This window comes from Oscillatoria salina IIICB1 (assembly GCF_020144665.1).
Classification (GTDB): Bacteria; Cyanobacteriota; Cyanobacteriia; order Cyanobacteriales; family SIO1D9; genus IIICB1.
In genome coordinates this window covers 1-48252 of the sequence record NZ_JAAHBQ010000049.1, presented here as the reverse complement: position 1 = coordinate 48252, position 48252 = coordinate 1, and the positions used below count along the sequence as shown (strand labels likewise).

The window sequence follows — 48252 nt, the reverse complement described above, 5'->3', positions numbered from 1 at the left end:
TATCAACTATTGTACTAACTTTCTAGTTTCTTTTCAATCAAAGTCGCCGTAGAACAGCGAGGCTTTAAACCCATTTTTTTTGGTAAGATTCAGCAGCTTCCCACCCTCAAGTAAGAATTGCTAAAGTTAATGTCGTCTTTTCTAATTGTATTAGTTCCCGCCGAGGATGAACTGCTGAGAATTTTATCTTTTTTTCGGCGAACCGTCGCGCACGGCGATCACCTCACCTGGAGATTTCCCCAAAATGCGGGAGAGGGGTATAATCAGACTATCTTCAATTGCTTTACCAGCATAGATATTTTGCAAATTTTCCCAAGATAAACGATAAGAGTCACAGAAGCGAGCAAACTCGCGATCGCTAATATCGAGTTCTGCTTGTCGTTCCCGTAATAAAAACGCGATCGCTTTTGTCCCGTACTGGGGTCGTTTTGTACCAGAAATGTATTTTTTCATCAACCCCTCAAGTTCACTGCTATCTCCCCCTTGTTCCTTGAGCAAGTCAAGACAAGCATTTTTCAGTGCTTTGCGTAAATTTTCATCTTCATTTAAAATCTTGACTATTCGCCCTGCATACTCTGGGTTAAAAAATCCTACTACTACTCCTTGATAATAAATCGGAAAAAATTTAACCTTGGCATTAAAATCCCATTCCAAAGGTTCGTCTCGTAGTGGCATACCTCCCGCTCCTTTTAATTTATCTAGACAGGATCTTCAGGATTTTTTCTAACTAAAAACTGTCAAAAACCTCTTAAGTTCTCATCATACTAGATATCCTACCAATTATTCAAAGTATCTTGGTAGCGAGCTTGTCAGTTTGCTAAGGCTTTGCCTTGTTTGCTCTTGCACTACACTGACGGGGGAAAATCTAGGTGAGAGCTAAATCGCCCTCAAATCCCGATCGCCAATAGGATTATCTATCTTTAGTTAGTCGATAGTTTAGTTTAGTTTGAGGGAAAATTTCTTGGTTAATGTAATGTTTAGTTAGTAGGGAAATAAGCATGAACCAAATTCAGAAAAGTAAAGAAATTCTTCGAGTTGTTCTTGCTGTCTGTATGTTAGTTGCGGGGAGTTTGCACTTTCTTGTCCCAGAACCATTTATCAAAATTGTACCAGATATTCTTCCGCAGCCCGCAGCGATCGTCTATATCAGTGGTGCTTTGGAAATTTTGGCTTTTTTCGGGTTACTAATACCACCGGCTAGTCGTACTACTGCTTGGTCGTTAATAGCTTTATTCATTGCAGTTTTTCCAGCTAATCTTAACATGGCTATTAATCATATTCACCTTGATGGTATACCAGATTCTCCCTGGTTTCAAGCTGTCAGGCTGCCTTTTCAAGCTGTTTTAATTGCTTGGGCATATTGGTATACTTTACCAGATAATAATCCGAAACAAGCTTCAATCGTACCTCGTTCTTGGTTGTCTAAATACTAGTAAAGTCTTTCGACGATTCATTTTTGAGTTAGTTTTTCCGAAAATTAATTAGTTGAGCGCTAAAGCGCTCACTACGAACTGCTTCAATTGTATCTCGTTTTTGGTTGTCTAAATACTAGTAAAGTCCTTCGACGATTCATTTTTGGGTTAGTTTTTCCGAAAATTAATTAGTTGAGCGCTAAAGCGCTCACTACGAACTGCTTCAATTGTATCTCGTTTTTGGTTGTCTAAATACTAGTAAAGTCTTTCGACGATTCATTTTTGGGTTAGTTTTTCCGAAAATTAATTAGTTGAGCGCTAAAGCGCTCACTACGAACTGAGCTAAAGCACTTTTAACAAGAGTTATTCTTCGTCAGTATTGAGGATTTGTGGTACGGACAAAAAGTCATCTTCTTGTGCGGGTGCTTGTTGGAGTAAAGCTTGGCGATCGCGAAAAGGTTCTAATTCATCTGGACGAGTAATATTACTAACTTCGATCGCTCTGGTTGTTGGTGGTACATCTTCTGTATTTAGTTCGCTTAACTGCTCGAAATATTCCAAAATAGCACTCAGTTGAGTAGTAAATTTTTCTTCTTCTTCAGCAGTTAATTTCAAACGGGCTAAATGAGCAACTTTTCTAACTTGTTTGAGGTCAATCATCGTTGATTATTTTGTAATTAATTGGCAAACTTTTTAGAAGAAAACATCCATTTCCGATCGCCCGGTGATCTTGAGCCAGTTTTGGGCTTCAATATAGTTATTGGGTGCGAGACGAATGGCTTGTTTCCAGTATTCTGCTGCGTTGTCGTAACAACCTTCCGCAGTTTCGTTATCTCCGGCAGCTTTGGCTTTCTCCCCTTGATGATGATAAAGTACGGCGATATTGTTAAGGGCTTGGGGAAGACGAGGGTTGAGTTCGATTGCTTGGTGATAGTAATCTAAAGCTTCTTCAAGCTCGCCGTTACTTTGCTTGATCAGTCCGATATTGTAGAGAATGTAGCTGCGATCGTTAGCATCTTCTTCGAGTTCGAGTGCTTCAAAGTAGTTTTCCAAAGCTTCTGCGTATTCTCCATCAGCTTGTGCAGCCATACCATCGCGATAGTAAGCAAAAGCTTCTTTTGATTTTTGGTTAGTCGGTAACAACTTGAGAATCAAGTCTGCCATCACGGTAAAGCTTTTGTCGATGAAGTTGTCATTGCGTTGAGTACGTGGCATAGTTTTTCACCTATTTTCCCCTGCTAGTCGATCCTAGATCATGGTAGCTGTTCTCGAAGCAAAAAAATAGCAGTCTCAGATGCTTCCACTACACTTCGTTATCCTAATTTGCTTTGGCTGTACTACATAAAATTGTGTAGAGACTAACATGCAACGTCTCTACAGGTCTGTAATGGTATTACGTTGAGGATGAGACGGAGAAAAAATAAAAGCGATCGCGTTGCTCATTTTCCCAAACCGCGATCGCTTCTCACTCATTTTTTCTAGGAGGTACTGTATTCTAGGAAGGGCAACCACAGAAGGATTGCCCTGACATTTTGCTTAGTAATCGAAATCGCCAGCACCACCACCAGCACCGCTTTCTTTCTCAGGCTTATCCACAACAATACATTCGGTGGTTAAGACCATTCCCGCAATACTAGCAGCGTTTTGTAATGCGGAACGAGTTACTTTCGCAGGGTCAACAATACCTGCATCGAACATATCGACGAACTCACCGTTAGAAGCATCGAAACCAACGCTGAAGTCTTTTTCTTTGATTCTTTCCGCAATTACTGCGCCATTTTGTCCGGCGTTTTCAGCAATCCGCTTTAACGGTGCAGCCAATGCGCGAGTAACAATCGTTGCACCTGTGAGTGCTTCTCCAGTTAAGTTAGCTTTCGCCCACTCTTCTAAATCCGGTACGAGGTGCGCTAAAGTGGTTCCGCCTCCGGGGACGATTCCTTCTTCAACTGCGGCTTTAGTGGCGTTAATTGCGTCTTCTAAGCGCAATTTGCGGTCTTTCATTTCGGTTTCTGTAGCTGCACCAACTTTGATTACCGCAACACCACCGGAGAGTTTCGCTAAACGTTCTTGCAATTTCTCTCTGTCGTAAGAAGAGTCGGTTTCTTCCATCTGACGACGAATAACTTCGCAACGGGCTTTAACTTCTTTTTCGTTGCCCTCAGCGACGATGGTAGTATTGTCTTTGGTCATCGTGATGCGACGCGCTTTACCCAACTGTTCGAGTTTGGCAGATTCGAGTTTCACACCTGCATCTTCGCTAATTACGCTACCGCCTGTTAAAACAGCGATATCTTCGAGCATTTGTTTGCGGCGATCGCCAAATCCGGGTGCTTTTACCGCAGCGACGTTTAAAACACCACGCAAACGGTTGACAACTAAGGTAGCTAAGGCTTCTTTTTCGATATCCTCAGCAATGATTACCAAGCCTTTCCCAGCGCGCGCAACTTGTTCTAAAACTGGTACTAAGTCTTGAACTAAGGTAATCTTTTTGTCGGTAATTAAGATATAAGGTTCGTCAAAGACAGCTTCCATGCGTTCGGTGTCGGTGACGAAGTAGGGGGAAATGTAGCCTTTGTCAAAGCGCATCCCTTCGGTAATTTCTAACTCGGTAGTCATCGATTTTCCTTCTTCGAGGGAGATGACACCTTCTTTACCCACTTTATCCATTGCGTTAGCGATCATTTCGCCAACTTCGGAGTCGTTTCCTGCGGAGATAGTTCCTACTTGCGCGATCGCTTTGGAATCGGTAATCTGTTTGGCATGGTCAGCAATTTTGCCAACCAAAAATTCGGTTGCTTTGTCGATACCACGCTTCACAGCGATCGGATTTGCACCTGCGGCAACGTTACGCAAGCCTTCTTTCACCATTGCATGGGCTAAAACTGTCGCTGTGGTGGTTCCATCACCAGCAACATCATTGGTTTTAGAAGCTGCTTGACGAATTAAAGATACACCTGTATTTTCAATGTGGTCTTCGAGTTCGATCTCTTTAGCGATCGTGACACCGTCGTTAACAATTTGCGGTGCGCCGAATTTCTTCTCTAGAACTACGTTACGTCCTTTCGGTCCAAGGGTGACAGCAACAGCTTCCGCTAAAATGTCAATCCCTTTTTCTAAAGCGCGACGGGCTTGTTCGTTGTAAATGATTGTTTTTGCCATAATTGCTCTTGGTGGAGAGAATGAAAGTAAATGTTTGCTTATCAGCGAACAGAAATAGGACTTACGCACGGTAAAGTTTTGGGAGAAAATCCTTTACGTTCGTCTCTTAGGTAAGTCCTGAGTAATTTCTAGTTAACTAGGAAACTGTGGCGAGGATATCTTTTTCAGATAACAATACATAATCATCGCCGCCGAGTTTAATATCAGTTCCAGCGTATTTCGAGTAGAGAACTTTGTCTCCTACTTTAACTTCCATCGGGCTGCGATCGCCTTTTTCGCTGATTTTACCCGAACCAACGGAAACTACTTCGCCAATTTGGGGCTTTTCTTTCGCGGTGTCAGGTAATAAAATACCACCGGAAGTCTTTTCCTCGCTAGGGCTAACTTTAACGAATACGCGATCGCCTAACGGTTTTACTGTAGATACGCTTAATGATACTGCTGCCATGCAAAATCCTCCGTTTGCTTAACTTCATTAGCTGAAAATGGCAAAATTCTCGGAATTGCTTCGAGCGCTACACATCGCTTACTTAATTTTCAGCAGTTAGCACTCTCGCCTTCCGAGTGCTAATGTAACGAAATTCCAGTGCAAATTGCAACTATTTTCTTAGTGCGGTTTCCCGAACTATTTTGGTAGTAGGATTGGGGACCCTAGGATTGGCAATTGGCTTTAATCTTCCGGTAACTGTCGCCGTCTTTCACTACTAAAGCGGATCTCGCTTTCTGAAACCAACGAATCAAAACCTTCAGCAACAGATTCTCCATCCCACCGCGATCCTGTAACTTGCCAACCACTACGTTTTAATAAAGAAAACACAGCCAAATCGCCGATCGTTCCCAAAACCAGACTACTGAGAAAAACCCCAGCCGTGCAAACAATCACCGTAAACAATCCCAAAGGAGCGATAATCAAGAGAATCCAAGTAATTCCCGCATTCACCAAAGCAATCAACAAATTGCGATAGCGTACAAGCTGTTTAGCTACAGAAAGTGGCATCATTATTCAACTCTACTTAGAAATCATATCTCAATTCTAAAGGTCGTGTAGAAAAGGCAACTTCTACTGTTCGCGCAAAATAGAAGATATTCAACTTGAAATCATACTTGTGACTACCTTGTACTTAACCGAACCAGGAACCGTAGTACGTTATCGCAACCATTCTTTTTTAATTGGCAAAAAAGAAACTACTCATACTTGTCGGATTGCAGAAGTCGAACTGGTAGTAGCGCTTCCCGGAGTACAGCTTACCGACAACGCGATCGCCCAACTGCTCGATCGCGGCATCGAAACCATCTTTCTCCGGCAAGACGGTCGTTTTCGCGGACGACTTCAGGGAAACTTTCAAACCAATCCTACCATTCGCATCGCCCAATACCGCATTCTCGACACCACCTTCGGCATGGCATTAGCCCAAAAATTAGTTTTAGGCAAAATTCGCAATCAGCGATCGCTCCTTCAGCGACGCAACCGCGCCACCCAAGGCAGAATTACCCAACTCAGCGAAGCCATCGACTGTATCGGCGCATATATGCTGCGACTCCACGATTGTTCCACCCCCCTCAATCGAGCCGAAATGATGGGCATAGAAGGCATTTGCGCCCGCACCTACTATCAAGCCTTGCGTCACTACTTCCCCCCGAAATGGAACTTTTCCGGACGCAATCGCCGCCCACCCCTCGATCCCATCAACGCCTTACTCAGTTGGGGTTACGGCGTTTTACTCGCACGAATATTCGCCGCCAGCATCCAAGCCGGACTCGATCCGTATTTAGGCTTTTTCCACGCCGTCGAACCTTATCGACCCAACTTGGTATTAGACTTAATGGAAGAATTTCGTCCCGCGATCGTCGATCGAGCCGTAATCTCCATCATCGAGGCTGATATCTTAGATCCTCTCGATTTTGAACCCTCACCCGACGGCACAGGTATTTGGCTAGGCTTAGTCGCCAAAAAACTCTTCCTCGCCAAACTCGAACAACAACTACGTCAAACCGTCCTTTACCCACCCCAAAAGCGGCGTTTAACTTACAGTCAAATCATACTCGAACAAGCACGTAGCTTAGGACGCTGTTTCATTGAATCAACGTTAGATTACGAAGCCTTTCTTCTCAAATAACACCAACTCCCACTTCTTTAGATAGATCGAAACCAAAGCACAACCCTTGTGGTTGTCACCTAAAAATCATTAATCATTAAAAACGAAAATTCATGACCCAACTATGGCTAGTTTGCTACGACGTGAGTAACGACAAACGTCGCCAAAAATTAGCAAAACTCATCGAACAACGCTGTCAGCGAGTACAATATTCTGTCTTCGAGTGTCCCATATCTGGCGATACCCTAGAGAAACTTCTAGAAAAACGCTGGTTAAAAGTTTTGAACCTAGAAGAAGACAGCCTTCGCGCTTATCCCTTAGACAAAACCGCTAAAGAACAAACCAAAGTTTTCGGTAGTCCACCACCTTACGAACCCCCCGATTATTTGATTTTGTAACCTCATCACGGCTGGGAAATACCCAGCTTTTTTTTGTAACAGAATGTAAAAAAAGACTTGGCTTTGTCGCAACGAGCAGTAATCAGCAAGACAGAGCTTTTGCGAGGAACTTTGAGATAAAAAGTAAATTGCCCCTTGACTTTTTCGCAAAATTCGACTAGATTATTAAATGAGCTAGTTTTTCGCAATTCATATTCTCAATTGCCAAGCTAGTAAAGTTATGTTAAGTAATTTCTCCGCGCGATCGTGGAAACGTACCTTGAAAACTGCATACAATAATGTTTCCACAACAGTAGGGTTTTAGATAACCAAATCCCCGCAAGGGGACGGAAACCTTCTAATATCTCAAAGTTAGATTCATAATTAATCCACCATGTTTTAGATAACCAAATCCCCGCAAGGGGACGGAAACGGCTTTATACGCTAAAGTAGTCCTGTGTAGCAATTCTTTGTTTTAGATAACCAAATCCCCGCAAGGGGACGGAAACTCAGCCTGCATTTTCTGCATCATGGCAGCCATCATTTCGTCTGTTGGTTTTAGATAACCAAATCCCCGCAAGGGGACGGAAACTTGCCTAGGGGAGGGGTAGGGGGTATACCTATACATATAATAGTTTTAGATAACCAAATCCCCGCAAGGGGACGGAAACCTTTCTTTTTAGCCTTGTGATACCCTACGGCTGCTTCATGTTGTTTTAGATAACCAAATCCCCGCAAGGGGACGGAAACCCATCCTAGGTAGTAATTGTCTATCTTTACTAGAACGTGTTTTAGATAACCAAATCCCCGCAAGGGGACGGAAACACCCCTTACCCCACGAAAGTTTGTGTTGGTCAATCTCTTCCCCGTTTTAGATAACCAAATCCCCGCAAGGGGACGGAAACATTGGGAGTAAGCCTGCCAATCATCCTGACCGTTTTCAGGAGTTTTAGATAACCAAATCCCCGCAAGGGGACGGAAACTTAAGTCAAGGTTAACCTTAGCAACCTTGAGTTGCTTTTCAGTTTTAGATAACCAAATCCCCGCAAGGGGACGGAAACAATATCTCTCGATTTCCTAAACTTAACCTCACCAATTTGTTTTAGATAACCAAATCCCCGCAAGGGGACGGAAACGAGGGTATCATTAAACTGATGATGGATGCTAAATGGTATCCATTCCCAGCTTCGTTTTAGATAACCAAATCCCCGCAAGGGGACGGAAACAATCCTTTTCATCTAGGGTCCACTTTAACTCACTTGTGTCTGTTTTAGATAACCAAATCCCCGCAAGGGGACGGAAACCCCTTCGTTCCCAATCACCGGACCCGTACCAGTCTATTAACTTGTGTTTTAGATAACCAAATCCCCGCAAGGGGACGGAAACGTTGTAGTTGTGTGTTTGTCTGAGGGCAAAGGCAATACCTTGTTTTAGATAACCAAATCCCCGCAAGGGGACGGAAACGTCTCCTGTCCCGTAGCAATCGATTAATTTTCTCCATTCGTTTTAGATAACCAAATCCCCGCAAGGGGACGGAAACCTCAATCTCAATCTCAACCTTATCCCCATCAGAATCACCATCTGGGTGTTTTAGATAACCAAATCCCCGCAAGGGGACGGAAACAGATACTCTTTTGTTAATATAAATGGTTTTTCTTCATCAACGTTTTAGATAACCAAATCCCCGCAAGGGGACGGAAACGTTAGAAGTACTGCGTGAGCACCCCCTCCTGTTTTCGTTTTAGATAACCAAATCCCCGCAAGGGGACGGAAACTTACCTTTTGATACCTCATTACTACATAGCAGTACAGAAGGTGTTTTAGATAACCAAATCCCCGCAAGGGGACGGAAACAACATACTCCCGGAGGTTAGAGTATGTTTCTTTCAACGTTTTAGATAACCAAATCCCCGCAAGGGGACGGAAACTCCATCCCTGTATCCTTTTCGGTCTCTTTCGTGTATGCCTCGGCCGCGTTTTAGATAACCAAATCCCCGCAAGGGGACGGAAACCTTCCAACCAATACTCTTGGTTGGTTTCCCATTCCTCCCACATGGTTTTAGATAACCAAATCCCCGCAAGGGGACGGAAACTTAGCTATAAAGGAATTATCTATTGAAGAACAAATAGAAGAAGTTTTAGATAACCAAATCCCCGCAAGGGGACGGAAACTCTTCTTTTTGTGTTTCCCAGTATATATGTACCACATCAGAGAAGGTTTTAGATAACCAAATCCCCGCAAGGGGACGGAAACCGGTTTCTAGCTTTAGGTCAATTACTTTTAAACCAGTTGCATTGTTTTAGATAACCAAATCCCCGCAAGGGGACGGAAACTAGGGAAATCCCAATCAAGGGTCACCAGCTTGGTGCTGGGTTTTAGATAACCAAATCCCCGCAAGGGGACGGAAACTCTGGCCAACGGTTGCCATTACCGCCAGCGAGGATAGATTGAATGTTTTAGATAACCAAATCCCCGCAAGGGGACGGAAACGCATAGTCTAATAAGGTATATGTATTGTTATATTCTGTTTTAGATAACCAAATCCCCGCAAGGGGACGGAAACGTGAGAGTATGACTCTCACTTGGGAATAAGCAGTTGGTAGGTATCTGTTTTAGATAACCAAATCCCCGCAAGGGGACGGAAACCATATTGAACAATGCCATGAAGAGGTCTGCATCACGGGTTTTAGATAACCAAATCCCCGCAAGGGGACGGAAACTTAGTAAATATAATCTTGATAATAAATCTTATTATATTTATCCTAGTTTTAGATAACCAAATCCCCGCAAGGGGACGGAAACGTTCCGACGAGTGATTGTTTCCCAAAAGTTCCGCTTGAGTCGTTTTAGATAACCAAATCCCCGCAAGGGGACGGAAACAAGGCAGTACCCTTTCGACCAGCAACTAATTTCTTAGTTTTAGATAACCAAATCCCCGCAAGGGGACGGAAACTTCAATACTTCAACCCCTTCATCCATTACCTTAGATAATTCTTGGTTTTAGATAACCAAATCCCCGCAAGGGGACGGAAACAGAGAAATAAAAGTAGAATATCCACATTTATTTAGAGAATTAAAGTTTTAGATAACCAAATCCCCGCAAGGGGACGGAAACGAAAAGTTGGATGAAAAGTTGAATGGAAGGAGTGGAAGGAGTGGTTTTAGATAACCAAATCCCCGCAAGGGGACGGAAACTTACTATTACCTACATGTACCTACATGAACGTTTGCATAGTTTTAGATAACCAAATCCCCGCAAGGGGACGGAAACATTAATCTCTCCCTATTTTTATTATCTGGGACCTCCTCTAGAGGAGGGTTTTAGATAACCAAATCCCCGCAAGGGGACGGAAACTAGATAACTACACCTGCCTTAAGCAGTTCTCTCAACCACTCAGTTTTAGATAACCAAATCCCCGCAAGGGGACGGAAACTAAGATGTTCTATTTTCTTATACCAGTATTGTACTCAATTAGTTTTAGATAACCAAATCCCCGCAAGGGGACGGAAACTACCTTTCTTCTCAAGAATCTTGTAGGTCTTTTCATCGACTCTGTTTTAGATAACCAAATCCCCGCAAGGGGACGGAAACCTTGCCTTGTTCAAACATGCTAATCATTACTTCTGCGGATTTACGGTTTTAGATAACCAAATCCCCGCAAGGGGACGGAAACGTTATTAGACTGGTTTGTGTAAAGACTGCGTGGGTGTTGTTGTTTTAGATAACCAAATCCCCGCAAGGGGACGGAAACTTCCAGCGACTTGATATCAGCTAGAATACCAGCATACTTGCGTGTTTTAGATAACCAAATCCCCGCAAGGGGACGGAAACAAAGATAACATCTTCCTCTTCTTCTAATGAAGCTATAAAAGAGTTTTAGATAACCAAATCCCCGCAAGGGGACGGAAACTACTGACCCTAAATCGATTGAGGAGTTATCCTCAGGTTTTAGATAACCAAATCCCCGCAAGGGGACGGAAACCTGTAGGCTAAAAATAAGGGAGATTAATTCTCCCTATTACGTTTTAGATAACCAAATCCCCGCAAGGGGACGGAAACGAAGCATGAATTGCTTAATGTATTGGATAACAGTAGCAGCCACGTTTTAGATAACCAAATCCCCGCAAGGGGACGGAAACTAGATGGTAAATCTGAAATTCTTATGGGAGATAATCCGAGTTTTAGATAACCAAATCCCCGCAAGGGGACGGAAACATGTTCACATATTGGATACCCCTTATGGGGTGTGCTGTCGTAGTTTTAGATAACCAAATCCCCGCAAGGGGACGGAAACTTTTCAAGCGCCTTCAAAACTGCCTCCATAGTCTTCGCGTTTTAGATAACCAAATCCCCGCAAGGGGACGGAAACGTTGGTAAGTTCATTCTTGTTTCCTTTCTACTAATTTATGTTTTGTTTTAGATAACCAAATCCCCGCAAGGGGACGGAAACCCCTGTTTTTCAACAAGATATTTACTAAAAGTTTTCGTTTTAGATAACCAAATCCCCGCAAGGGGACGGAAACGAGGCAGACCCACACGCAACAACAACAACAACAACAATCAAGGGTTTTAGATAACCAAATCCCCGCAAGGGGACGGAAACACCGTTTCTTCTTCGCCTTCCCATTTTGGATATTCCGTGTTTTAGATAACCAAATCCCCGCAAGGGGACGGAAACCAATTGAAAGGAAACACATCTAATGGCTATCTCTACTTCTTCCGTTTTAGATAACCAAATCCCCGCAAGGGGACGGAAACCTCTCTCGTAAACAACGACTTGAGGCAATCCTCTACATGAGTTTTAGATAACCAAATCCCCGCAAGGGGACGGAAACCTTTCTACTAATTGATGTTTACAATAGAAAGAAAAAAGACTGTTTTAGATAACCAAATCCCCGCAAGGGGACGGAAACATAGGAAGAATCAATCTCCCTAATATTCTTAGTTATTTTCGTTTTAGATAACCAAATCCCCGCAAGGGGACGGAAACTGCTAATGCGTCTTGCGCTTTCTTTTGCCTGCGCAAGACTCTGTTGTTTTAGATAACCAAATCCCCGCAAGGGGACGGAAACCTTTTGTATCTGTACTTGGTTAGGCCAACTCTGCACCTGAGTTTTAGATAACCAAATCCCCGCAAGGGGACGGAAACTCAGTCATTTTATATCCTCCTGTTTGTTTTATGGCTCCATCCGTTTTAGATAACCAAATCCCCGCAAGGGGACGGAAACATGGTTCATTGTTAACTATGGCAATTAAGTTTAACAATTCTTGCCGTTTTAGATAACCAAATCCCCGCAAGGGGACGGAAACATTCCTGGGATAGGCGCATACTTAAGCTCTAAAAGCAAAAGTTTTAGATAACCAAATCCCCGCAAGGGGACGGAAACCCCCTTTTGTTTGAAATGTTATGGAATCTACTGAGTGTTTTAGATAACCAAATCCCCGCAAGGGGACGGAAACGATTTTATTGAAATACCAATAGGAGGGATTTGAACCCTCTAGTTTTAGATAACCAAATCCCCGCAAGGGGACGGAAACATGGAGATAATCCAACATGGCTACTCAAACAATCAACTACGTTTTAGATAACCAAATCCCCGCAAGGGGACGGAAACGCCCCTGGTCAAAACTGTTCCGACGAGTGAGGGTTTCCCAAGTTTTAGATAACCAAATCCCCGCAAGGGGACGGAAACAGCGTTTCTGAAGTCTTTTCTACCTACATCTCTAGCAGCGGTTTTAGATAACCAAATCCCCGCAAGGGGACGGAAACATTTATAAACATCTTCTAACTCTTTTAAATTAGTTACACGTTTTAGATAACCAAATCCCCGCAAGGGGACGGAAACATAGTTTCTCCTACCTCTTTTGGTAGGGTTTAGATATTGTTTTAGATAACCAAATCCCCGCAAGGGGACGGAAACAAAGCTTTTGCTAATTTCAAATTGATCCCCACTGTTTCCAGTTTGTTTTAGATAACCAAATCCCCGCAAGGGGACGGAAACTTTTGCTTCTACTTTGGTTCCGTTTCCGTTGTTTACGTTTTAGATAACCAAATCCCCGCAAGGGGACGGAAACCTCGTTATTTATCTCGTAGATTAGGTTTAGTTCTATTCCTCGTTTTAGATAACCAAATCCCCGCAAGGGGACGGAAACACCAAGATACGTTTGTCCCAATCACCATTCCCGTAGTTTCTGTTTTAGATAACCAAATCCCCGCAAGGGGACGGAAACCTGAAGTTGTTGTTTTCAAGAGAAAGAAAAAAGATATTAGACGTTTTAGATAACCAAATCCCCGCAAGGGGACGGAAACGAAGCCAATCAGGGATAGTATCCCCCCAGTCTTCTATTAACGTTTTAGATAACCAAATCCCCGCAAGGGGACGGAAACATTGAAATGGTTTAATTGAAACGGATAGATTGTCTTCTTAGTTTTAGATAACCAAATCCCCGCAAGGGGACGGAAACGTGGAGCGGGCTTTTCTGCTTTTTCTGCTTGTTCTGCACGCGTTTTAGATAACCAAATCCCCGCAAGGGGACGGAAACTTATCAAATACTCTACAGAGGGAGAGATTCCTGAAATTACGTTTTAGATAACCAAATCCCCGCAAGGGGACGGAAACTTAAAGGAGCCTACCACTCCTGCAAGGGGGTGAGTATAGTGTTTTAGATAACCAAATCCCCGCAAGGGGACGGAAACTCTTCGCTGAGATTAGGGACTTCCCGCGCAATGTTTTAGTTAAGTTTTAGATAACCAAATCCCCGCAAGGGGACGGAAACTTCGTAGATGGGATACCAGGGTTGCCCCTGGTCAAAGCTGTGTTTTAGATAACCAAATCCCCGCAAGGGGACGGAAACATAAAGCTTTTAAGGTTGAACCTTTAATATGTCTATCTTGTTTTAGATAACCAAATCCCCGCAAGGGGACGGAAACAGTGAAATAGATTCCCTACTAGAGGGAATGGAGTTAGATGAAGAGTGTTTTAGATAACCAAATCCCCGCAAGGGGACGGAAACCATCTTCGTTTGTTAATTCAACTGTGGATTTTGGTCCAGTCTTGTTTTAGATAACCAAATCCCCGCAAGGGGACGGAAACACCTCGAAGGTTTCATTTCCTTCCTTGTCTAAGAATACCCCCAGTTTTAGATAACCAAATCCCCGCAAGGGGACGGAAACCACTCTCAACACTATAGTCAATCATAATAAACCTCTTTATTTAAAAGTTTTAGATAACCAAATCCCCGCAAGGGGACGGAAACCAGCAGTGGAGTATCACGCTGCTAAAAAGAAAAAAAAGAAAGCGTTTTAGATAACCAAATCCCCGCAAGGGGACGGAAACAACCCTGTTTGGGTAATGTACTGAACCTCATCCTCTTTCTTCAAGTTTTAGATAACCAAATCCCCGCAAGGGGACGGAAACACATCTGCTGCATAGTCAGATTATCTGTTACCATACCCAGATGTTTTAGATAACCAAATCCCCGCAAGGGGACGGAAACTCATTGATAACCATAGAAGTGTATTCTAATGATTCATCTTGTTTTAGATAACCAAATCCCCGCAAGGGGACGGAAACTTAGGTGAAACTGACATCTCTGTCTCTGACCAAGACTTGTTAGTTTTAGATAACCAAATCCCCGCAAGGGGACGGAAACGCTCTCTGCTCTAATGATTTGAGAACTTTTGTGAGATAGTTGGATTCAATGCGTTTTAGATAACCAAATCCCCGCAAGGGGACGGAAACAATCCAAGAGCCTTTAACTCTTTAATTAAGTTATCCAGCTCTAAGTTTTAGATAACCAAATCCCCGCAAGGGGACGGAAACAATTTTGTTCTTTTGAAATTTCGTGCCTCTGCTCGATTTCTACCGTTTTAGATAACCAAATCCCCGCAAGGGGACGGAAACTTTTTGATTTGTCGCAAATAGCCGCACCGCAATAGCCTAAGTTGTTTTAGATAACCAAATCCCCGCAAGGGGACGGAAACGCTCTAAAAGCAAAATCTCTTCTTCCGTTATTTTTGAGTTGTTTTAGATAACCAAATCCCCGCAAGGGGACGGAAACAATAAAACCTTTATATAGTAAATGGATAAATTATTATGAGTGTTTTAGATAACCAAATCCCCGCAAGGGGACGGAAACCTCTACGTCTATAGAGGGGCCATCTGACCACTCCACTACTTGTTTTAGATAACCAAATCCCCGCAAGGGGACGGAAACGGGAGAATCAATCTCCCATTCATTATCTTATTCTAAGTTTTAGATAACCAAATCCCCGCAAGGGGACGGAAACGCTTTTTCAACCAGTCCATCCAGGTTCCCGTAAAGGTTCCCTTCTGTTTTAGATAACCAAATCCCCGCAAGGGGACGGAAACCATTTTATTAGCTCAAAGTCCTTGCTGGCCTCTTCAGACCGTTTTAGATAACCAAATCCCCGCAAGGGGACGGAAACAATGGAGAGCAATCATTGTCAACAACAAATACTTTGTATTGACTGTTTTAGATAACCAAATCCCCGCAAGGGGACGGAAACATTAAACCTCCTAGTTGCTTTATACCTTAGTATAATACAGTTTTAGATAACCAAATCCCCGCAAGGGGACGGAAACAGCATTACGCTGAGTGAGCCATTCCTGCACGTACAGAGTTTTAGATAACCAAATCCCCGCAAGGGGACGGAAACTAGTGTTACTCTCTTGGTTACACACTATATGTAGATAAGTTTTAGATAACCAAATCCCCGCAAGGGGACGGAAACCTTCCCAGAAAGCTTTTGCTAAATTTATATCCATCTTAAGTTTTAGATAACCAAATCCCCGCAAGGGGACGGAAACTTCCTCTGGCAGACTAACCTCGATGTTTAGAGGCAGTGTTACCTCGTTTTAGATAACCAAATCCCCGCAAGGGGACGGAAACTCTCCTTGTTCCAAGGATGTTTTGGCCATTTCCTCAACACCGGTTTTAGATAACCAAATCCCCGCAAGGGGACGGAAACTAGTGAATCCGGAGAATGCCAAAGAAGAAGCAGCAATAATCGATGGTTTTAGATAACCAAATCCCCGCAAGGGGACGGAAACAATGTATCGCTCATTCTTTCCCAAACGTTGTTTGCGTTTGTGGTTTTAGATAACCAAATCCCCGCAAGGGGACGGAAACGAATATGACACTAGTGCCTTTTGATTACATATCCAACCAAGGTTTTAGATAACCAAATCCCCGCAAGGGGACGGAAACAATCAAACTTTGAAATATTAGAACAATGGTTAGAGAGTGATTCAAGGTTTTAGATAACCAAATCCCCGCAAGGGGACGGAAACCCTTTGACATTAATGGTAAAGCAGAGAGTGTCATGAAGTGTTTTAGATAACCAAATCCCCGCAAGGGGACGGAAACGGAGAGTCTAACAAACTCTTCAATGAGACTCAATACAAGTAGTTTTAGATAACCAAATCCCCGCAAGGGGACGGAAACATCCATAACATAACTAGAGACAGCTAATAGATGACCGTTTTAGATAACCAAATCCCCGCAAGGGGACGGAAACAATCCATTGACCTCTGCACATACTGCGAACCTCGTCGGCTACGGCCGAGTTTTAGATAACCAAATCCCCGCAAGGGGACGGAAACACCGTACTCCCCTTCGGGAGCTTTTATTTTCTCCTCCATCGTTTTAGATAACCAAATCCCCGCAAGGGGACGGAAACTGCTAAAGAATGGGCTCTTGCCCAAAAGGATTTCTTCTTCCCCAAAGAAGAGTTTTAGATAACCAAATCCCCGCAAGGGGACGGAAACTACAGTACTCCTCTAGTGAGGAGTAGGACTGCTCTTGCTTGTTTTAGATAACCAAATCCCCGCAAGGGGACGGAAACGGTTGCACAAATTGTCGATCTTTTAACGGATACCGCTATGTTTTAGATAACCAAATCCCCGCAAGGGGACGGAAACAATGCGATTAAGGGAGTTGTATACCTTGATACTTCTATGAATGTTTTAGATAACCAAATCCCCGCAAGGGGACGGAAACAAGGGATATACAATCTAACGTTTAGAAAAAGGGGAATAAATCAAACTACGTTTTAGATAACCAAATCCCCGCAAGGGGACGGAAACTACGCTTGTAAATACTAGATCCATAGACCGCCGAAGGAGTTGGTATTGTTTTAGATAACCAAATCCCCGCAAGGGGACGGAAACTAATTTGTTCCATTCAGTTTCGTCAATCGGGAAAAAATGTTGTTTTAGATAACCAAATCCCCGCAAGGGGACGGAAACAATGCGATTAAGGGAGTTGTATACCTTGATACTTCTATGAATGTTTTAGATAACCAAATCCCCGCAAGGGGACGGAAACAAGGGATATACAATCTAACGTTTAGAAAAAGGGGAATAAATCAAACTACGTTTTAGATAACCAAATCCCCGCAAGGGGACGGAAACTTTTTTGTTCCTCTTCATATTACTCTTCCTAAACTGTATATAACGTTTTAGATAACCAAATCCCCGCAAGGGGACGGAAACCTTGCGTTTAAATTCGTCCCAGCAGGGACGACGTGAAGAGGAGTAGCTCCCTCGTTTTAGATAACCAAATCCCCGCAAGGGGACGGAAACGGTTTAATTAATGCACTTAATCATAATCCTACCGAAAGTTTTAGATAACCAAATCCCCGCAAGGGGACGGAAACCAGCGATCGCCTGCCTTCTAACTAATTCTTTGCTTGTTTTAGATAACCAAATCCCCGCAAGGGGACGGAAACGTACGTTTTCCATCCTTTCTCTTTCAAAATGATTTCTTCTTTAACGTTTTAGATAACCAAATCCCCGCAAGGGGACGGAAACTGGGTCTGGTTCTGGAGTTTCCTCCTTCACCTTTTCCTTGTTTTAGATAACCAAATCCCCGCAAGGGGACGGAAACGATTTAGCGAGTAAGTCTGATGCTGATGTATTAGCTCTGTTTTAGATAACCAAATCCCCGCAAGGGGACGGAAACGATCAATGAAGGTGACTCTGATGGAGATGGGGTAGGTCTTGTCGTTTTAGATAACCAAATCCCCGCAAGGGGACGGAAACTCCCAATATTCAATGTCTACTTCTGGCTCAGTCAGGAGGTTTTAGATAACCAAATCCCCGCAAGGGGACGGAAACTAATATCTTTTATAGAAACTAAGTATTCTAGTATTAATGGTCCAATGTTTTAGATAACCAAATCCCCGCAAGGGGACGGAAACCAGAACCATAAGGCTGACCTCATGACTCACCTCACCAAACGTTTTAGATAACCAAATCCCCGCAAGGGGTAATATAAGCATCTGTTTTCGATACAGCCGATAGTTGTTCAACCGCAGAAGTAGAAATTAAATTATAAGCGATCGCTGCTAACTCACAAGAAAGAACTTTGCGCATAATTAATTAGGAATTAGAACGATCGCCCAACACACCCCCGCAAGTCAGCGCCATAATATAGCGTATTTTCCGGTTTTTTTCTAGCTTTGACCGCTATAGATAAATACAGTAAAGTAGTAAATTAGCAATAATTGAATTTGCGCTACATCTAGTAAAACTGGTTGCGAAAACCAGTAAGCTACGCTGTGTGTAGCGTGAGGTTGTCATTTTTGAAGTGAGACTCCATGCCACAAACGATCCCCCAGCCCGAAAGTGTAATTAATCGCCAAAATATTCACGTTATTCGACGGGACGGACAAGCCGCGCCTTTAGATGTTAGCAAAATTAGAAAGGTTGTCCATTGGGCTTGTGAGGGATTAGAAGCCCACGCGATCGCTCTTGAATCGACGCTAAAAACTCGACTTCGCAATGGGGTAACTACTCGTGAGATTCAAGAAAATCTTATTGACTGCGCTTTACAAATGTGTTCTCCTGAAGAGCCAGATTGGCGGTATGTTGCCGGGCGTCTACACATTTGGAGTTTGTGGAAAGATGCCAGTGTAGCACGCGGATATCAATACAGTAATTATTTTCGCACCGTACAAAACAAAGTCACTTCATATCGATACGATCGACAGATTTTTACCTACAGTAAAGCTGAACTAACAGAAGCAGGAACTTGGATTAACCCAGATTGGGATTTAGATTACGATTATGCTGGTGCGGTACTACTCTCGAAGCGCTATCTTCTTGACAACGAACTACCTCAAGAAGCTTTGTTAACTTGTGCGTTACTTTTAGCAATCCCAGAAAAGCCTGAAAATCGTCTATTTTGGGCAAGAAAGTTTTATGAAGCGATCGCCCAACGTAAAATTTCTCTTGCAACCCCTATTCTGGCTAATTTGCGAGTCCCTCAAGGATCGCTTTCTTCTTGCTTTATCACAGCAATGGAAGACAATCTAGAATCTATTTATCGCGAACTCACTAACACCGCCCGAATTTCAAAAAATGGTGGAGGTGTAGGCGTTAATGTTTCTCGAATTCGCGCTGCGGGTAGTTGGGTGATGGGTAAGAGTTGTGCATCTGGAGGAGTTATACCTTGGGTGAAATTACTTAACGATACCGCGATCGCCGTCAATCAAGGAGGTCGTCGCGCTGGAGCTGTCACTGTAAGTTTAGACAGTTGGCATCTTGATGTTCCGGAATTTTTAGAAATACAAACAGAAAATGGCGACCAACGACGCAAAGCTTACGATATTTTTCCACAATTAGTTGTCACTGACGAGTTTATGCGTCGGGTTCGCGATAATCGAGATTGGACTTTATTTGACCCCTATGAAGTACGAATCAAATTTGGTATTGAGCTTGCCGAACTTTGGGGTAGTCAATTTGAAGAACAATATGGTTATCTTGAAACTAATCTCGATAACGACGCTAACCCGCAATTAGACATTAACAATCCCAAGTTAACCCTTTACAAACAAGTTTCAGCACGGGAATTGTTTAAAAATATTATGCGATCGCAAGTTGAAACTGGGATGCCTTACCTAGCATTCAAAGACACAATTAATAAAGCAAATCCCAACCAACACGAAGGTTATATCCCAGGAGTTAATCTCTGTTGCGAATCATGGTCAAATGTCACTCCTGGAAAATTCGCCCACACTTGTAATCTCGATTCGTTAAATTTAGCTAACATCGAGTCTGAAGAATTACCATATATTTGTCAACTTGCCGTTCGCCTTCTCGATAACGCCATTGAAATTACCACCCCACCTTTTGTAGAAAGCGCTAATCATAACGATCGCTATCGTACTATTGGCGTAGGTGCAATGGGATTAGCTGATTGGTTAGCCAAACGTCGTTTTTCTTATACTAATCTGAGTGAAATTAATGCCTTATTTGAGGACATCGGTTATTACTGTACTCATGCTTCAATGGAACTCGCTAAAGAAAGAGGATCTTATCCAGCATTTGCAGGTAGCGAATGGAGTAAAGGTTATTTAATTGGCGCAAAACCAGTTGAATGGTTTTGTGAGAATGCAACGAAAAGCGAGCGCTGGTTACAGTTATCCCAAGATATTCAACTCTATGGTATTCGTAATAGTCACATTACAGCGATCGCGCCTAACACATCCTCATCACTCGTTCAAGGTTGTACGGCATCAGTATTGCCAGTTTATAGTCGTTTTTTCTACGATAAATGGGCTAAAGGAACAGTTCCCATTGCCCCACCATTTATTAGCGATCGTTTCTGGTATTATACCGAAAACAAAACCCTATCTCAAGATATTGTTATCAAAGCGATCTCGACTATACAACGTTGGATTGATACCGGAATTTCGATGGAATTAATTTTCAACCTGAACGCAGGTGTTTATTTCCCCAACGAACCCGAACGCAGCCTTAAAGCTAAAGATATTTTTGAGACTTTAATGTTAGCTTGGGAATCAGGGTGTAAAGCCATTTACTACATACGAACCGTCCAAAAAGATGGCTACAAAGACACAACCTCTGAATGTGCCTCTTGCGCAAATTAAATCGTTACATAATCATGAAAGAATTGTCAAATATAACTTCCTTTTCCCCAATTTCCAATCTAGTCGTTCAAACCGCGACAATGCCCATCAGCCCTATTTTTAATCCCCAAGGTAACGATGATATCGCTCATCGAACCATGTGGTTTGGCGAAACAACTAACCTCATGCAACTCAACGACGTTCGTTATACTTGGGCTGTGGGATTGTATATGCAAATGAGAGAACAGTTTTGGATTCCACAAAAACTAGATGTAACTCAAGATGTTGTTGATTACTGGAATCTGACACCACAAGAACGCTATGCTTATAACGGAATTTTGAGTTATTTAACCTTTTTAGACTCAGTACAAACTTGCAATATTCCTCACATCAAAAGCAGCATCACAGCCCCAGAAATTAGCTTGTGTATGTCCGAGCAAATTTCCCAAGAAGCCATGCACAATCATAGTTACCAATACTTAATTGAAAGTATTATTCCCCCCGAACAACGTCATGCAGTTTATGACTTTTGGCGAACCGATAAAGTACTGTTTAGTCGCTGTCAATTCGTAGCAGAACTGTATCAAAAATATGTTTCTAATCCGACACAGGAAAACTATTTTATTGCTCTCATTGCCGATTATTTACTAGAAGGAATGTATTTTTATAACGGCTTTATTTTCTTCTACAATTTGGCTTCTCGAATGTTGATGCCTGGAAGTGCAGATGTGTTTAAACTGATTAATCGAGATGAACTTTCTCACGTTCGCTTGTATCAACGAGTGGTGACAGAAGCGATGCAAGTATTTCCTCATTCTGTAGACACGATTTACGAAATGTTTGACCAAGCAGTGAATCACGAATGCCAATGGACAAATCATATCGTTGGCAATAATATTTTGGGAATTACAGAACAAAGTACCGAGCAATACACTAAGTATCTTGCAAATATTAGGTTGCGGGCAATTGGCTTAGACTCGTTGTACAAAGAAGCAAAATATCAGAAAAGCCCTTATACTCATTTAGAACGTTTTTCTGATACCAAAAAAGAAGGTAATACTAAATCGAATTTCTTTGAGGCAACAGTTACGAGTTATGTTATGTCGTCAGGGATTAGCGGTTGGGATGAGATTTAAGAAAAGAATTGTTGCTCTCACCTTTAATTAAAGTCCCCCAAAGTTTGAGGAGCAAAAGCATCCCCAATGGTTCAAGGAGCATTGGGGATGCTTTTATGAGAATTTGTAGATAATTTTAAGCGATCGCCAGTTCGGGAGTAGACAAGAAAATGTAATTCGATACAAGGGGAAGGAAACCACAAACCAGAAAACTTGGGTAATAATAGCAACAGCAACATTCCCCGCGAAAAATGAACAACCCCGCCTTAAAACTAAACCTCAGCGAACCGCAAATCTGGGAAAATCTTTCCTACCAAGTTCTCACTATCGAACTAACCGCACCCGACCGAATTATTGACCCAGAAGACATCAGCAACTTAGAATTACCAACAAATATCAACTTTCGCGGGGGGATAGTCATTTCTGGTCGCGCTCCAATTTGGTTGTATTCTTACTTAACTCACGAATGTCATCCCACCAGTTGGATCGCCTGTTATGACCCCAGACTGGGGGCGGTAGTGACGGCAACTCACTCTCGCGACTTGAAAGTTGGTCAAGTGATTCCGATAACTGTCAGCAACGGACGACAACATTCTACCGAAGATTTGTGTCCGGCGTTGCTGATAGTCGGTCCGCCAAATAGTGGTAAAAGTGTTCTTTCCCATGCTTTATTTCAAGCTTTATTGTTAAAAAATCCTAACATATATCTCCAACGCGCCCACTGGGATGGCGAAGGAAATTATGTTTTAGAGTTGGGGGAAGACGCCACGGAGGAGGAGATTGAACGATTTAAGGCGGCGAATAAGGGACAGTTAAGTAGTCGCTTTTTTCCCTATCACGCCCAAGCTATCCTGGAATTGCGGCGACAGAAGGCTTTGGTTATCGTCGATGTGGGCGGAATGGTACAACCGGAAAAACTGCCATTACTGGAGGCTTGTAGCCATTATTTGATTATTAGTTCCCAAGCTGAGGAAATTGAAAAATGGCATGAATTTTGTCATGACCGTGGAAATCTTTTCCCGATCGCAGAAATTTTCAGTATTCTCACGGATGTGAAAATGGTCACTCAAGAGAAACCATATTTAAAGATGACTGCGGGTCCTTGGATTTGCGGTGAAACGAAAACGTTACCAAAAGAGTTGTTAGAAAGAGTGTCTGGTTTGCTAGTCGGCAGTTGAAATAATTGTGTCGAGGAAGATTTCCTTTCCCGATCGTTTATAGAAAACCCCCTTTCTACGCAACAGTTATAATAGAAAACAAAACGATCGCTGGTGACTCAGATATGTCAGAAGTACGCAAAAACATGACCATCGCCTTAGCTTGGTGTCTCGCTTGGGGAGAGAAGCGGGAACCGCAGCAGAGTTTAGAGACGTTAGCAAAAATGCGGCAAAATCTCGCCCAAGGAAAAGAAGTTCTCGAAGTTAGCCAGCTTGTTTCTCAAATCCAAAAATTACAAGCAATTCCTTCAGATTACTATCCCAACCAAGTTAGTGAGATTGAGAACGACTACCCAGAATTATCTCAGCAAACGACTCCTATTGGTTTAGTTTACGGCGGCGCAACCAAAATTAAAGGTTATGTCTTTACTTCTGCTAAATTACCAGACATTCGTGGCGCTTCTGCCTTACTAGATCGAATTAATTTAATTGATTTGCCTGCTTTTTTTAACCAAGAACCAAAAATTTGCCAAGAAGAACCAGAATCAGAATTGAGTCAAGGTTTACAAGCAGATTATCAGCGACTGAGAGACTGGTTGGATGAAGAATTTCCTCAGTTAAGGACAGCTTTAATTCCCGAATTAATTATCTACTCAACCGGAGGAAATATTCTCGCCTTTTGTCCGGCAGCTTATGTTAATGACTTAGCTAATGCGATCGAAAAACGCTACACTACTGAAACAATTACGGCAAATAGTTGTGCGGTTGGAGATACTTTTCGCTTGCTAGAATTTCGCTTTGGATTGCTACAAAATCCTCTGCCAAAAACACTGTGGTTAGATTGGTATCGCCGGGAATATCAGCATCCGCTTGTAGAAGCTTATTTTGGCAAGGTAGAAAAAGAAACCGACATAGTTACCAAATTTTTTAACCGCAAAAGCTTTAATGAATTAGCGGGTAAATTAGCGACGCAGTTTAATCAGAGACGCAGTGGAAACGATACAGAAAATCGACCCAGCCGTCGCTATCCACCGATGTTAGAAACACATCCTTATCTAATTCGAGAAGAAGGAGACCGGGCTTCGGCAGTTGTGAAAACCAAGTTACCAGGAGAACCGGAATTTTCAGAGAATTTAGCCCGGAAAAGGATTATGGGACAAAGAGCGAAGCAAGATAAAGAACAAAATTGGTATCGCCAAAGTCCTTTTACTTGGGAACCAGGAGAAGTGGAAAGTTGGGCGAACAAATTTACTCGCTTTTTGAGAGAAAGTCCTCATAATTACTACAGAAATGTGGCACAAAATGAGGTGAGTGAGGCTTTAAGTTTAGAAGAAATTGGGAATGCAAGTAACGGTTATATTAGCTTTATCTACGCCGACGGTAATAATATGGGCGGCTATATCCAAAAGATTAAAACTCCAGAAGAGTATCAACAGTTTAGCCACGATATTTTTGAAGCAACTGAAAAATCAGTTTATTACGCATTGCGGGAACATCTCCAACCCCATAAATTGAATAATTTAAGAAAGTTAGAATCGCGAAATCGCGAGGGAACTTGGGTACATCCGTTTGAGATTATTACTATCGGCGGCGATGACGTTTTGCTAATTGTCCCAGCGAATCAAGCTTTGGATATTGCCAAAACTATCGGCGAAGAATTTGAACGAATTTTAATCAGCAAACAAAGATATAATCTCTCTGAAGATACATCAACTAATTTAAAGAAAACTCATCGCTATCGACCAGATTTAGCTACAGATTCTCATTGTCAATTGAGTATGTCTAGCGGAGTTTTAACTATTGCTTATGATACACCAGTTTATTATGCCGAAAACTTAACTAGTAAGTTGCTTAAATCAGCCAAGAAAAAAGCCAAATTACTGAAGAATTACGATTACTACGGTGGTACGGTTGATTTCCTCACTTTAAAATCTGTTACGATGATTTCTTCTAATGTAGAAAGCTTCCGAGAAGAAGGCTTAATCAAAAAGCAACCTGATAAACCGAGACTGAAACTTTACGCGACACCTTATACTTTACACGAACTGGGTGGAGTTATCGAAACAGCCAAAGCATTGCAAGAGTCAAAATTTCCGCGATCGCAATTATATCAGATTCGTAGTTTACTCGCCCACGGTAAACATACAGCAATCCTCAACTATCGCTATTTTCGCGTTCGATTACAGAAAAATCAGCAAATACTATTAGAAGAAAAATTTGAGCAAGCTTGGTGTCCACCAAAAGACCCCAAAAACAACGGTAATTTAGCACCTTGGATGTTTCTCGAACCTGTCCCAGAAAAAGAAAATTCTCAAGAATTAAATCAAGAAAAGCAACCTTCAACTTATGAGACAATTTGGCAAGAATTAGTAGATATTTATCCTTTTGTTGAAAAAGAAACAGAAAAACTCGTTGCTGAGGAAACAAACCGATGATTCAGTTACAAAATTTATTAAATCGTCGCGCTGAAATAAGCGAAATTACTGCTACAATCGAAACAGCATTATCTGTCGGCGCAGGTGGTTCTTCTGGTTCTTTAGCCGATAAACCAATTGTGCGAACTGCCGCAGGAAAATTACTTATTCCCGCTTCCCAATTCAAAGGAAGATTGCGTCACGAATGCGAAAAATTAGCCAGAGGATTAGGTTGGCAAGTTTGTCAATCTCCTAATCCACAAACAATGTGTCCTCAACGGGCAAATTTTTCTGACCCTGAAAAAAGGCAATTTCACCGCCGAGAATATCAAGTTTCCAGTGAGGAAAGATATCATTGCATTATCTGTCAAATTTTTGGCAATCCCGCCTTACCTTCGCGCCTAATTATTGATGACTTAATTTGTGAAGAAAACCCGGAAAACTTACCTGAAGTTTTGCGTCCAGGAGTAACCATAAATCGTCGTCGCCGAGTTGCAGAAGACCAAAAACTTTACTTTCTGGAAACGTCACCAGCTAATGCCAAGTTAAAATTTAAAGGAACAATTGTTTGGCAACCACAACCTGGTTTAGATGCGGATATCGGGAAAGCTTTAGTTTTAGCAGGATTGCAACATATCAACGCCCTTGGTGGTTCAAAATCAGTCGGTTTAGGATGGTTAAAATGGGATTATCAAAAAGATAATTGGGGAATTGAGAAAACAACTTGGCAAAAGTTAATTCCCAAAAATCAAAATCAGTAAATGCTAAATAATTCACTTTGTTAAAAGGTGAGAAATGAAACAAATAGAACTAAAAATTACCGCCCTGTCGCCCTTAGCAATTGGCAAGAAAAAACCCGGTTCAGTTAGCGAAGCCAGAGATTACATACCTGGTTCAGTAATTCGGGGCGCGATCGCGGGAGTCATGTTACGCTATGCTGAAGTAGACAACCAAGATTTGTCCGCAAATGGGGGCGACTTCCAAAGCTTATTTCTCGACGAAAAAGCCGCAATTTTCCATAACGCTTATCCCAGCAATAACGAGAAAAATTCAGAAGTTTTCGTCTTACCAGCAACTGCGGTTAGTTCCAAAACCAAACCAGGTTTTGGGGATAAAGGTAATGGCGTATTCGATACTTTAATTGACCGCTTTTGCGCCGAAGCTTATAATTTTCCTTACGACCCAAATTGTCCGAAAGACCAAGGAAGAGTCGAACCTTATAGCGGTTTTTACACCCAATTAGGCAAAAAATATCAATCTCATTCAGTAAGTAAACGTTTGTTAACTCGCGTAGGAATAAACCGCCGACGGGCAACCTCAGAGGAAGAAGTATTATATAGCTTAGAAGTTCTCAACGAAACTCAAGGAGAAAAAAAGCAACCAGTAGTTTATCGTAGCAAAATTATAGTTGACAATGATGTTTTGGCTAATCTTCTCGCCCAATTTATTAACCAACAAAACTTTCGCTTTGGTGGGGCGACTTCACGAGGATTAGGAAAAGTCAAAATCGAAGCAACCGTTACAAAATTTACCAGTAACCTGCAATCTCGTTTAGAACAATTTAATCAAAAATTGCAACAACGTTGGCAAACTTGGGGTATTTTTGGCGAACCGCAACAACCTTGGCAAAAAGAGCGTACTTACTTTACTATCAACTTACAATCGGATGCTATTCTGACCGAAAATTGGTTGCGGACAACAGTAATTTCCCCTCAAATGTTGTCGGAATTTACAGGTATCCAAGATTCCTCATTAATCTTACATACAGCCTATACCAGTTACGACTATATTTCCGGGTGGAATGCTGCGTGGGGTTTAATGAAAGACATTGATTTAGTTACTAACAAAGGAGGAGTATATCTCTTTAGTACAACTCAGAAACAAACTTGGCTACCTACATTAAAAAAGATATCCCAAACAGGCGTAGGAAAACGAACCACTGAAGGCTTCGGACAAGTAATAATTTGTCACCCATTTCATTTAGTATTGCGGGAGAATCCAGCATGAACTTAAGCAAACAGCAAACTGAACTAAAAATCCAAAAAGGTATTCGCCAAACTGAAGATAATTTAGTTCAATGGATAGAAAAAGCTTTAGACAATAAAAGTTCTTACGGTGATTTAGAAGAGTCGCAATTTCGGAACTTGTTACGAGTAGCAGAAACTACCGAAAGTTCCGAAGTAATCAAAAATTTTCTTCGCTACCAAGTAGGAAGAGAAGAAAAGTGGGGACGAGGTAAAAATTCTTTAGCAGAAAGGATTATTAAAGATATCGATACTCAAATTAAATCAGCCGCCGAAAAAATTGCTAAGGAAGCTGATTCTTCTGAAGTAAATCTAGTTTACATCGAATTAATTCGCCGTTACCTCGGCTACGGTTCCCGTTGTCTTAAGTATTTGAATTCAACAAAGTCTTCTCAAAATTAAGTTCACAAAATATTGAAAATTCACAAGAGGATAAAGTTATGAATCGTGTTGTTATTTCTACTATCGGTACAAGTTTACTGACAAAACAAATTAATCGTGGCGATAATAAAGAAACAAATTGGTTTAAGTCACTAACAAATACAGCCAATTTTCTAGATACAGAATTAGACGATGAAGTCAAGAAAATTATCAAAATTTTACAATCGAGAGCAAAAGAAAAACTAGCAACAGGTAAAACAGAAATTATTCGGGGTGCAAGTGCAGAATTAAATGGAATTTACGGAATTTATCAAGATAATCTGTTGTCAGGAAAAGAAGATATTCACTATCTTATTGCTACCGATACAGCCCAAGGAAAAGCGACAGCAGAAATTGTCCAAACATTTTTACAAGAAAATGGGATAGTTAATGTTAGTATTTATCAACCCCCTGGTTTATCTACAAAAAGTACGCTTAATTTTTCTGAAGGGATAGACGACTTAATTGTTTGGTTAGACAAAGAAATACCACCTTTAAAAGAAAACAAATATAAAGTTTGTTTCAACCTTGTCGGTGGCTTCAAAAGTTTGCAGGGTTACTTGAATACAATTGGAATGTTTTATGCAGATGAAATAATTTACATTTTTGAAGGAAAAGGTTCCGATTCGATCGCAATTCCTCGCTTACCAATAGCGGTAGATAACAGTTTAGTTGCACCATACACAGTCCAACTCGCATTACTAGATGCAGGGATGGGAATGACGAAAGAAGAAACGGAAGAAATTCCCGAAACTTTACTGGGAGAAGTAGATGGAAAAATGACACTTTCAAGCTGGGGACAGTTAATCTGGAATCAATGTAAAGAAAACTTACTTGCTGAAAAATTACTCGATTTTCCTTATTTAGAATATCAAGATAGTTTTCGGGAAGATTATAATCGGATTCGCGAAAGAAAGGAAAAAGTTAAACTACAAGAAAGTTTAGCAAAAGTTTCTTATTTATTAGCAGAATCAAACGGCGATACTAGCATTTTGAAAAAAGATGGAGGAATACAGTACGACAAATATGTAAATAAGGGAGATATGGAACATTTTCGGGTAACGCAAGGTTTGCGAGTTAGCTGTACTTCTGCAAAAGGTAGTTTATTACTACATCGGTATGGAAAAGAACCAGATGTGAATAAAAATCCTTACTAAGAGAGGAAATTAACTATGTTTGATGTATTTAAGAATCGGTTAGAAATTCGTGGTACGCTAGTAACAGTAACCGCTTTACGGATTAGTGCGGGACGTTCGATGGAACCGATTGGTTCAGATTTACCAGTAATCAAAGATATCTACGGACAACCGTTGATACCGGGTGCAAGTTTCAAAGGTGCGCTGCGATCGCGTCTGGAAAGTTTTTTACGAGGTATACTAGGTAGCGATCGCCATTTAGTTGCTAATCCAGCTAATGAGAATGAATGGTCAATTTCTGCTTCAGAGATGAAGGAACTCAAAGACCAATATAACAACGATCGCCTACTTACCGACGCAATTATCAACCAAACTGACCTAGTATCGCATTTGTTTGGTTCACCTTGGTTAGCAAGTAAATTTCAAGTACGAGATTTAACCGTCAAACCTGACACTTGGTTCGGTCAATATCAGGAACGAGACGGAGTCGCAATCGATAGAGATACCGAAACTGCGGCTGAGGGAAAATTATACGACTTTCAAGTTATTCCCGCAGGAACTTTGTTTGAGTTTCAAGCAGTAGTAGAAAACGCCGCAGAATGGGAACTAGGAATGTTAATCATAGGTTTGCATCAGTTTGAAACCGAACAAATACCCCTCGGTGGAGGACGTTCTCGCGGTTTGGGAGTTGTTCGTTTAGAAATAGAAGAAATGCGCTGGATAGATGTAGAAGGACATCCGGAATTATTGTTAGAGTATCTACGAAAATTGGTTAACCAAGATTCTGATATTTACAAAAATGCAACCGACTATCAAGATCGTTGGATACAAAAATTAATTGAGTATTTAAACAGCAAAATCCCCGATCCTAAAGCTACAGCAGTTTAGCAATAGCAATTGTCAATTTTGATTTACCTTCACCAAAAATTACAATTATGCACAAAAGACTGGTTAACTACTGCAAAATTGAGTTTACTTTAACTCCCCTTACTCCAATTTTAATTAAATCAGGCAAAGAAGGCGCTGACCCGACAAAACCAGACATGGAATTTGTCGAAACTTATCATCCGGGAGGACGTTCGGTTTATCTTCCTGGAAGTTCGTTAAAAGGTGCAATTCGCGCCCATGCAGAAAGAATTGTTCGCACCGTAGGAAAAGATAAACGCCCAAAAGATCCTCAAGAATTATGGGCGAACGATCCTTTATATGACGATTATAAATATTTGGAAAAGAAAGAACCACCGGATGTTTATCGTCTTTCTTCGTTTACCGATCGAATGTTTGGTAATACAGCGATCGCAAGTAGAATTAGAATTAAAGATGCTTATCCTGTTGACGTGAAAAAGCTAAAATTATCAGAACGCAACGGCGTCGCAATTGACCGAATGTTTGGTTCGGTTGCTGTGGGACCTTTTAACTACGAAGTTTGTACGGCAGGTGAGTTTAAAACGGAAATTCATCTCAAGAATTTTACTTTAGCACAATTGGGATTAATTGGTTTAGTTTTGCGAGATTTGAATGAAGGTTGGTTTGGGATTGGTTTTGCTAAATCTCGCGGTTTGGGTTTAGTAGAAGTGCAGTTAAATTCGGCTGTGGTCCAATATCCTGGTTGTGAGATAAAAGACGATGAAATTTGTCTTTTAGGAGGTACTAAAAAATGGTCGAACACGAAATTATTAGGGGTAGGTGCTTTCTTAGAAATAGATGAAGCAAATAGCTATGGTTTTCCTACTAATGAAGAAGAAGAAACGCCAATAGCAGCAACAGATATGGATTTGGGATTTGGTGTTCAATTAATTTGGCAAGGAGAAGTTCAAGTAAAAGATTTGTTTAATCGGTCAGTTAAAGCTTGGCGACGTAAATTATAAGGAGTAGCAGCGTGAATGCTTTTGTGGGAAAATGCGATAACTTGACGGAAGCAGAATTGAAAAACTTGTTGCTTCAATTTGCAACTGAATCGAGTTACTATTGTTTTCGCTGGGCGCATCAAATTAGTAAGTTTGCAACTGAATTACCAGACAAACTTTCTCCCGAAGGACAGATGTTTGATTCAGTGCGAGAATTGCGTTGGCAGTGGAAAAAAGATTGTTTCAATGTTTTGGTGTTGAGTTCTAAAAATGAAGAAACTGGATTTCAATTAATAGGAAAAAAATGGGAGTATCAACAGCTACCTGGGCGTGTTTATCCCCCAACAGAAACACGCTTGCCAAAAGTAGTTGATGTTGGTAACGTTAACATAGCACAACGTTATTTTCTAGATACTGAGACAAAGACGGTGCATTTTGTGGCACTGACTATAGCTTAGTTGATGTTAATAAATAGCCTAAATGAGCAAAATTAGCGGGCGAGACAATCGCACTACAACAACTTTCAGAGTGTAGGAAAAAATCATGAATAATAATCAGCAAAATATTTCACCGAAACCTTACGAAATAGTTCCTTTCCCCAAGGAAAAACCTCAGTTAAAAAAGCCTGCGGGACAGCATAAATATTCGGCTGACAGAGTTCACGGCTGTTTGTCGTTAAATTTAACAGTAGAAACTGCTTTGCACGTTGCGACTGGGGTAGTAGTGATGGGGAAAGATATCGGACAAAATGGAATTTCTCTAATTAAGGAAATGATGCAAAGTGACGGTAAAAAGTTACTAATTCCAGGTAGTTCTTTGAAAGGAGTAGTTCGTTCAGTTTATGAAGCAATTACCAATAGCACTTTAGCAGTTGTAACTAAGAAATATAAAAATAAAATTCCGAGAGAACATCTTCCGTGTCAAAATAAAAATCGTCTTTGTCCTGCTAGTCGGGTATTTAATGACCTTTGTCCTGCTAGTCGGGTATTTGGTGCATTAGATTGGCAAGGATTGATACAATTTACAGATGCGGAGTGTGTTGAAGTTGCTAATAGCGTCGGTTTTATGCCTTCTTTATATCGTCCTCGTCCTGATGAACGTAAAAAGTATTTTAACCCACCGGGACGGAAGTTTTACTATCATGCTCAACAAGCTATTGATGCGGGAAAACAACAAGGTATTCCGGTACAACAGGCTGGGAAAAAAGTGCTGTTTACGACTAAGTTAAGGTTTAAGAATTTAACTTTGGCGGAGTTAGGGACTTTGTTGGTTATTCTGGGACAAGATACGAAGAATCCTTTGGCTTTAAAAGTAGGTGGTGGTAAGCCAATTGGGATGGGTACAATGACAACAGAGGTGACAGAATTAGATAAATATGAAGCTATGAAATCGCGCTATCTCACATATAATTCTTCAGATGAACCAATGATAGGTCAAGATTTGGATAAATATATGCAGAAGGCGATTAAAGCAGCACATCAGGAACTAATTCACGCCGAACAATTACAGCAAGTTCAGAAAATTTTGCAGTATCCGACAAATCGGGAAGCACCTAGAGGATTATATTAAATGATGACGGTAGATTTAAACGAAATTCAGTGGCAAGTTGCTCACAATATGGCGCAAAAGTTAGTTTTAAAAGAGGTGGATGAGAATGAGTTAAAAAAGGCGATCGCGTATTTGCGCTTTTCCCAAAATAAGGAGAATGCTGGAAAAAATTTTTTCGACTATCTCCAAACTCTAGCTAGAAATGGACGTAAAATTGGTCATAGTGGGCGTACTCTTGATTATTACCGTAGTATGGAAGCAATTTGTCGCGAAAATCTGCGAGGGTATCAAGACAATGTTGAGGTGATGCTGCAAATTCTCGGTTGGGCATTTCGCTTAACTAAATATTACCAAAATTCTGTACCTCTAGGAGAATTAAAAGGATCAATTGAACAGTCTAACATTCCGGAGAATATTTCTACTCGTCAAGCAAAAATTGCGGAAGTGTTAGAGGAGGTAGGTTTCGCTGAGGGACAAATTATTGAAGCGGAGATAACTAATAAAACTAAAGGGAACAAAGTAACCTACCAAATATATGGAACAATTAAACTCTCTCAAAAAGAACCGAGAGAGTATGATAATTTAGCAGTAGGTGAGAAAGTTAAAGTAGAAATTATAGAACTTAATAATGAAAAACCGAAGAAAGTTAAATTTATCAAAAAGATTTCCTAAAAAAATGTGAGATTTTTAGCTTCAAATCTTCTACAATCGATCTGAACTATCTCAGTAACTTGACAAAAAATTGAGCGATCGCTATCTCCCAACACCACAAATCTTACAATGGCTAGCCGCAGGACAACTAGCAAACCGCTTGCAACGTTCGGTGCGTCTGTGGAAGCTGGTAAACTTACTTTATAGCGAAAAAACTAATTGGGCGAGTAAATTACCGCAAACATTCACTTATCCGCGACTACGGGAAATTCTTTTCGCCTCTAGTCATCCTACCAGCGATCGCCTAACCGCAGCCGAAATGACTCAGCGTTGTTGGGACCATAAATGTATCTGTCATCAGTCGATGTCAGATTTACTTTTTGCTCACCATAGCAACCTGAATACCTTACAATGGCAAACAGAAGTAATCTCGATGACTGGATTAACCTCAGTAGAATTACAGCAAAATCTCGAAGAACATCCTTTTGCTACCGTTCATCGTACCCTCCGCGACGACCTCAAACATTTGTCTCAACTCGGTTGGTTACAAATTCCCAACCAAGGGAAATATCGTTGCATACCTGTTGAAGAATGTCCCACTCCTCCTCTTCCACTTGAGACGAAACTGCAACTCGATCGGCTTACGACAAACCAAGCTTGGGAACTATTGCGCGTGTTAGAATCAGTTTCATTTATTCAACCAAGTTTAGCGATCGCCATCGACTCACTTTGGCAACAACTTACAGAAACTATACCAAAACAACGTTACCAAGAACCAAAACAGCGTATTTTTATTCACCTTAACTACATTCTTACCTCTGAAAAACAAGACCAAGTAGATAACTATCAACAACAACTTGAAGAACTTTGGCATCATCCCTCCGGTGGAGTTATTCAGTTTGAAACTTGGGTAGCCAAAACTGAAACCAAAATCACCGTCACCACTTATCCTGTTTGTTTACACTACCTCAGCCGCGCCAAATATCTCAGTGCCTACGGACAAAATCCCGATGGTAAAATAGGCTGGCACAACTATCGTCTCGATCGCTTCGTTTCTCCTCAGTTAAAAATCATCCCTTGGGAAGATCCCCAAATTCCTCGACCTCTTCAACAACTAAAAAATAACCATCAATTACCTACTCCCGAATACATCAAGCATAAATTAGACGAAGCTTGGGGATTTAACTTTTATCTTCCTTGCGAACTGCTAATTTTGCGTTTTCCAGCTAAATTTGCACGTTGGTACGTGGAAAATACTTTTCGACATCCAACTTTTAAAGCAATTGACTATAGCAACTTAGGATCATTAATTAATCGAGAAATTTCTGACCCCCAACAGTGTCAAGAAATCATTAAAATAATCTTACAACGAGATCCTAACGATGCTTACTACCAAGCCTGGATACGCACCGAAGATATTAACGTTTTGATGCGTTTGCGCGAATGGCGACCAAATGGAGAAGTAATTGCACCTATCTCTTTACGGAAAACTCTCGCCAGGGAAGCTAACCAAGAATTATCTAATTATCAACTATAGCTGGTTGTCAAAAACAAGAGCGAATTTCTTGTGGAAGTATCCTTTTCTATCAAGAAAATTTGTCGGCAACTTTTCTAGGAATGGTACTGAAACTGTTAAACTGATACAAGAATCTCCCGTCAAGCTAAGCTCTGATAGGAGAGTGTCAACTATCTTTTCCAGTTTCAATGGCGCAAACCAAAACCTCCCTAACTAATCTTACTTGGTCGGAGCAAACCGAGCTAGTCGGGTTAGTTTTGTCAGTTGTACCCCAAACCAACGCAACTTTATTTCCTCAGTATACAATCGGTTTGCACGCTTGGTTTTTAGACCAAGTGCGTCAATTAAATCCGCAACTATCTCAATATCTCCACGATGGACAATCAGAAAAACCTTTTACAATTTCCGATTTAGAAGGAGAAATCAATACTCAAGGGAAACAGTTACAGCTAAAATCAAAGCAAACTTATCGTTGGTATGTAAACGCCCTTTCAGTGGAACTAGTCGAGTGGCTGAAAAAATGGTTAGAAAAAGTACCTGCAACCATCGACTTACGCAGCGCGCCTTTAGAAATTATACAAGTAGCGATCGCCAATCCTCCCACTACCTACCAACATTTATTATCCAGCAAAACACTGAAATCTCTCAATCTCAGCTTTATTTCTCCTACCAGCTTTCGACGCAAAAAACATCACTTTCCCCTACCCTTACCGAGAAACGTTTTTCACAGTTATTTACGACGCTGGAACGACTTTTCTAACTTACCTTATCCCCAAGATGAATTTCTCGACTGGATAGACGAATATGTCTTAATTAATCGCCATCAATTACAGACAACTAAAGTAGCTGCGGGAAAGCGAGGAACAGTTACAGGTTTTGTGGGTGCAATCGAATATAGTCTCGCAAAAGCTGCTTTTGAACAACCAGAATTTGTCGATCTTTTTTCTGCACTAGGACAACTCGCACCTTACTGCGGAACCGGACATAAAACCACTTTTGGCTTAGGACGAACTAAACTCAGTTGGACAGAAAATACTCCGTCAATTGAAAGTTTAGCAGTAGAAACTCAATTAGCACAACGGATTGAAGAATTAACTACCAACTTACTAAAAACTCAAAAGCGAACGGGCGGAACGCGCGCTTTAAATGTCTGTCAAACGAGAGCGACGATTTTAGCTAGACAAGAACGAGGAGAATCTTTAAAAAATATTGCTTTAGAGTTAGATATGTCTTATGAAACTGTGAAAACTTACGCGAAAATTGCCCGCAAAGCTTTAAATAGTTGATAAGCGAAATTGAGAATTATTAAAGTAATATCAAATCCGGAAGAATGACCATAGAATAAAAAGAGCGACCAAGATGGTTGCACTACAATATTAAACCATTTCGCCTAGTGCGGGCATCTTGCCCGCTATATGACTGATTAACCGGATTTGATATAATTAAGAAAAATTTATTATTCAGCCTTTTTCAGCTTACTACCTTTCCGATGAGAAGCAATCCCCAAAGCACCCACAGCTAAAAGACCTAATAGAGAAGCTGGTTCCGGTACAGAAGTAACATTTTTCGCAGTAAGCTGCCATCTTTCTGGGTTATAATTGTCAAAAGTATTGCCATAGGAAAAACCACTAGAGTAGGCAGGAGTACCGAAAAGGCTACCGCTACCCTCAAATAGGAAACCATCGGAACAATTTGAAGTCCCGCAGGCAATAATATCCATTACCGAACCACTGAAGCTAACAGTTGGGACTCCAGGAGTTCCTGTCAAAAATTCAAAGAAAGATTCAATTAATGTTAGTTCCGGACCGAGTACATCATTGAAGCTAGCCATACTAATTTCCGAAACAATAACTGTATCATTATCTGCTTGGACTTCCCCTTCTAACATCCCACTGAGGATATCTCCGTTTTGTAGGGTGTAGGAAAAGTTGAAGCTAGCAGCTTCAGCAGAGTTAGCTATTGCTCCTAAGCTGAGGACAGTACCAGTAGCAGCAGCAAAAGCGATTTTAGTAAGTGGAGTCTTCATCAGAGAATTTACTTCCTTCGACTTAGTGTTTTCACTATTATGCCGAGTATAACAATCGTCTTTTTCCGAGTAAATATTTAATCGAGAACTTCATCAAAACAATATATTAGCTTCATCAAAATAACATAATTAAGAATAATTACTTAAAGTACCCACAAAAGACCGATTAGAAGAGCTGATTCCGTACAGAAGTAGAGGCTTTCTCTCAACTATTAAATAACACTAGAGACGTTGCTGCAACGTCTCTAGATTGTTTCTAGGAGGTTAACATCTCAACTGGTAAGCGTTTGAAGACTAATCTTTCGTCTTCGACATCGACGAAGATAGTATCATTTTCTTTAAATTCACCGCGCAAAATTGCTTTGGCGATCGCTGTTTCCAGATACCTTTGTACTGCTCGTTTTAAAGGTCGCGCACCGTAAACTGGATCGTAACCGATTTCGGCGATATACTCTAAGGCATCGTCAGCGAGTTTGAGAGAGATTTTTTGTTCTGCTAAACGTTTTTCGAGATGTTTGATTTGCAGTTTGACGATATCGCGCAATTGTGATTTTTCCAAACTGTGGAAGATGATAATTTCGTCGATGCGGTTGAGAAATTCGGGACGGAAACTGTTACGCATTGCTTCCATAACGCGCGATCGCATTTCTTCGTATTTTTCCTCGTCACCGGAGACGTCTTGGATATACTGCGAACCAATGTTACTGGTCATGATGATAATCGTATTTTTGAAGTCTACGACATGACCTTGGGAATCAGTTAAGCGTCCGTCATCCAAGATTTGCAGCATGATATTGAACACATCTGCATGGGCTTTTTCGATTTCGTCGAATAAAATAACCGAATAAGGACGGCGACGAATGGCTTCGGAAAGTTGTCCCCCTTGTTCGTAACCGACGTATCCCGGAGGCGCACCTAAAAGCCGGGAAACGGCGTGTTTTTCCATATATTCGGACATATCGATGCGAACTAAAGCTTCTTCGGTATCAAACAGATTCGCTGCTAATGCTTTCGCTAACTCAGTTTTACCAACACCTGTAGGTCCGAGGAAAATAAAGCTAGCAGTGGGACGATGGGGGTCAGCCAAACCCGCGCGCGATCGCTGAATTGCATCTGCAACTGCGGTGACTGCTTCTTCTTGTCCAATTACGCGCTGATGTAATTCTTCTTCGAGATGCAGCAGCTTTTCTTTTTCTGACTCAACCAGTTTAGAAATTGGGATTCCCGTCCATTTGGAAATTACTTCCGCAATATCCGACTCAGTAACTTCTTCACGTAGTAAGGATTTACCCGTAGTCTGCATTTCTTGCAGCTTATTTTCCGCTTCTTTCGCTTGACGTTGTAAGTCAGTCAACTTACCATAACGCAATTCCGCAGCGCGATTCAGGTCGTAATCTCGTTCCGCTTGTTGAATTTCCAAATTAGTTTGGTCGATTTTTTCTTTAATTTGGCGAATTCGGTCGAGATTTTCTTTCTCTGCTTGCCATTGTCCGTTAAGCTGGCTTTGTTGTTCCTTGAGGTCGGCTAACTCTTTTTCGAGTCTTAATAACCTTTCTTGGGAAGCGCGATCGTTTTCTTTTTGCAAAGAAAGACGTTCCATTTCTAACTGAAGAATTTTGCGGTCAATTTCGTCAAGTTCTTCGGGTTTGGAGGTAATCTCCATTTTCAATCTAGCTGCGGACTCGTCTACCAAGTCGATTGCTTTATCAGGAAGAAAGCGATCGCTAATATATCGATTTGACAAAACTGCGGCTGCAACTAAGGAATTATCCGCGATTTTCACACCGTGGTGAACTTCATAACGTTCTTTCAAACCGCGCAAAATCGAGATTGTATCTTCGACGTTGGGTTCACCGACGTAAACTTCTTGGAAACGACGTTCTAAAGCAGCATCTTTTTCGATATACTTGCGATACTCATCCAAAGTCGTCGCACCGATACAACGAAGTTCGCCACGAGCTAACATTGGTTTAAGTAAGTTACCCGCATCCATTGCACCTTGGGTTGCACCAGCACCGACAACGGTGTGAATTTCATCAATAAACATGATGATATTTCCTTGGGAGTCGGTAACTTCTTTGAGAACTGCTTTTAAGCGTTCTTCAAACTCACCGCGATATTTTGCACCAGCAATTAACGCACCCATATCAAGGGCGATTAAAGCGCGATCGCGTAACGATTCTGGCACATCACGACTGACAATTCGTTGTGCTAATCCTTCAACAATTGCGGTTTTTCCTACTCCTGGTTCGCCGATCAAAACTGGATTATTCTTCGTTCTCCGCGAAAGAATTTGAATTGTCCGGCGAATTTCTTCGTCGCGTCCAATGACCGGATCTAGTTTACCTTCTTTTGCCAATTGAGTTAAATCGCGACCGTATTTTTCTAATGCTTCGTATTTACCTTCTGGATTTTGATCTGTCACTTTTTGACTACCTCGAATTTCTTTAATAATTTCCTTCAGTTTATTTTCTGTTAAGCCAAATTCCTTAAATAATTGTTTGCCAAAACGGTCATCTTTGGCATAACCTAAAACAAAGTGTTCGACAGAAATATATTCATCACCAAATTCTTGGCGATAACCATCAGCGCGGTCTAATAAAGTATCTAAACTTTTCCCTAAATACACCGAACCGTTAGTATTCGCCACTTTCGGCTGACGATTGAGAAATTCCTCAGTGCGATCGCGCCATTTTTGGACGCTTGCACCTGCTTTATTAAAAATGCTGGTAGCTAGTCCCTCTTGTTCGAGGAGAGACTTCATTAAATGTTCGCTTTCAATTTGTTGATTGCGATTTTGTTTCGCAATATCTGGAGTGCGAACAATTGCTTCCCAGGCTTTTTCAGTAAATTGATTTGGATTTGTTGGTTGCATTTACTTTCACCTCTTTTCTCTTGCTTTAATTAGTTTTTTTCAAAGTAGCCAATATGAAAAAATATGTTTTAGTAGTTGACAAATTGGTGTTTTTGTGAGCCAATATAGTTAGGTTAATAATTAACAATCCTCATTCGCGATCGCCTAGATTTTCGGGTAACAGTAAGTTACAGCAACAATTATCGCCCGACTACTTGCTAAGAGGATGTATGGGAGCGAAATCGCCTGACTTGATGTTATTGTAGTAAGTTTTACCACGAAAACGGTGCTGGAAAACACTACCACCAGAGGGTTGGTTTCCGCAACGAGGAGTTTGTATTTCGCGCAGCGCACGCACGCATTAACGCTACCATTGTCTAACCTAACCCCCCAACCCCCTTCCCTACAACCGAAGGGGGAGTAATTAATCCTTGGAAATACTTAATCTGTAGCAATTCTTCTCCCCTCTCCTTTCAGGAGAGGGGTTGGGGGAGAGGTTATCATAAATGTTGATTTACCTACCAACTAGAGGAGGAATTACCCTTACAGTGGACTATATTCGCCTCCTAATCCTTCGACGATCGCACGAGTATTAGCGATGAGCATTTCTGCATAGGTTTCTACTTCGCTTCCTTTGCTTCCTGGTCCAGCAGCGTACAAAGGTTGCTTGGAAATGTTCACATTTGCTTCTCTAGAAATTGTTTCTAGTACGCTAGGATTAGTGGTCGCTTCAGCGAAAATTGTTGGTACTTCGGCTTGTTTTACGGTTCCGACAATTTCTTTTAATCTGGCTGCGCTTGGTTTGGTTTCGGAAGAAATTCCTTGTATGGGTTCGACTTCTAAACCGTAAGCTTGAGCGTAATATCCAAATGCGTCGTGAGTGGTGACGAGTTTGCGTTGCTGAATGGGAATTGTGGCTATTTGGTCGCTAATCCAAGTGTCGATTTCAGTTAGTCTCTCGGTTAATTCTGCGGCGTTTTGTTGGTAGAGTTGGGCGTTTTCTGGGGCGAGATTTTCTAAGTTTTCGGCGATACTCTGAACTATTTTAATGCCATTTTCGGCATCATGCCAAACATGAGGATCGCTAACAAGTTCTTCTTCGGTATTTACTTCTTCTTCCTCATGATTGTGTTCCTCGTCGTGATGATGTTCGTGATGTTCTCCTAGCAAAGGATTGGGTACAGCTTGTTCATAAATGGCGATTTTTTCAATTGTACTGCTGGTAGACTCAATTAAAGCAATCATTTTTGCTTCTAACTGATAACCACCATATAAAATTAGTTGCGCTTGGTCGATCGCTGCGCGATCGCTTGGGGTGGGTTCGTAGCTATGGGGATTTGTTCCTGGTTCGATTAAACAGTTTAATGTTACTGTGTCTTGGGCTATTTTTTCTGTTAAGTCGCAAAGTAAGCTTGTTGTCGCTATTACTTGCAGTTTCTCTGTTTCCCCGCTTTCTGTCTCTACAGTATTACATCCAGCAAAAGCAACGGCTAATGTAGTTAATCCTACACACCCAATTCTTTTCCACTTCTCCATTTTCTCACTCCAAGCAAAATTTATTTTAGAATGATTCTCATTCTATTACTTTTTGCCAGTGCGAGTGAGAATCATTTTCGTTCACAATAGAGAAAGTGAATCCCACTGATATTCCTAATCACCAGAGGAGCGATCGCTCGAATATGCTCGAAATCCGTAACCTCACAGTCAAATATCGAGGCACTTGCGCCCTTGAGAGTGTAAACTTTATCATTAAACCCGGACAATTAATCGGTTTAGTCGGTCCCAACGGAGCCGGGAAAACTACTCTGCTCAAAGCTATGTTGGGTTTGTTACCACATTCTAGTGGAGATGTCAAGTATAACGAGAGAGGTTTCGCAAATCAATTAGCAAAAGTAGCTTATGTACCGCAGCGATCGCAGATTGACTGGAATTATCCAATTTCCGTGAAAAACGTAGTCATGCTAGCGCGAACCCGACACCTAAAATGGTGGAAAAATCCCTCGCGTCAATCGCAAGAAATTGTCAAAGACGCACTGAAGCGAGTGAATATGTGGGAGTTGCGCGATCGCCAAATTGGACAACTTTCCGGAGGACAACAACAACGAGTATTTCTCGCACGTTCCTTAGCCCAACAAGCAGAAGTATTCTTTTTTGACGAACCTTTTAACGGAGTTGATATCAAAACCAAAGATATTATTCTGACTATTTTCAAAGAACTCAAAACTGAAAACAAAATCCTCTTAATTGTCAGCCACGATTTAGGAGAAACTTTAACTTACTACGATCGCTTATTATTACTAAATAAACAATTAATTGCTGTTGGTTCCCCCCAAGAAGTATTAACCAAAACTAACTTTCAAAAAGCCTACGGTCACGACCTCAGTTTAGTCTCCGCCTAGTAGAGACGTTGCATACAACGTCTCTACACCCCTAATCCCCAGCGTAGGGGCAAACCCCCCGTGGTTGCCCTCCCAATCCCCAATCACCAATCCCCAATAAAAAATGAATTGGCTAATCGAACCAATTATCACTTTTGAATTCATGCGAAATGCCTTAATAATTTCAATTTTATTAGGCATAGTTTGTGCAGTAGTTGGTAGTTATTTAGTTGTAGAACGCCTGAGTTTACTAGGTAATGTGATTTCCCACGCCGTCTTACCCGGACTATCAATCGCCTTTTTTCTAGGAATTAATCTCGAATTTGGCGCATTTATTGCTGGAACCTCAAGCGCTCTAGTTGTAGCTTGGATTCGCTCTCAATCTCCCGTCAATGTAGACGCAGCAATGGCAGTAGTATTGTCGGGCTTTTTAGGCTTAGGAGTAATGCTAATTAAACTGTTGCGAACTAACACAATTGACCTGAGTTCAATTTTATTTGGCGACATTTTAGGTGTTACTCCAACCGACTTAGTTCAAACGGCGATCGCCACGCTGATCATTTTGATTTTAGTCAAAATGTTTTACCGCGAATTGCTTTATTATACCTTCGATCCTTTGGGCGCTCAAGCCTTTGGCTTACCAGTAAATTTAATTTATTTTTGTTTGATTGCTGCCGTCACTTTGACAATTATTGCCAGTATGCAAACCGTGGGTGTTTTGATGGTTATCTCCTTATTGATAGCTCCAGCTAGCACAGCTTATTTATTAGTCAAAGAATTACACCAAATGATGTTATTAGGTTCAATAATTGGTGTTTTGGGTAGCGTGAGCGGGATGTACTTAAGCTATTACTTAGATTTACCATCCGGACCAGCGATCGTTTTAGTAATTTTTGCTTTCTTTTTCCTAGCTTTTTTCTTTAGCCCCAACCACGGGATTTTGCTGCGTTATTGGAGAGGGAAGGATGGGGGATGAGGGAGACTTGGGAGACAAGGAAGACAAGGGAGACAAGGAAGATAAAGGGGACAAACTGATAACTAATAACTGCTCACTGGTAACTGCTCACTGCTCACTGGTAACTGTTCACTGAAATCCCCAGTCCCCAATTTTCAATAGAGATCGATAAAAGACTGCGAGTAATTGTCAATTAGTAGTGTTTGTTGAAAATAAGTAGCGATCGCAATTATCATTGTCAATAAAGAGAGATACCTGAGAGGATTTCGATATGCCTCCGTATACAGCCACGTCGCTGAAAGCCGAACTCAATTCACGAGGTTGGCGTTTAACCCCACAGCGAGAAACCATCTTGCATCTGTTTCAAAATCTGCCGAGAGGAAATCATCTTTCAGCAGAGGAAATTCACAATTTGCTGGAACAACGAGGCGAAGCAATCAGCTTATCCACGATTTACCGCAGCGTCAAGCTCATGGCACGCATGGGCATTCTACGGGAATTAGAGCTAGCTGAAGGACATAAACACTACGAACTCAATCATCCTTATCCCCACCACCACCATCACATGGTTTGCGTTCAATGTAATAAGACGATTGAATTCAAAAACGACTCGATCTTGAAACAAAGTCTCAAGCAGACAGAAAAACAAGGATTCCAGCTTATCGACTGTCAACTAACAGTCATGGCAATTTGTCCAGAAGCCTTACGCATGGGTTGGCCCTCCGGACTACCCAGTAATTGGTGTTGTTCTCGCACTATCTCAGAAAGTGAAGAATAAAGTTTCTTAATTAGCCATAAAAATAGAGCTACAATTTATTCTTACCCTCAGATGGTAAAGGGATAACCTCGTTAAAATGAGTTAAATCAAGCTTGTAGTCTTTACCATCTGTAGTTCTCGAAAAAATATCGACAAAACGCAGATTCCAGAAAATATCTTCAACTCGATAAGAATAACGAGCGTGGATAGTTTGGGAAAAAGTCTCATCTAGCCCAGTGAGAGTGACGAGAATTTCCGCATCCCAGTCAATGAGAAGATCGGTTGTTACTTGAAAAAGAGGACTATTTTCATCGATGGGGTGCATAACCATCCACGTTAAGCCAAAGATCGGTGTTTGAGAACGAAGTAACTGGAGATCGTAAAAGCGACGTAATTGGATTCCTTCTGGCGATACTTCATTACGCAGGAGACTGACTCGAATTTGTCCTTCCAAAATGCGGTTATCGCGTTGGTTAGCGGTGCGAAACATCAAGGTAGGAACGCCATTAAAAGGACAAATTACGGCAACTCGGCTGAAAATTACGCGAGCAGTGGGTCGCGAGAAACGAGCAAACATCAGTCCAGTTGCCATTGCTACGCCTAAAAGACCAAATAAAGCCTCGATAGTAACTAAAAAATTAGCATACCAAGTTTGAGGGGACATAGCGCCGTAACCAATAGTTGACATTGTTTGGACGCTGAAGAAAAAAGCATCAATCAACGAACCTGGTTGAGCATTGGTAATGCTATTTTCTTGCAAGAGGTAAGCAAAAGCAAAGCAAAGATTGATTATTAAATAGGAGAAAACGATTAAAGCGAAGAATTGAAACCAGGAAACAATTAGTAGTCTGTGGTAGAGATCGTTCCAGTTAAATTGAAAAGGTTGGGAAGTGGGAATTCGGTATTGTTTCAGCTTACTACTACCCAAACCCATAGATTTGCGCGGACGACGCTGTGATGACATTAATTATCAAAAAATTAATCTAGATATTTAACAGCCCGCTTCTGCGGGCTTTGTTAGTCAAACTGTGACTTTAGTCGCTTGGCGATAAACTCCTAATTATTTTCTTGACTAGAGGTTGCTATTTGAAAACCAAGAGCTTTTTTCTTCATGGTTTGGAAGATATTGTAAAAGCCGTTAGCGCGGGAAGGAGTTAAGCTGACCTTCAGTCCAGTTTCTTCAATAAAATCAGGAGTAACTTGTAAAATCTCTTCTGGAGTTAAACCATTCAACCCTTGAATTAGAAGAGCAACTAAGCCTTTTACCAGTTGTGCGTCAGAATCTCCGTGATACCAAACTTTCCCGTCTTCTAAATCGGCAGTGATATAAACCTGAGAAACGCAGCCGGAGACTTTGTTTTCTGGAGTTTTGTCTGCTTCTGGCATTGCATCGAGTTTTTTCGCATACCAGAGCAGTTGTTGATAACGCTGCTTTGGGTCCGATCGCCGCTTGAAGCGTTGCACAATACGATCGAGGTTAGCGGGTAAAGGTTGGGCAGCCGTTGACATAGCAAGAGGAATTCACTTTCTACAAAAACTATATCTAAATCCTAACAAGCAAGAGTCCAACAGCGAAGCGGCGATCGCGCTTTATTTCCCGGTACAGCGATCGAACATTTGTTGATAAGTTTCTTTACGTTCTGGGTTATTGAGAACAATTTCCACGCGCACCGCCGCACAACCGTGATTTTTATCCAGCGCGATCGCTGCTAACAAGTCACTGGCTGCTTTCGGAGAGATAAATTCGCCTCTAACTGTTGCTTTACCTACTTCAACACCAGTAACTTCGCCTTCACCTAAATCGATTTCCGCTAGTTGTTTGTTTTCCGCTCCCACTTGTTCGACAATTAACTTTTCCCGATGTACGGGAACTTCTACCATTCGGGTTTCGATTTCTTTGCGAACGACAACTTCGCCCACTTTGTGCTTACTGCGTTCGACAATTAGCTGTTCTGCTAATAAACGAATAATCCGATCTGATTCTGTTTCCAGATTTTCTAATTCGGAAGTAGAAGTATAAGATGTGCTGTCAGAAATTAATTTTTGATTTTCTTCTACGGGTTTGCTCAACAAAATTCGCTTATTCCGATCGACTTTTTCAATTAATGTTCCACTTAATAAAAACTGATTTTTGTTGCCATTCCCTTCTGGTGGTAATAAAACCAAGTTAAGTTTACCGTTATCCTCTCGTTGTAAATCTTGAACCGTACCGATTAATTTTCCTGGTTGGGTTTGTACCAGAAAACCTTTGAGCTCTTTTTTTAACTTTTCTATTAAAATAGCTGCCTTTTGTCGATCTTCTAGATTTTGATAATTCACTTTTTCACTCCAGAATTTAATTTAACATTTTTGTGAAAAATACACAGGTAGAGCAAATGTTTGTTGCTCTCACCTGCGTTATTTCGTGACTGTAGCAGCCACAAAAAGCGGCTGCACAAATTATGTCTTGGTTTACCGCTCGCGGCGAACGGTAGGATTTCCTTCCACATCTACATCTAACTCTTCACGACGTAGTTTTTCTTGAGCAGTTACGGTGTCGCGGTCTACTTCTTTGCGGACGTTAACTTCTTCGCGAACAAAGGCTTCTTTACCAATTTCTGCTTCTTCTTCGTATACTTCCATCCGTGCTACTTCACCTTCTTTGAAGTCAACACTACCGGGAGCCACTTTTTTCCCAGCCTCCGTAGGGGTGCGACGCTCAACGACAACGCGCTCGCTTTCTACGGGTACAGAAGCTTTCGCAGTTTCAGTTTCTACTTTTTTACCAACTGCTACTTCACCAGCTTTGTAGCGGTCTTTGTCGGAAATCAGACGCTCTTCATACAAGCGTAACAAGCCATGATCCCGTTCATTGGTGTCGTAAAGTTCGCGATCGCGATCGTATGTGTAGTTATCGTGAGTATAGTTGGTAGTGGTTGCCGTGGTAGTTGCTGGGGTGCGATAAGCTTTTCTGACGCGCTCTTCGTAGTCGAAGTCAACGGTCATGTCGTCTCTATACTCTGGTAAAGCTTCTGCTTGGTCTTTACTGGTCAAACTCAGAGCATAAACGTTGCCGCGATCGTAATCGATGCGAGAATTACCAATGGGAAGTAATACTTTTTTCCCAAAAATCCAAAAGCCTGTGTCGATTACGAAATAACGAAAACGACCAGTTTCATCAACTAAAGCGTCGTGAACTGTGCCGATTTTTTCGTTGGTTGTGCCAGCATAAACATCAAAGCCTTTGATGTCTTTACCGTTAAATATTTCGCGTTTATAATTAGGGTAATAATCTGCTACTTTCGCAAGTGCCATAAATTATTTTCTCCAAAATTCATCTCTTCACTTTTCACACTAATAAATAAATAAGTTTGCTTCATCTCGCTATCGAGAGATAGAGTTTGTCTTACCTTCGAGAGAGGAGGTACTTATTGATTGCGAGTAAAAGTAAAGAAACCCGCTCTAGTTGCGGGTTTCTCTGGTTTCATTTATCTAGTGGGGATTGGGGATTGGAGGAGGAATTACACGATAAACTGTTTACTGATGAGTGGTAAATGTGGCTACGCGCTAGCTGGTGCTACTAGGTGTGGGTAGATGAGCGAGAATGCGATCGGCTAGTTTAGAGAAAGGCATACTTTGTAAGTACAGTTTTCCTGGTCCAGTTAAGTTGGCTAAAAACAAACCTTCACCACCAAACAAAGCATTACGAAAACCACCAACAAATTGAATGTCGTAGTTGACAGACGGCGAAAATGCCACAATACAGCCAGTATCTACACGAATTCTTTCACCAGGCATTAAGTTTTTTTCGATTATTGCACCGCCTGCGTGGACAAAAGCAAGTCCGTCACCTGTTAATTTTTGTAAGATAAAACCTTCTCCACCAAAAAAACCAGCCCCGATGCGTTTAGTAAAGGCGATATCAATATCAATACCTTTGGCTGCACAAAGGAATGAGTCTTTTTGACATAAAAATTGACCTCCTACCTTTGCTAAGTCTAAAGGAATAATTTGACCGGGATAAGGCGCAGCAAAACCAACGCGAGATTTTCTTGTGCCACTGTTAGCGAAGGTAGTGATAAAAAAACCTTCTCCGGTTAGCATTCGTTTGAAGCCGGAAAAAAGACCGCCACCTGTATTGGTTTGCATCATTATGCCGTCTTCCATGTAGGTCATTGTACCAACTTCTGCTCGCACTCCTTCGCCTGGATCGAGTTCAATTTCTACGAGTTGCATATCGTTCCCGTAGATTTGATAATCGATTACGTCAGCCATAAATCACCTGATTTCTAACTTCTTAAGATTGGGTAGTAGCAAAAAGTTGAGTCTGACTCGCGCTACTGCTACGGTGATAGCACAATTATTTCAGATTGTATCGAGTGATAAATTTTTCGGTAACTTTACGCAAATGGTTGTCGAGACGTGCTGATGCTTCTTGGGCAATAGTTTCTGGTACGCTACCATAATAAGCTTGGGCGATACCTCCGGCGATACAAGCGATCGTATCACTGTCGCCACCAAGAGAGATGGCG

37 protein-coding genes and 1 CRISPR repeat array are annotated in these 48252 nt (G+C 41.5%); of the genes, 21 read left to right on the top strand and 16 right to left on the bottom strand.

Going from position 1 to position 48252, the window contains the following annotated elements; translation table 11 throughout:
* Positions 1-183: 183 nt before the first annotated feature.
* Complete coding sequence (locus G3T18_RS15565) at positions 184-675, bottom strand: hypothetical protein (RefSeq protein ID WP_224411487.1); 492 nt, start codon at positions 673-675, stop codon at positions 184-186.
* A 323-nt stretch (positions 676-998) separates the two neighbouring features.
* Here G3T18_RS15565 and G3T18_RS15560 point away from each other — a divergent pair, with 323 nt between their 5' ends.
* Positions 999-1433 carry a DoxX family protein gene (locus G3T18_RS15560; protein WP_224411486.1) on the top strand — a complete coding sequence of 145 codons (435 nt, stop codon included), beginning with the start codon at positions 999-1001 and terminating at the stop codon, positions 1431-1433.
* A 342-nt stretch (positions 1434-1775) separates the two neighbouring features.
* Here G3T18_RS15560 and gatC read toward each other — a convergent pair whose 3' ends face one another.
* The 6 genes from gatC to csx18 all read right to left on the bottom strand — a co-directional run bounded on the left by gatC (position 1776) and on the right by csx18 (position 5571).
* Positions 1776-2072 (bottom strand): Asp-tRNA(Asn)/Glu-tRNA(Gln) amidotransferase subunit GatC, encoded by a 297-nt coding sequence (gatC, locus tag G3T18_RS15555; RefSeq protein WP_224411485.1) that lies wholly within the window; start codon positions 2070-2072, stop codon positions 1776-1778.
* Between the two features lie 33 nt (positions 2073-2105).
* A complete protein-coding gene (locus tag G3T18_RS15550) occupies positions 2106-2627 on the bottom strand; it encodes a photosystem I assembly protein Ycf3 (protein ID WP_224411484.1) in 522 nt (173 codons plus the stop codon).
* Between the two features lie 159 nt (positions 2628-2786).
* Complete coding sequence (locus G3T18_RS15545; protein ID WP_224411483.1) at positions 2787-2924, bottom strand: hypothetical protein; 138 nt, start codon at positions 2922-2924, stop codon at positions 2787-2789.
* 24 nt (positions 2925-2948) lie between these two features.
* Complete coding sequence (gene groL / locus G3T18_RS15540; RefSeq protein WP_224411482.1) at positions 2949-4571, bottom strand: chaperonin GroEL; 1623 nt, start codon at positions 4569-4571, stop codon at positions 2949-2951.
* Between the two features lie 136 nt (positions 4572-4707).
* Entirely contained in the window at positions 4708-5019 is a 312-nt protein-coding gene (groES, locus tag G3T18_RS15535) for a co-chaperone GroES (RefSeq protein WP_224411481.1), read from the bottom strand.
* A gap of 222 nt (positions 5020-5241) precedes the next feature.
* Positions 5242-5571, bottom strand: coding sequence for a CRISPR-associated protein Csx18 (gene csx18 / locus G3T18_RS15530; protein WP_224411480.1), 330 nt, complete (start codon positions 5569-5571; stop codon positions 5242-5244).
* Positions 5572-5677: 106 nt separating this feature from the next.
* Between csx18 and cas1 the strand changes: the two genes are divergently transcribed.
* The 17 genes from cas1 (at position 5678) to cas6 (ending at position 36057) form a co-directional block, all read left to right on the top strand.
* Positions 5678-6688 (top strand): CRISPR-associated endonuclease Cas1, encoded by a 1011-nt coding sequence (gene cas1, locus G3T18_RS15525; protein ID WP_224411479.1) that lies wholly within the window; start codon positions 5678-5680, stop codon positions 6686-6688.
* A 92-nt stretch (positions 6689-6780) separates the two neighbouring features.
* Positions 6781-7065 (top strand): CRISPR-associated endonuclease Cas2, encoded by a 285-nt coding sequence (cas2, locus tag G3T18_RS15520; RefSeq protein WP_224411478.1) that lies wholly within the window; start codon positions 6781-6783, stop codon positions 7063-7065.
* A 297-nt stretch (positions 7066-7362) separates the two neighbouring features.
* Positions 7363-18347: direct repeats of the CRISPR family, unit length 37 nt; unit sequence GTTTTAGATAACCAAATCCCCGCAAGGGGACGGAAAC.
* 322 nt (positions 18348-18669) lie between these two features.
* Positions 18670-20964 carry a ribonucleoside-diphosphate reductase subunit alpha gene (locus G3T18_RS15515; RefSeq protein ID WP_224411477.1) on the top strand — a complete coding sequence of 765 codons (2295 nt, stop codon included), beginning with the start codon at positions 18670-18672 and terminating at the stop codon, positions 20962-20964.
* Positions 20965-20978: 14 nt separating this feature from the next.
* A complete protein-coding gene (locus tag G3T18_RS15510) occupies positions 20979-22079 on the top strand; it encodes a ribonucleotide-diphosphate reductase subunit beta (protein ID WP_224411476.1) in 1101 nt (366 codons plus the stop codon).
* Positions 22080-22309: 230 nt separating this feature from the next.
* Positions 22310-23236 carry a CRISPR-associated ring nuclease Crn3/Csx3 gene (crn3, locus tag G3T18_RS15505; protein ID WP_224411475.1) on the top strand — a complete coding sequence of 309 codons (927 nt, stop codon included), beginning with the start codon at positions 22310-22312 and terminating at the stop codon, positions 23234-23236.
* A 104-nt stretch (positions 23237-23340) separates the two neighbouring features.
* Positions 23341-25650, top strand: coding sequence for a type III-B CRISPR-associated protein Cas10/Cmr2 (gene cas10, locus G3T18_RS15500; RefSeq protein WP_224411474.1), 2310 nt, complete (start codon positions 23341-23343; stop codon positions 25648-25650).
* The gene (locus G3T18_RS15495) at positions 25647-26390 is read left to right on the top strand and encodes an RAMP superfamily CRISPR-associated protein (RefSeq protein WP_224411473.1); all 744 of its coding nucleotides are present in this window, start codon (positions 25647-25649) and stop codon (positions 26388-26390) included. The genes cas10 and G3T18_RS15495 overlap by 4 nt, the downstream gene beginning before the upstream one ends.
* A 34-nt stretch (positions 26391-26424) precedes the next feature.
* Positions 26425-27636 (top strand): type III-D CRISPR-associated RAMP protein Csx10, encoded by a 1212-nt coding sequence (csx10, locus tag G3T18_RS15490; RefSeq protein ID WP_224411472.1) that lies wholly within the window; start codon positions 26425-26427, stop codon positions 27634-27636.
* Positions 27633-28055, top strand: coding sequence for a hypothetical protein (locus G3T18_RS15485; protein ID WP_224411471.1), 423 nt, complete (start codon positions 27633-27635; stop codon positions 28053-28055). Before csx10 ends, G3T18_RS15485 begins: the two co-directional genes overlap by 4 nt.
* A 38-nt stretch (positions 28056-28093) precedes the next feature.
* Positions 28094-29230, top strand: coding sequence for a CRISPR-associated protein (locus G3T18_RS15480; protein WP_224411470.1), 1137 nt, complete (start codon positions 28094-28096; stop codon positions 29228-29230).
* A 15-nt stretch (positions 29231-29245) separates the two neighbouring features.
* The gene (gene csx7 / locus G3T18_RS15475; protein WP_224411469.1) at positions 29246-30097 is read left to right on the top strand and encodes a type III CRISPR-associated RAMP protein Csx7; all 852 of its coding nucleotides are present in this window, start codon (positions 29246-29248) and stop codon (positions 30095-30097) included.
* Between the two features lie 47 nt (positions 30098-30144).
* Positions 30145-31077 carry an RAMP superfamily CRISPR-associated protein gene (locus G3T18_RS15470; RefSeq protein WP_224411468.1) on the top strand — a complete coding sequence of 311 codons (933 nt, stop codon included), beginning with the start codon at positions 30145-30147 and terminating at the stop codon, positions 31075-31077.
* Between the two features lie 11 nt (positions 31078-31088).
* Positions 31089-31514, top strand: coding sequence for a hypothetical protein (locus G3T18_RS15465; RefSeq protein WP_224411467.1), 426 nt, complete (start codon positions 31089-31091; stop codon positions 31512-31514).
* A gap of 85 nt (positions 31515-31599) precedes the next feature.
* Positions 31600-32625, top strand: coding sequence for an RAMP superfamily CRISPR-associated protein (locus tag G3T18_RS15460; RefSeq protein ID WP_224411466.1), 1026 nt, complete (start codon positions 31600-31602; stop codon positions 32623-32625).
* Positions 32626-33276 carry a hypothetical protein gene (locus G3T18_RS15455; protein WP_224411465.1) on the top strand — a complete coding sequence of 217 codons (651 nt, stop codon included), beginning with the start codon at positions 32626-32628 and terminating at the stop codon, positions 33274-33276.
* Positions 33277-33346: 70 nt separating this feature from the next.
* Entirely contained in the window at positions 33347-34792 is a 1446-nt protein-coding gene (locus G3T18_RS15450; RefSeq protein WP_224411464.1) for a TIGR03985 family CRISPR-associated protein, read from the top strand.
* Positions 34793-34959: 167 nt separating this feature from the next.
* Complete coding sequence (gene cas6, locus G3T18_RS15445; protein ID WP_224411463.1) at positions 34960-36057, top strand: CRISPR-associated endoribonuclease Cas6; 1098 nt, start codon at positions 34960-34962, stop codon at positions 36055-36057.
* Positions 36058-36227: 170 nt separating this feature from the next.
* Here the strand turns inward: cas6 and G3T18_RS15440 are convergent, their stop codons facing one another.
* The 3 genes from G3T18_RS15440 to G3T18_RS15430 form a co-directional block, all read right to left on the bottom strand.
* Positions 36228-36797, bottom strand: coding sequence for a PEP-CTERM sorting domain-containing protein (locus tag G3T18_RS15440; RefSeq protein ID WP_224411462.1), 570 nt, complete (start codon positions 36795-36797; stop codon positions 36228-36230).
* A gap of 256 nt (positions 36798-37053) precedes the next feature.
* Positions 37054-39672: an ATP-dependent chaperone ClpB gene (clpB, locus tag G3T18_RS15435; RefSeq protein WP_224411461.1), complete on the bottom strand. Its 2619-nt coding sequence runs from the start codon at positions 39670-39672 to the stop codon at positions 37054-37056.
* A 522-nt stretch (positions 39673-40194) separates the two neighbouring features.
* Positions 40195-41187, bottom strand: a complete 993-nt coding sequence (locus tag G3T18_RS15430) for a metal ABC transporter substrate-binding protein (protein ID WP_224411460.1) — start codon at positions 41185-41187, stop codon at positions 40195-40197.
* Between the two features lie 95 nt (positions 41188-41282).
* Between G3T18_RS15430 and G3T18_RS15425 the strand changes: the two genes are divergently transcribed.
* From G3T18_RS15425 to G3T18_RS15415, 3 genes are all read left to right on the top strand, one after another.
* Positions 41283-42050 carry a metal ABC transporter ATP-binding protein gene (locus G3T18_RS15425; protein ID WP_397333959.1) on the top strand — a complete coding sequence of 256 codons (768 nt, stop codon included), beginning with the start codon at positions 41283-41285 and terminating at the stop codon, positions 42048-42050.
* A 103-nt stretch (positions 42051-42153) separates the two neighbouring features.
* Positions 42154-43005, top strand: a complete 852-nt coding sequence (locus tag G3T18_RS15420) for a metal ABC transporter permease (RefSeq protein ID WP_224411459.1) — start codon at positions 42154-42156, stop codon at positions 43003-43005.
* Between the two features lie 250 nt (positions 43006-43255).
* Complete coding sequence (locus tag G3T18_RS15415; protein WP_224411458.1) at positions 43256-43762, top strand: transcriptional repressor; 507 nt, start codon at positions 43256-43258, stop codon at positions 43760-43762.
* Between the two features lie 28 nt (positions 43763-43790).
* Here G3T18_RS15415 and G3T18_RS15410 read toward each other — a convergent pair whose 3' ends face one another.
* The 6 genes from G3T18_RS15410 to G3T18_RS25905 all read right to left on the bottom strand — a co-directional run bounded on the left by G3T18_RS15410 (position 43791) and on the right by G3T18_RS25905 (position 48248).
* Positions 43791-44705: an ion channel gene (locus G3T18_RS15410; protein WP_224411457.1), complete on the bottom strand. Its 915-nt coding sequence runs from the start codon at positions 44703-44705 to the stop codon at positions 43791-43793.
* A gap of 92 nt (positions 44706-44797) precedes the next feature.
* Complete coding sequence (locus G3T18_RS15405; protein ID WP_224411456.1) at positions 44798-45250, bottom strand: SufE family protein; 453 nt, start codon at positions 45248-45250, stop codon at positions 44798-44800.
* A gap of 81 nt (positions 45251-45331) precedes the next feature.
* The gene (locus G3T18_RS15400; RefSeq protein WP_224411455.1) at positions 45332-46060 is read right to left on the bottom strand and encodes a DUF2382 domain-containing protein; all 729 of its coding nucleotides are present in this window, start codon (positions 46058-46060) and stop codon (positions 45332-45334) included.
* A gap of 132 nt (positions 46061-46192) precedes the next feature.
* A complete protein-coding gene (locus tag G3T18_RS15395; protein WP_224411454.1) occupies positions 46193-47035 on the bottom strand; it encodes a DUF2382 domain-containing protein in 843 nt (280 codons plus the stop codon).
* A gap of 252 nt (positions 47036-47287) precedes the next feature.
* Positions 47288-47995, bottom strand: coding sequence for a TIGR00266 family protein (locus tag G3T18_RS15390; RefSeq protein WP_224411453.1), 708 nt, complete (start codon positions 47993-47995; stop codon positions 47288-47290).
* Between the two features lie 85 nt (positions 47996-48080).
* Positions 48081-48248, bottom strand: coding sequence for a hypothetical protein (locus tag G3T18_RS25905; protein ID WP_224411488.1), 168 nt, complete (start codon positions 48246-48248; stop codon positions 48081-48083).
* Between the last annotated feature and the right edge of the window lie 4 nt (positions 48249-48252).

Excerpts from the sequence above, each read along its gene's own strand:
- clpB (WP_224411461.1), bottom strand. The coding sequence starts at position 39,672 with ATGCAACCAACAAATCCAAATCAATTTACTGAAAAAGCCTGGGAAGCA.
- G3T18_RS15410 (WP_224411457.1), bottom strand. The coding sequence starts at position 44,705 with ATGTCATCACAGCGTCGTCCGCGCAAATCTATGGGTTTGGGTAGTAGT.
- groL (WP_224411482.1), bottom strand. The coding sequence starts at position 4,571 with ATGGCAAAAACAATCATTTACAACGAACAAGCCCGTCGCGCTTTAGAA.
- csx10 (WP_224411472.1), top strand. The coding sequence starts at position 26,425 with ATGAAACAAATAGAACTAAAAATTACCGCCCTGTCGCCCTTAGCAATT.
- G3T18_RS15460 (WP_224411466.1), top strand. The coding sequence starts at position 31,600 with ATGAATAATAATCAGCAAAATATTTCACCGAAACCTTACGAAATAGTT.
- G3T18_RS15395 (WP_224411454.1), bottom strand. The coding sequence starts at position 47,035 with ATGGCACTTGCGAAAGTAGCAGATTATTACCCTAATTATAAACGCGAA.
- G3T18_RS15470 (WP_224411468.1), top strand. The coding sequence starts at position 30,145 with ATGCACAAAAGACTGGTTAACTACTGCAAAATTGAGTTTACTTTAACT.
- G3T18_RS15420 (WP_224411459.1), top strand. The coding sequence starts at position 42,154 with ATGAATTGGCTAATCGAACCAATTATCACTTTTGAATTCATGCGAAAT.
- G3T18_RS15485 (WP_224411471.1), top strand. The coding sequence starts at position 27,633 with ATGAACTTAAGCAAACAGCAAACTGAACTAAAAATCCAAAAAGGTATT.
- csx18 (WP_224411480.1), bottom strand. The coding sequence starts at position 5,571 with ATGATGCCACTTTCTGTAGCTAAACAGCTTGTACGCTATCGCAATTTG.
- G3T18_RS15510 (WP_224411476.1), top strand. The coding sequence starts at position 20,979 with ATGAAAGAATTGTCAAATATAACTTCCTTTTCCCCAATTTCCAATCTA.
- G3T18_RS15550 (WP_224411484.1), bottom strand. The coding sequence starts at position 2,627 with ATGCCACGTACTCAACGCAATGACAACTTCATCGACAAAAGCTTTACC.
- G3T18_RS15560 (WP_224411486.1), top strand. The coding sequence starts at position 999 with ATGAACCAAATTCAGAAAAGTAAAGAAATTCTTCGAGTTGTTCTTGCT.
- G3T18_RS15480 (WP_224411470.1), top strand. The coding sequence starts at position 28,094 with ATGAATCGTGTTGTTATTTCTACTATCGGTACAAGTTTACTGACAAAA.
- G3T18_RS15430 (WP_224411460.1), bottom strand. The coding sequence starts at position 41,187 with ATGGAGAAGTGGAAAAGAATTGGGTGTGTAGGATTAACTACATTAGCC.
- gatC (WP_224411485.1), bottom strand. The coding sequence starts at position 2,072 with ATGATTGACCTCAAACAAGTTAGAAAAGTTGCTCATTTAGCCCGTTTG.
- G3T18_RS15565 (WP_224411487.1), bottom strand. The coding sequence starts at position 675 with ATGCCACTACGAGACGAACCTTTGGAATGGGATTTTAATGCCAAGGTT.
- G3T18_RS15390 (WP_224411453.1), bottom strand. The coding sequence starts at position 47,995 with ATGGCTGACGTAATCGATTATCAAATCTACGGGAACGATATGCAACTC.
- G3T18_RS15405 (WP_224411456.1), bottom strand. The coding sequence starts at position 45,250 with ATGTCAACGGCTGCCCAACCTTTACCCGCTAACCTCGATCGTATTGTG.
- groES (WP_224411481.1), bottom strand. The coding sequence starts at position 5,019 with ATGGCAGCAGTATCATTAAGCGTATCTACAGTAAAACCGTTAGGCGAT.
- G3T18_RS15440 (WP_224411462.1), bottom strand. The coding sequence starts at position 36,797 with ATGAAGACTCCACTTACTAAAATCGCTTTTGCTGCTGCTACTGGTACT.
- G3T18_RS15415 (WP_224411458.1), top strand. The coding sequence starts at position 43,256 with ATGCCTCCGTATACAGCCACGTCGCTGAAAGCCGAACTCAATTCACGA.
- G3T18_RS15495 (WP_224411473.1), top strand. The coding sequence starts at position 25,647 with ATGATTCAGTTACAAAATTTATTAAATCGTCGCGCTGAAATAAGCGAA.
- csx7 (WP_224411469.1), top strand. The coding sequence starts at position 29,246 with ATGTTTGATGTATTTAAGAATCGGTTAGAAATTCGTGGTACGCTAGTA.
- cas6 (WP_224411463.1), top strand. The coding sequence starts at position 34,960 with ATGGCGCAAACCAAAACCTCCCTAACTAATCTTACTTGGTCGGAGCAA.
- crn3 (WP_224411475.1), top strand. The coding sequence starts at position 22,310 with ATGAACAACCCCGCCTTAAAACTAAACCTCAGCGAACCGCAAATCTGG.
- cas2 (WP_224411478.1), top strand. The coding sequence starts at position 6,781 with ATGACCCAACTATGGCTAGTTTGCTACGACGTGAGTAACGACAAACGT.
- cas10 (WP_224411474.1), top strand. The coding sequence starts at position 23,341 with ATGTCAGAAGTACGCAAAAACATGACCATCGCCTTAGCTTGGTGTCTC.
- G3T18_RS15455 (WP_224411465.1), top strand. The coding sequence starts at position 32,626 with ATGATGACGGTAGATTTAAACGAAATTCAGTGGCAAGTTGCTCACAAT.
- G3T18_RS15515 (WP_224411477.1), top strand. The coding sequence starts at position 18,670 with ATGCCACAAACGATCCCCCAGCCCGAAAGTGTAATTAATCGCCAAAAT.